Here is a 57,671-nt window from a genome sequence, read left to right as displayed (position 1 = left end):
TTACGGAGTTGTTTGAAGGTTTTCCCAACATGTTGGATCTGCTAAAGGAAATGTTCCCACCCCGTTGGAGTTACTTTGATAATATCGTGCAAGGCATGCTGGAAACGATCCGAATGGCCCTGATTGGGACAACCATTGGTGCGATTATTGCGATTCCCGTCTCGATCATCTGTGCTGGTAACCTGATGCCAAGTCGCTGGATTTACTATCCGGCGCGCTTTCTGCTGAACCTGATTCGGACCGTGCCAGATCTGCTGCTTGCTGCTTTGTTTGTTGCTGTGTTTGGTTTGGGGCCCATCCCCGGAATTTTGGCACTGGCTGTGTTCTCGATAGGTCTGATTGCGAAGTTGACCTATGAGACGCTGGAAACCATTGATCAGGGGCCACTGGAAGCGATGACGGCTGTTGGTATGAACCGGATTCAGCTCATTGTATATGGCGTGGTGCCGCAACTGGCTGCCCAGTTCACATCCTATGTGCTGTATGCCTTTGAAATTAATATACGTGCTGCTGCCATTCTGGGACTGGTGGGAGCCGGAGGAATTGGACTCTATTATGAGGCCACACTTGGATTCCTGGAGTATGACAAGACCAGCGTAATTATTCTGTTTACTCTCGTCATTGTCCTGATCATTGATTATGTAAGTACTAAGCTGCGGGAGAAATTGCTATGATGAAAAATGAAACAAGCCGCATCCGGCCTAAACCACGGAAGAACCCGCTTCGCTGGGTCATTGTGTTACTGCTGATCCTTGTGTATGTCTGGGCGCTTGCCGGTGTACCATTTACTGGTTTCAAGGAAACAGCCGCTCAGATTATGAAGGCCATTGTAGCCGGGATTTTCTCACCGGATTGGAATTTTGTATATTTGCCTGAAGGAGAAGATTTGCTGCGAGGATTGTTGGATACGCTGGCAATCTCTGTGTTAGGTACCGTGATCTCAGCTGTGCTCTGTATCCCGTTTGCCTTCTGGGCTGCCCGTAATATGAGTGGGCATCGTTCCATCTCGGGTGCAGGTAAAATGGTACTCAGTTTTATCCGCACGTTCCCTGAGATTATCATGGCCTTGTTGTTCATTAAGGCAGTAGGTCCCGGATCGTTTGCAGGGGTTCTCGCTCTTGGGTTACACTCCATCGGCATGTTAGGCAAATTATACGCGGATGAAGTTGAAAATATCGACTATGGTCCATCTGAGGCGTTGCTTGCCTCCGGAGCCAATCGCATGCAGCAGTTGTGGTTTGCCATCCTGCCACAAGTTATGCCTGGATTCCTGAACTATACGTTGTATCGTTTCGAGATTAATGTACGTTCCGCGACCATACTCGGCGTGATTGGAGCAGGGGGGATTGGTACACCGTTAATCTTCGCGTTGAGTACTAGGAACTGGCCGCGAGTAGGTATTATCCTGTTGGGTATTATCGTGATGATCACGATTATTGACCTGATCTCGGGTTATATTCGTAAGAAGCTGGTGTAGTGTTAATGTGGAGTTACGAATATATTAGATGATAAATTAAGATTAGATGATAGCGTAAGAAGAGAGGGCTATTCGGTGCCAGAATATTGGCAGGGATAGTCTTTTTTCGTGTCTGCGAATAAACAACGGTGCGTTTTTGTTTCTCAGCTAACTTTTGAGGAATAAGAGGTTTCCAAGAATATGTTTAAAGATGATTGAATTATTTTCCAAATACATGTAAGATTAATAGGTTTCTATATAAAGGGAATTAAGGATATTAATCAATACTCCTCCTAGATACCAATAAAAGAAGTGAGTTTTTAAAGGAAGGTGACCTATGGAAATATTTTATTTTATATGGATTGGGTTTATGGTACTCCTGCTACTATACAGAATGATCTTTCAGAAGTTTAAAAAACATAACAAAGAAAATATTGGGCTCAGTGCAATCCTGATTATTTTCACGGGAAGCAGTTATACATTTACACAGATGAACTTGATTTTTGTCATTAGTGTCATCGCCGTGGCCGCTTATTGTGCTGTATGGAACAGCATTCTATTTGTTAGAAATGGATATGAGCCGGAACGTTTGAAATGAACCTGTTCTGCATCGGCGATAAAGAATTTAAACAATGAAGCATAGCCTTGCGGGAACTGGGCTAAGGAACCTGAGAGTCCCTGTTTAGCCTCATAAGGCATCACTGGAATTCTAACGAATCGTAGTGACGCTATATGTTGCATTTTGTCCGATTTGATCCTTTGGTAACTGAAATGTTGTTCAATAGCGATGCTGAGGTTCGTTAGATTTTAAAATTCGTCCCAAATGGCTGAATAAGATCTGTCAGGTTCGTTAGCGCCTAGGGAGTGCAGCAATTTGGAAAGGCTGAAGCCGGCAAAATTATCATTAGCGCCACTAGTGCAAAAAGTGCAATAAATGCCACAAGTGCCACGAGTGTCTACTTTCTGACCAAGTGTTCTACATGCACGATCATCAAAGAAAACGTGACCACTTCACCGTTTTATCGACATGTGTCCTTCCATATAAAAAAACCGAAACCATGTTGCCCTGTGAATCAGGCAATGTTGGTTTCGGTTTTTTAGTTGCTTGGTTAAACGTTAGGCTTCTTAACTGAGACTTAGCTAGCCAAAGGCAATGCTTTGGTAACTTGAACCGTAATTGTCTCGGTGCTGGTTACACCTGCGGCGTTGATCAGCTCAGCACGGTACGTATACGTTCCGTTAGCGCGACCGGACAATTCCGTTGTAGCACTTTGAGAAGCTGGTGTAGCAGCTTTCAATGCTTGTGTATCAATCAATACATCATTCTCATAGAGACGGTATTCGGTTGCGTTCGTACCCCACCAGAGGTTCATGGATACGTTGTAGTTGCCGTCACCATCCCAGTTGTTTTGGGACAAGTTCGCTTTCCCGGGAGCAGCGTTCGTTACTTGAACGGTCAGCTCGTCACTGCGTGTAGTTCCTTTGTCGTTGGTCAGCTCAGCTACATACGTGTATGTTCCGTTAGCTTTGCCTGTAATAGCCGTTTTGGAGGACTGAGCCGATGGTGAAGCCGCAGTCAACTTCTGTGTATCGATCAGAACGCCATTCTCATACAGTTTGTACGTGGAACCATTTTCGCCCCACCAGAGGTTCATGCTTACGTTATACGAACCTTCGAACAGGCCAGTTGTATATCCATTATCAGAAGAAAGCACCGGTTTACCCGGTGCCCCTTCAGCTGGAGTGGAAGGTGTTTCCCCTCCACCTTGATTTTCCGCAGGTACAAAATCATTCAAGCTTCTAGGTTTCAATTGATATACGTCTTTGAAAATAGCGGAAACGCCTGTGATATCGATTTTGTCACCAGCAACATAAGGGAAGGCAGTCTCCGTCACACCTGTACGTGTATCTACACGGATATGTGTGCTCGTGCCATCTGCTGCTACCGCGTCGAATTCAAAAGATCCAACCGGTGTAGCACTGATGATATTCTCGATCGTTACATCTTTCAATTGAACCAGTTGACCCTGGTTCGCATCTGTAATTGCTGTAACTTCGGTTGGAGCAGGTACGGAAGCCGTACCTGTTTTCTCAATCGCAACGATATCCGTAAGCTCGAACTCGCTGTTATAGATGGTTGTTGCTGCCGTTACTTTCACCTTGTCACCAGCATGGAAGCCGCTAGTATGCTGGAATACGTAGATTCCGGCAGTTTCATCTTGAAGATAGAAGGCTTGTCCACCAAATGCACCCGGTTCTGTCGTCACAACACCTTCGATAGTTACGGTCGTACCAACTGCTTTGGTGCGTGCTTCAGCAACGGTGATAGCCGCTGGAATCGGTCCTTCTTCTTCCGGAAGCTGTTCTGCTGGCACATTGCCAACAGTCACGGCATTGGTGATCAGGTTGCTGCCATTCAGACGCAGACGCAAGCTCGCAGCACCAGTTGTACCCGGTTTGATACGGACGTTCAGGTCTTTGATCCCGCGACCTTGGCTGTCCGAGGTTACACTGAATGTGGAGCTATATCCGTACGAAGTTGGCCATGTACCGCTCTCATTCTGGATCATGGCGACCTGTGTTCCGCCAGTCAGATAGATACCGGCACTATAACCGGATACGGTTGTGTTTGGAGCCATATTCTCCACAACTACACGAATCTGGAAGTCTTCTGCATTTGGAAGTATATCCTGCTTCACGAAGCTGTAAGCAGCGTTTGCGATGGATGCAGGTCCGCCGTAAGAACCAGCCTTGAACGTGGAACGATCGTACCACTTGTATCCGGCAGCGGGTGCGGCCCAAGGTTCAGCCTGTGGTTCCGTGGAAGCAGCCGGTTCTTCGAATGGCAACAGCGCTGTAGCTGTGTCCAGTTCAAGTCCGTTCACTTCAGTTAGGCTTGTGTAGTTCTCTTGTGTAGCGAGCCAGTTTACGGTGTTCACGAGCAACACGGCATCATCGGCTTCTTTGAAACCGTCATAAGTTGTTTTGCGTGTGCCTGTCTCTTCACGCAAATATTTTGGTGATGCATCTTCAACCGGAGAGGAGTCACCGATGAAGGCAGCTTTACCTGCGCCCAGCTTGGATACAGCCACGTAAGGACCTTCTTCAATCCCGCCACCGTTGTAGACACCTTGGTCTACCGCGTTATTCCATTTTGCGTTGGTTTTTGGCAGGTACACAATACCTTTTGCCTTTTCTGGATCGGTGATTGCAAGTGTTGAACCGGCGTGCATGGCTACAGCCGATACGCCTTCTGTGATGCCGAAGGCTTGATCTGCCGGTACTACGATATTGGCGTTGATATCGCCAAGTGCGTTATAGCGGAAACGTACGCCGAAGTTATCGGACAACCAGTCCGTGCTAGTTACATTTTGCATGGCATCCGAGTTACGCTCATCGGTGCTCATACCTTTGGCCGGATCTTCAAAAGCTCCCCGACGGTAACCGTTGATGACTTCAGAGCCATCCCAGCGGTTTTTGTTACGGTCGGCATTATAGTGATCTCCAACGAAGAAGATGCTGCCGCCCGTTTCAACATATTGTTTGAGTGCTGCTTGTTCGGATGTTTTGAAAGGAATTTGAGGCTCTGCAATAACGAATACGTTATACTCTTTCAGATCATCATAGGTAAATGGAGTTGTCTTGCGAAGTTCTTTGACATAATAACCATCATTCGCGAGTGCATTCCCGAAGTCGGAGAAACCTCCATCAATGACCCAGTCTGCAGCTCCAGCCGTTTGGCCGTGAGAGTTGTCGAACAATACTTTTTTACCTGCATTTTGGTTCACAACCTTTGCCTGGATGAACGGTGCCGGGTCTGTCGGTCCTTCCGCATGAACCGATGCATCTCCGTTCCATAATCCGACCTGAAGCGGCAAAGCCATGGACAATGCCAGGAGTGATTTTAAAAATACTCCTCGCATACCTGTTAATTTACCCAACCAAATCCCTCCCAAATATTAGTTGATTCATGAGTTCGTCCATATTCTACCACATGAAAATCTCACATAGTCATAACAATTTGTAAAAATTAACTCGATATTTGTAAAATTGGGTCTTTTGACATATCCATAGGTAATTCGATCCTGTCTTTATTTATCCAATCTACCCTCGTATATTGATTTCGGCATAAAAAAAGCCATCTCCTATGAGATGACTTTGGCCCGAATTCGATTGACGGCATGGAAGACAGAGGATTTAATCATGCCTTCACTGCGATTCACCAGCTCTGCCGTTTCCTTAATGGAGTATCCATGGATGAGGCGAAGTTCTAATATTTTACGATGTTCGGTGTTGTTAATATGGGAAACAAGATCATGAACACCTTCGCTAATTTCAAGGTGAGAAGTATCGACGTGGTGGGTAGGTACCTCCAGACGACTGTCTCGTCTGAGTGTACGGGTCCGCCTGCGGAAGCTGTCCATCGCCAGGTTACGGGCAATGCGTTTGAGATAATAGAGAAGCCGATCTTCAGGGATATCCACGGTAACGTTCATCAGTCGAATGAAACAATCCTGTGCCAGATCTTCTGCGTCTTGCGGTTGTTTGACGATATGGGATAGATACCTTGTGATTTCTGATTTATAGTTGACATAAGCATCATTAATTTGTGTGCTGTTCATATGATGTGAATCCCCCTTGGATACAGATCAGGCTTGGGTCCGGTCTGGTATGAGTCTCTTATGATCCAAGTATATCGGGAGGTTGTTTCCAAAAGGTTCAGAGTTGTATCGGAGTTGTAACATTTCGTCCTTCCCTCTATTCAAGCATACGGCTTGGGATACAAAATATAGGCAGATGAAATTCATAGAGCAGGGAGATTACGAGGGTATCATGAGACAAAAAGAGATTTTAATTATTGAGGACGAGGAGTCCATTCGCGATATTTTGTCCTATTCGTTACGTAAGGAAGGATTTGAGATCAAGGAAGCAGCTACGGGAAAAGAGGGGCTGGATCTGCTTCGGGATTCGAAGCCGGATCTGATTCTGTTGGACCTGATGCTGCCAGATATGAGCGGTTTTGATGTGTGCAGACAACTATCTGTGAATTCCAAGATACCTGTCATCATGATTACTGCAAAGTCGGACATGCTGGACAAGGTACTTGGCATGGAGCTGGGGGCAGATGACTATATCACGAAGCCTTTTGATATCCGTGAAGTGGTTGCGCGCATTCGGGCGATCTTTCGCCGGATTGATCTGATTAGCGAGACACTGGAGAATCAGTCCTATGAGGTGGTAAGGCTTGGCAAACATATTGAGATCCGCAAGGATGAACGGGAAGTGTGGAAAGACGGGGAACGGGCAGGACTCACGAATAAAGAATATGATCTGTTGTTATTTCTCGTGACCCATCATCGTAAGGTTCATACACGTTCTGAACTACTGGACAAGGTATGGGGATTTGATTTTGCAGGGGACACTCGAACGGTGGATATTCACGTGCAACGGATTCGCAAGAAGTTGGATAGTGGTGCGCAGGGCATTTCGATGATTGAAACGGTATTCGGTGTGGGGTACAAGCTGAATATTCAGGTACAGACATGAAGTGGACGATCCAGTTCAAAATGGTGGTGTTATTCTCGGTCATTGTCTTTATCGGATTCTCTGTTCTGCTGATTCTGTCCAATAAGGTGGCAGAGGAGAATATGTACCGGGAAGTGCATGAGGATATGGTGCAATCCAAAAGAAATCTGGACATCGCGCTCAATCAGTACTTCCTGATTCATAACAAACGCATGAGCAGAGACTCGCTCGAAGCAGGAAGTCGCGAGCTCGCGGAGCAGATTGGATCAGCCGTTGGCGGGAAGATTACGGTATACCGTCCTGATGCTTCGCCTTACGGATCTGCTGGCAGCGAGGTTAATGTTGCCAAGCGATCTGACCATCCTGATGTGGAGCAAGCCATACAATCCCGGATCGCTTACACCACCGTTGTGGATAAAGGTCGGGTCATCTCCAGTCTGTCCTTCCCACTTCAGATGGATCAACAATTGATTGGCATTGTACAGTTGGAAAAGGATTACACGGATTTGTACAAACGCAATCTTCGGTTCCAGAATACGATCAAGCTGTTTGCAGCGGTTATTTTCGTATTTGTATTTATCGGGTCCATCTTTATTTCCCGGAAAATTACACAACCCATCCGTGTACTCACGAAACGTTCTGCGGAAGTGGCTCAGGGAAGTCTGAATGCGGACATTCAGATTACAACCAAGGATGAGATCGGTGAATTGGCTTCAAGTTTCACCGTCATGATTAATCGGGTACGGGAGCAGATTGATGTGATTGAGCGAGAGCGGGACGAAGTAAAACAAGTGCAGGCGCGAAGCAAAGTCTTTTTTGACAATGTGACGCATGAATTGAAGACACCCTTAACAACGATCCTGGGGTACGCCCAGATTTTGCGGGATAACGGATTTACCGATCAGGACTTTTTTGACAAAGGCATGAATTATATTATCAAGGAAAGCCAGCGTCTCAACACGATGGTTGCGGATATTCTGGAGGTCTCTGTCTCCTCTGCGGTCATTCAGGCGTACCGTTTCGAACGTATCGATGTATCGGATATTATCCGTGAAGCTTGCGAGGATATGTCGATTAAGGCCAGTAAGTACAATATAGGGATTCATTATGAGCTGGAGGAACACCAGTATCTTCAGGGAGATCGGGATAAGCTGAAGGAGGTCTTCCTCAACGTTCTGGATAACTCGGTCAAGTACAGTGATGTGAACTCCATCATCGAAGTGCAATCCTTCCGGTTAGGTGATTCCATTGCTATTGTGATCCGTGATCAGGGAGAAGGAATTGGTGCTGAAGCGCTCCAGCATGTATTTGAACCCTTTTACCAGGATAAAGGAATCAACAGGGCCGAGAAAGGCAGTGCCGGGCTGGGACTGTCTATTGTGAAGAACATCGTTGAGCGTCATGGAGGAACAGTGGAGATGAAGAGCATCATGCGGCAAGGGACACAAGTAAATATCAGTCTTCCGGGGGAAATGAACGCATGAGACATCCTGGATTTTGGCGTAAACACCGAGACATATTGATGCTGTCCGGGCTGTTGATCACATTTGTCAGCGGGATTTTTGGGATTGGAAGTCTGTTCAGTATTGGAAATCTCAAGCCTAGAACAGTAATTTTGCCAAGTGAGCAATTCAACAGTCGTCTGGCGCCACCACCGAGCAGTACGATTCAGATCGAGTCGGCGACCAAGATTCCGAATGACTTTGCGATCTTTGATTTTGAAGTGGTAGACCGGAACACGATTATATTGAATCAATCGGAACCTTCCTATTCAGGGCTTCAGCTGTCTCTCCTGCATCTGGATGATAATGAAGTGAAGAATATTGCGAGTAATACGGATTATGGCTTTGCAATCAGTCCAAATCACAAGAAAATCATATATTCCCAGTACCGGGCGGGTCAGGCGCAGAAGACATCGTATGAGTATGTGATTGAGGATGGGAAACGTCGCAAGCTTCCGAACGACAACTCGTATTATCGAGTGTTTGTAGGGAACGAATCCTACATTGGTCAGGATGATCTGTTATTTAAACAAGTTGATCTGAGCCAGGGGACGAGTCATATCATCTACACGTATGAAGAGCTGATGGACATGTTCACAGGATCGAAACAAGGGAAAAGTTCGAATGATACGTTTATCGTAATGGATGTGTTGCAGGTTAGCGAAGATCTGAAGCAGTTTTATATGCTGGTGATGCTGAAAGACAAGTATGCCATCTATCGTGTATCGCTTGGGGACGGGCATGAAGTGAAGGCGTATGCTGCAATGGAAGACATTCTACAATTCAAGTTGCTGAAAAATGGTGACATGCTCATCCAGGGAACGATGAATAAGGTACAGGGACTATATCGGTATCGTGCAGCGCAGGAGCAATATGATCTGGTATTAAAAGGTTCTATCTGGAACTTCGAACTGGATGCAGATGAATCGCGAATAGCTTACTTTTACCCGATGGACAATCAGAATCAGAAGAGTGAGTTGCATGTTGCTTACCTGAATGACAGCAAGCTTTCGTCAGATACGGTGATCTACCGCAATATTGATAACTTTACTAATCTGAAGTGGAATAACGATGAGCTATTTGCAGTGGGCAGTACGATGGATAAAAGTGAGTTGTACCGCTTTAGTTTCAGAGCCTGGTAAGCTGTGGAAGGTATACGAATATAAGACCTTGGTCTGGTGGAGCTGGCGATATCTCCTCTGCGGACAAGGTCTTTTTGTTATGACATTTTACAAGTTGGATACAACTCCGGTCAGCCCGGATACATCTCCACCCTATAATTAAATAGAAATGTGCTACGCGAATCTTTTTGAACAACCTCTGTACATATTTAGCAAGTAGAAAGGAAGACATGTAGCAATGCTTCAAGTTGAACAATTATCCCACTCGTTCCGCAATGGCCAGGGAACCGTGCCGGTGCTTCAGGATATCAACCTGACGATTGAAGAAGGCAAGATGGTAGCCCTGCTTGGCAGTTCTGGTTCGGGGAAGTCCACGCTGCTGAATCTGATGGCGGGGCTGATGAAACCGGATCAGGGCAAGATTCTAATTGCGGGACAAGATATTGTGCGTTTCAGTGAAAATCGCCTGGCTGAGTTCAGGCGCAGTCACATCGGGTTTATTTTCCAGTCCTATGAGCTGCTGTCTAATCTTACGATCCGGGAAAATGTAGAGTTACCTTTGGTGTTCATGGGCATCAGCCCTTCGAAACGCAAAGCAAAAGCATTGAAGTTGCTGGAACAGGTTGGACTGAGTGAAAAAGCAAACTTGTTCCCGTCTCAGTTGTCGGGCGGTCAACAACAACGTGTCAGTATTGCACGCTCGCTCATTACCGAACCTTCGGTGATCTTTGCAGATGAGCCTACCGGGAATCTGGATACCGAGACGGAGGAAGAGATTATTGCGATTTTGCAGCAGCTTAACCGGGATATGAATACCACCTTTGTCATTGTGACACATGAAGCAGAGGTCGCGGAGCAGATGCAGGTCGTACTGACACTGCAACATGGCATACTGGTCGAAGAAGCAGTAAGGGAAGTTTGAGGCAAAAGGAGAGGAAATGTGAGAATACGGGATGTAGTACGTATGGCCTGGGGACAGATCATTCGCAGAAAAATGGTCACACTGCTGTGCATGATGGGGCTGTCCATCGGCTCTGCCGCCATGATCATTGCACTTAGCGTGGGGCAGTCCGTACAGACCTACAGCGAGAAAACATTGAACGACAATTACAAGATGGATGAAATCACGATTACACCCAATGAGGGCATACGTACTGGCAACGGCAAGGGGAATGGTCAGACATCGAAGTTTGAACGGGGAGCATTGACGTTGGAAAAGATTCAGATTATCCAAAGACTTCCTCATGTTGTTGCCGTGGCTCCCATGTTAAAGCTGGATTCGCTGGAAATGGTGCTTCCGGATGGTCGCAGCACGTATGTTGAGGTCATTGGTACCCAGCTGGAGACCTTGGGCGGGTTTGGATACAAGTACGCTGAGGGACGTGGGGCAGAGGATGGTCGTATGGCGGTAACCAGTTATGGGGCTGCATTCGGACTCGTGGACCCCAAAGTAACTCAGAAGTTATTCGAGCAGTTGAATGCTGATCCGTATAACACTGAGCTTTTGGAGCAGTTTACGGAAATGTCCGCCAAGCAGGATCAGCTGGTTCAGCAGCTGGTTCAGTTCCGATATGAAGATTATGCAAATGCGAGCAAAACCAAAATGAGTGGCTCTATACGCGTGTCTGGAGAGTTGACGAAGCCTTCCAACATGGATGAGATGAGTGCTCAAAATGATAAAAAGGTATTTCTGCCGCTCGATACAGCTCGTGCATTGCAGGATGAGCTTGGATTACAGCAGGCCGACAGCAGTGCGGCCAAACATCTTAACTCGGCTCTGGTCAAGGTTGAGGACAAACGTTATGTATCTCAGGTGGAAGAACAGATTAAAAAGCTGACGTTAAACACACAGAGTAATCTGTTCCAGGAGGAAGCGATGGCAGGTCAATTGGCGATGTACCAGAAAGCGGCATTGGGGATCGGTGGTTTTATCATGCTGCTGGCCTCATTATCCATTATTGTAGCGATGATTATGTCTACGCATCAGCGTCGTAAACAGATTGGTGTGATGAAGGTGCTGGGTGCAAATCTATGGCAGATCCGCCAGATGTTTATTACGGAAGCAGCGATGCTTGGATTGATGGGCGGCGTGGCTGGTGTTGGGATTGCCTTTGCTGCCCTCGGCGGGGTGAACAGCCTGCTGGCGAGTCAGATGGCAGATCAGATGAATGGTCCGATGACCGTCGTTATTCAGCAGTCGGCTCTGCCACTTGGCATCGTTTTTGCTATTCTGGTTGGCATTGTATCAGGTATATATCCGGCAATCAGCGCATCTCGGACCAATGCATTAACTGTGATCAAATCAATGTAATTTTATCAGTGAAAGGGAAATTGGGCACATGAAGAAATGGATTAAAATCATTATCACTGTTGTACTTTTGGCAGGTGCAGGGTACTGGCTGTATGAAAAATACAAGCCAAAACCGGAGGCGCCTATAGAGATTCCGCCCCCGATTACCTTTGATGTGACACAGGAAACGATGACGCAATCGATACAGGTGAAGGGGAAATCCGTATACACCGATCAGACCGATATCTTCGCTCCGTATGCTTCCAACATCAAGCAGTGGCACGTGAAAAGTGGTGAGCAGGTGAGCAAAGGGGATATCCTGTTTACTCTGGACACATCCACATTACTAACGGAAGTAGAACAACTGCAGAGCGATCTGGAGAAAGCCCAGTTGGAAAATAAGATGAATCAGGTTAGCCTGGATCAGGCGAATATGAGCGAGGCGCTTGGCGTGACGGAAGAGGAGCGCAAGAAGGCATTTGCAGATCGAGAAGGTAAACGCCTGACCAATGAGTTGAATCAAAAAGCGCTGGTCCTCAAGGAGAAGGAGATACAGAAAAAGCAGGCAGTAATAAGTAAGTCTGTTGTGTATGCTTCTGCTTCCGGTATATTTCAGATGAATGAAGAGGACAGCAAGACACGTGCAGTGACGGAAGGACAGCTAATCGGGTCCATTACAAATATCAGCAAACTGAAATTCATGACGATTGTTGGTGAAGAAGAAATGTTCAGGCTTAAGGTGGGGATGCCGGTTAAGGTACGAATGACAGCGCAGAAAGACCTGGAATTCACCGGGAAGGTGAGCAAGGTATCCAAATTCGCCCGCAAGAGTACCGATACGGACCTCAAGCAAGCTTCCCAGTTTGACGTGGTCATTGATCTGAAGCCGGACGCCAGAATGTATGGAGGCGTGAGTCTGGAAGGGGATATTGAGACGATGCGTAAGGATAAAGTGACGGTTGTGTCCAGCCTGGCGATCATGCGAGATCAGACCGAACCTTACGTACTGTTAGACAAAGGGAACGGACAGACAGAGCCGCTGACCATCCAGGCTGGAATGGAATCGGGGGACAAGACGGAAGTGGTTAGTGGCTTGAAACCGGGAGACATTGTCGTTTTGCCCTAGACGTAGGAATTTAAGAACAAGGCATCGTATGTAGTGACGATCTAGATGAGCGGGTTTATTCGGCATTGAAAAACACGAGGTTCATTGTGGCAGATTGCCAGGATGAACCTCGTGTGTCTTTTGGAGCAAGGGATGTCCAGAATCCTGCCTGAATTATGGAAAAAAATATAATTAAATTTATATAATTCAATTTACAGTAATATTTACATGTCGTATAATCAGAACATAAGGAGGTGACACCGAACATCATGTTTGTAGATGGATAGGCGAAGGCCTTTTTTTTAACTGTTTAAAGAAAGCGCTTACCCAATTTGGGATTCAGACATCCCGTAAGTCATTGTTCACACTTCTTCATGTCTAACACACGTTTAACCACACCCACCATATTATACTCATTCACATGATTAGCCCTCACACACCATTTGTTTGCTCAAGATTCCAGTCATACAACCATTTCTTTTGGAGGTGATACAACCAACTCATCCGAACGTTCTCTTCGTGCTAAGCATCATAATGACACAGAGGATCAGACATGAGTACAACCCAATCTAACTAAAGGAAAGGTGGAACTATGAAGACTAAATTGAAAACCAAATCGAGAGGTAAGAAAATCCTGCGCAAAGGTGTAAAACAAATGCTGGCTGCAACGCTGCTCGCTGCGGGGATTTTCCCTGGATTGTCTCCAGGCTTGACTCAGGCGGCTGAAGCACATGTGGATAATCCATTTGTAGGGGCAACCGCTTATCTGAACCAGGACTACTCGGCTCTCGTGGATACGTCCATTGCGCTGACCAACGATGCATCGTTGAAGGCCAAGATGGAGACCGTCAAATCGTATCCAACCGCAGTATGGATTGACAGGATTGCTGCAATCTATGGCGGCTCGGACAACGCTGGTCGCAAAAGTGTAGAGCAACATCTTGATGCCGTTCTTGCTCAAAAGAAACCGGGTACGCCAATAACGGCTTCATTTGTTATTTACAATCTGCCCGGACGGGATTGTCATGCACTTGCATCGAATGGTGAACTTCCACTAACACAGGCAGCACTGCAGACGTATAAAACGGATTATATTGATGTCATAGCAGATATCTTCGCAGATCCGAAGTATCAGGATATTCGTATTATTGCTGTCATTGAACCGGACAGTCTGCCTAACCTTGTGACCAACCTGAGTACACCAGCTTGTGGTCAAGCCAGCTCAACAGGTATCTATGAGGCGGGTGTGAAGTATGCATTGGACAAGCTGCACGCCATTCCGAATGTGTACAACTATCTGGACATCGGCCACTCCGGCTGGCTTGGATGGGATAACAACCGTTCTGCAGCAGTCGCGCTGTATACAAGTGTTGTGCAAGGAACAGCCGCAGGTCTGAGCAGTGCAGATGGCTTCATTACAAATACAGCAAACACTACACCGCTGGGGGAGCCGAACCTGTCTAACCCTGATCTCAATATCGGTGGACAACCGATTAAATCGGCCAAGTTTTATGAGTGGAATCCTTATTTTGACGAAACCGATTTCACTGCTGCGCTGTATGCCGATTTCGTACAAGCTGGCTGGCCAAGCAGCACAGGTTTCCTGATTGATACTAGCCGGAATGGGTGGGGCGGGGTAGACCGTCCAGCATCTGCTACGGGCAGCAACATCAACGATTATGTGAATTCCGGACGTGTAGATCGCCGGGAGCATCGGGGGAACTGGTGTAATGCCAGTGGCGCAGGTATTGGTGAAGCACCTAAGGCTGCACCAGGACCAGCGCATCTGGATGCTTATGTATGGGTGAAACCTCCGGGTGAATCCGATGGCTCCAGCTCCGAAATTCCGAATAACGAAGGCAAAGGTTTCGACCGGATGTGTGATCCAACCTTCACAACTCGGGATGGTGTATTAACAGGTGCGTTGCCTAATGCTCCGGTATCGGGTCACTGGTTCCATGATCAATTCGTGGCACTGGTGAAAAACGCATTCCCTGTACTGCCTGCCAGTAACGGTGGAGGCAATCCTCCGGGCGGAACAACAGCTCCGGCAGCACCAGCAGCATTGACGGCTACTGCCGGTAATGCTCAAGTCTCCTTGACGTGGACTGCTTCGGCAGGGGCTACAAGTTATAGTGTGAAGCGGGCACTGAGTGCAACAGGTCCATTCACAACAATTGCAGCCAATGTAAGTGGAACATCTTACAGTAACACCGGTTTGATCAATGGTACAACCTATTATTATGTGGTAACGGCAACAAATGCAGTAGGCGAAAGTGTTAACTCTGCAACAGCAACAGCTACACCCGTTGCAGGTGTAACGGCGCCAGCTGCACCGACTGCTCTCACAGCAACCGCGGGCAATGCACAGGTGAGCCTGACGTGGACCGCTTCTACAGGTGCAACAAGTTATAATGTGAAACGCGCACTGAGTGCAACAGGTCCGTTTACAACAATCGCGGCGAATGTGAGTGGTACGTCCTACACGAACACTGCCCTCACGAACGGCACAACGTATCATTATGTGGTAAGTGCAGTGAATACAGCAGGGCAAAGTGCCAATTCCGCTGTAGCTTCCGCGACACCTCAAAGTGTCGTTGTACCAACGAGTGATCTTGTCGTGCAATATCGTGCTGGAGATACCAATGCTCAAGATAGCCAGATCAAACCGTTTTTCAACATCAAAAATCTGGGTAGTACTGCTGTGAATCTGAGTGATCTGAAGATCCGGTATTACTTCTCCAAAGAAGGCTCGGCTGCGATGGATTCTGCCATCGATTATGCTCAAGTTGGCGGAGCCAATATCCAGCGGACCTTCACAGACTCCTATGTTGAGCTGAGCTTCACATCTGGCGCTGGCAGCATTCAGGCTGGTGGACAGACTGGAGACATCCAGCTTCGCATGTACAAAACAGACTGGTCCAACTTTGACGAGACGAATGACTATTCCTTCGATCCAACGAAAACATCCTATCAGGATTGGAATAAGGTAACGCTCTACCAAGGTGGAAACCTGGTATGGGGCATTGAGCCTTAAGCTTTAATTGTAATTGTCTTAACCGCAATCCTCAGTATATTAGAGGATTGCGGTTTTTTGCTATTCATTACAAGAGTCATCTTGAAATGAAGTACTTGATCAACTGAGGAACGTAGTGGAGGGGACGAAATCGATTCTGAAGAAACGAAGTGTTCGCCTTTATCACCGGATTTTAACCTTGGAAAGGGGATGGAAGAAAATCCGGGGATAACAGCGATCATAAGAACGATTCGTAACCGGAACGGATATCCCTCACAGCTGCAAGTTCTTTTTCTCAAATGACTCTAAAAACACTGATTATTGATCGTTTTGGACGGATATTTGCCTAGGGTCTGGCAGGCAGGATGTCTATAATAGAACCCGATGGGCGGGATCACCCCGCTCGGATTGGAAAGAGAATGGAAGGGGGACCGCACTCTGGTAGTCGGGCAAGCTGATTTCTCTTTTTTAATTTTGTAAGCGTAATCATTATGGCGAGTCTGGTCCGTCGAAGAAGGTCTGTACGAATGATCGAACGTCCAATCATCATCAATGTGTATAAGCGTCACCTATTCTGTCTCAAGGAGCGTGAAGGTGGATGAACTCAGAAACAACAGCGCCGGTACATAAGGGATCGGTGTCAGGTCGGCAATCCGGTCGCAGGAAGGCAAGTATGCCACTTGCAGCCAAGGTGCTCTCTTCGGCACTCAGCGTAGCTTTGCTCATAGGAGGAACAGCTGGCGTTACGGGAGCGGAAGCTTCCAACGGTAATGGGGCGTCGGAGGCTGGCCTTCAATCACATAAGGGGGGCAGTCACGTGAAAGAGATTCAACTGGAATATCTGGATCGCGGTCTGGTGGCTGCATCGACATCCGAAGGTGTTTTTCTCAGTTGGAGATTGCTTGGTGACGAGGCCACAGGGTATAGCGACAAAGGGCTGACAGGTACGGACTTTAACGTCTATCGTGATGGTAAAAAGATCGCTACGGTCACTGACAGCACCAACTATGTAGATTCCGCGGGTAAATCGTCTTCCCGTTATGAAGTGGCAGCGGTGAACAAGAAGGGCAAGGAGAGCAAACGCAGTGCATCCGTCAAACCTTGGGCGAACGGGTATGTGGATATTCCACTGCAAAAACCAGCCGATGGCGTGACGCCTGCGGGAGAAGCTTATACGTATTTCGCCAATGACATGAGCGTGGGGGATGTGGACGGGGATGGCCAATATGAGTTTTTCGTCAAATGGGACCCTTCCAACGCCAAGGACGTATCGCAAAAAGGATACACCGGTAAAACCTATATTGATGCTTATACCCTGGACGGACAATTGCTGTACCGGATCGATCTTGGGGTCAACATTCGTGCAGGTGCTCACTATACACAGATGCTCGTTTATGATTTTGACGGGGATGGTAAAGCCGAGATGATGTTCAAGACCGCTCCGGGCACGAAGATTATCCAATATAACAAAAAAGGAAAAGTAACCTCCGAGAAATACATCACGCTTCCCAAGCAGGATCGCAAGGCAGGGTACTCGAACGAAGATGATTATCGTTTAAGTGCGGATGGTTACTACGATCACGTGGTGGATATGTTCAGGAACTGGCATAAACACGATGAGGTTGTGAAGGGCAACTGGCCTGCAACATTGGAAGAGGCTTTTGGAATGGAGAAAAAATATAACTACCCATTATCTCAGCAGGATGCCGAGAGCCTGGCCGACTACTTCATTGATGTATATGCGGTAGAACGCAGCAATCGCAATGAGTTGCGCAAGTTCGAAGGTTTTATTGTGGATGGTCCGGAGTATGTTACGGTATTTGAAGGGAAATCAGGCAAAGAGCTGGAGACCATTCCCTATGAACCTGAGCGTCATGATGACGGCCTGATGTGGGGCGATTATGCCATGGCACGGATTGAACCGGGGAATCGGGTGGACCGTTTCCTGGCAGGCGTGGCGTATTTGGATGGCAAGACACCGTCTGCTATCTTTGCACGCGGATACTATACACGTTCAACGATGGTTGCCTACAATTGGGACGGCAAGAAGCTGAAAAAGGAATGGAAAGTGGACAGCGGCTGGACACCGATGAAGAACCCGTTTAATGATGGGCCACATGGTGTGGATGGCACAGATCCGCAGTATGGCTCCATTACAACTCAGGGTGCGCACTATTTCAGTGTGGCGGATGTGGATGGAGACGGCAAACAGGAGATTATCTATGGCTCCGCTACGATTGATCATGACGGCAGCGTGCTGTACAGCTCCACAGACCTGATGCCTGCCGAGAGTGCTGCACCGGGAACCATTGCTCGTCTGGGTCATGGGGACGCACTTCATGTGGCAGATATTGACCCGGATCGTCCGGGACTTGAGATTTTCATGGTTCACGAGGGTGGCCCTTGGGCGCCATACGGCTATTCCCTGAGGGATGCGAAGACCGGAGAAGTAATCTATGGTGGGTACACAGGGAAAGATACCGGACGCGGCATGGTAGGTGATGTTGATCCGACTCGTCGTGGGCTGGAGACATGGGCTGTAGGATTATGGACAGCTAAGGGTGAGAAAATCAGTGATCAGATGCCGGGAACAAATATGAATATCCGCTGGGCTGGTGACATGACGACACAGATCGTTGATGGTGCGATTGATGTTACACCAACCATCAAAGACTGGAATCGTGGCACGTTGCTGACGGCAACAGGCACATTGACCAACAATCACACCAAAGGTACGCCTTCTCTCGTGGCTGATATCTTCGGGGATTGGCGGGAAGAGATGTTGGTGAGAACGACGGACAGTTCAGCGATTCGTATCTATCTGAGTACCGAGAAGACAGACCGCAAGCTGTACACGCTGATGCATGATGCGATGTATCGTGTGGGCATTGCTGGACAGAACAGTGGATATAACCAGCCGTCCTATCCGTCCTTCTACATGGCATCGGATATGGACTGGTCGAAAGTAACGCTGCCTAAGTTCTTCACGCCAGGTAAGGGCGGAAAGTAAGCAGACCGGAGTAATAATAGCTAGCAATAGCAATATAATGTGTTCATGATCAGACTGTAACGTAACGCAGCGTCGTTAGTTTTAGGCGTTGGCTTCGAAGCTTGGAAGCTCTGGAATCCCCATGTGTCTCGGCACATGGAGGTTTCAGAGCTTTTTTACATAAGGATCTGCGGGCAGAGCTTGGCGTGTTCCCAGCCATCCGTGTTACATCATTCTTTTTCATCGTTGGAGTCTAGATGCTTGGTAGAAGCGAACGCTTTAATAGTGTAGTTTCCTTTATCATGGATCAATGTGGTAATGGAGCACTCGGGGATCAATTGGTTCTGCATAGCTATAAAATCGGAATGCCAGACGTTAAGCTCGCGCTCGGTTAAGGTTTGCACCAGAAAATCAGTAATGAGTCCACCATGTGCAACCACAATAATGTTACTGTTCTCTGGCTCTTCATTAGCTAATTCGGTTAGGAGGGAGGCCAGACGCTCACCAGCCTGTTTGGCCGAGTCTCCCACGGGTGGGATGTAATCTGGGTCAGACGTACATCGATCCCACATCGCAATGAATTCTTCGAATGACTGATCCGGGCAATCGCCCCAATTGGCACGTTCGCGCAGGCGAGGATCTTCGGTTATATGGGAATGGGTGTGGCGGGCAATCATACTTGCGGTTTCTTGGGCTCGTCGAAGTGGACTGGTAAGGATTTTAGTAACGGGAGAGATGGCTTTGGCAAAATGAAGTGCTGTGACTTCGGCTTGTAAAACCCCTTCCGAAGTGAGGGGAACATCCCCGATTCGTCGTTCTTTGAGACCATGTCTCACCAAATGAAAGGTGGTACTCATGAGTGGAAACCTCCTTAAGTATAGACAGTCATATATATTAATTAGATAATATGCTAATTATACGTTTATCTAATTAAATAATACAATGAGGCTTTTAACTAAGACAGTTTATATCGAACATACAGAATTGTTACAATAGAGAAAAGTGAGGATCGATCGTTGAAGGACTGGAGGTATGGATATGAGCATCACGAATCGCTGGACAGGAAGCCTGTATCAGGAGGCGTTGCGAACAGAGGATTGTGGACCGCGTTTTTACGCGTACTACTATAAGCAATGGGACAACTATCGTATGTCCTATCACCATCATGATTCGACGGAGATCATGTATATTATTTCGGGAATGTGCCGGGTGGATGTGCAGATGCCGGATGGGGGCTCGGAGCAGGCCGTTTTGAAAAAAGGACAGTTCATCATGCTCGACGCAGGTGTCCCGCACCGTTTGCTGGTGGAAGATGGTGTGCCTTGCCGGATGCTTAATGTGGAGTTTGGATTCTCAGGCTCACCTCCCGGACAGTTATCCATCCGCCAGCTTGCGCTGGAAGAGGAAGAAGTCCAAGCTTTACTTACTAATGCTTCGCCATATCTGGTATTGCCTGACCCGGAAGAGGTGTATCACATTATGAAAAGTCTGGTGTTGGAACTCGATCAACGCGGTCTGCTGGATCAAGGAAGATCAACCGTGCCGATGAAGATCATTCCGCCAGAGGAAAGGTTGCGGCACCGCGAAGCCCGGAATCTCTCGTCCCCGGAACAGGGTATGCTGGTGCGTACGCTGTTCATCCAGTTGTTGGTTCGTGTTGCACGTCTGCGCGGAGAAATGAGTCGTAGCGCGACAGATCAGGCGGAGTTGTATGTCAAACGAACCATTGAATTCATGCATCACAATATGGATCGCAACATTCAGATGAAGGATATCGCGGCAGCCGTCAATCTGCATCCGGGCTATTTACATCGCATTTTTCGTCAGCACACGCAGCGGACACCGACCGACTACCTGACGATGCTTCGCATGGAGAAGGCCAAGATGCTTCTTCAGCAGACCAATATCCCGATTTCAGAGATATCCGATTATGTAGGGGTAGGCAGTCGTCAGTATTTTCATATGTTGTTCAAAAAGACGACGGGCATGACTCCGGTCGAATTTCGCTCCTCTATGGAACGACATGTTAGTCAGTACCCGTCGGATGAATAGGCCAATAGCTGTTTATTTCGAATGCAAATGGATTATCGGATCTAACGCATAAAAGTTAGGATTTTTGACAACAAGATCTTGAACAGGTCATGATTTTGATAACGCTTCCCTATTTGTCGTTGGTACAATGATTTCATGAAGAGAGTCATTAACCGAAGCAAAAGATTCGGATTAGGGGAGGACATAGCATGTCGTTTAAAGTGGCGTTTATCGGGGCAGGAAGTATCGGATTTACACGGGGATTGCTAAGGGATTTGCTCACGGTACCGGAGTTTAACAACATTGAAATTGCGTTCTGCGATATTAGCCAGCACAATCTGGACATGGTGACTGAGCTGTGTCAGCGGGATATCCGTGAGAATGGATTGAATATTCAGATTCAGCCGACAACGGATCGTAAAGAAGCATTGAAAGATGCGAAGTATGTACTGTGTACGATTCGTGTCGGGGGACTGGAAGCATTTGCAACCGATGTGGATATTCCACTGAAATATGGGGTAGATCAATGTGTTGGCGATACGCTGTGTGCAGGCGGCATTATGTACGGACAACGCGGAATCGCCGAAATGCTGGATATCTGCAAAGATATTCGTGAACAGAGCGCACCTGACGTGCTGCTCTTGAACTATTCCAATCCGATGGCGATGCTCACATGGGCCTGCAATAAGTATGGCGGTGTACGGACGATCGGACTGTGTCATGGCGTACAGCATGGTCATCATCAGATTGCGGAAGCTTTTGGATTGAAAAAGAGTGAAGTGGATATTGTTTGTGCCGGCATCAACCATCAGACCTGGTATATCCAGGCTTCTCATGAAGGTAAAGACCTTACAGGAGATCTGCTCGAAGCCTTCGAGAAACATCCGGAGTACAGCCGCACTGAGAAAGTGCGAATCGATATGCTGCGCCGCTTCGGATATTACAGTACAGAATCAAATGGTCATCTGAGTGAATACGTGCCGTGGTACCGCAAACGTCCGGAAGAGATCAACGACTGGATTGACCTCGGCAACTGGATCAACGGAGAGACGGGTGGATATTTGCGGGTGTGTACCGAGGGGCGCAACTGGTTCGAGACTGATTTTCCAAACTGGATGAAGGATGAACCGATGCAATTCATTCCGGAAAAACGGGGCGAGGAGCACGGTTCGTACATTATTGAAGGGCTGGAGACGGGACGTGTCTATCGTGGACATTTCAATACCGTTAATCATGGAGTAATCTCGAACCTGCCGGATGATGCGATTATTGAGGCACCGGGATATGTGGATCGCAACGGTATCTCTATGCCGCATGTAGGGGATCTGCCTCTTGGCCCGGCTGCGGTATGTAATGTGAGCATTTCCGTGCAGCGGCTTGCGGTTGAAGCCGCGGTGAACGGAGATGACAAATTACTTCGTCAGGCGTTCATGATGGACCCACTCGTGGGTGCCGTGTGTAATCCAAAAGAAATCTGGCAGATGGTCGACGAGATGCTGGTTGCACAGGCCCAGTGGTTGCCGCAGTACGGAGATGCGATTGCAGCTGCAGAAGCAAGACTTGCTGCAGGTGATCTGATTCCAACGAAGGAATATGAGGGCGCTGCTCGTCTCAAAGTGAAAACGGTGGAAGAGATGCAACAGGATCGCGATGCTGCGAACAAAAATGCGGGCGAATCCGATAAAGGAAAAGATCGCGAGAAAGTGCAGCAATAGATAAAGGCAGGATGTACAACAACGAAATATAAAGAGTAGACGGGGCCCTCTCCAGTATTGGAGGGGCTCTGTTTGATTCTATTTTTTCTCAACGACACGAACCACAAATGTAAAAGAAGTATCTCCCAGGCTGATCTGTGAATCTTGAGGGGAAGACCAGCGGACAAATGCTCCATAATAATGTGTCCCTGGTTCCTTGGGAAGTTGGAAGGTCCCATCCGAAGAAGTAACGTATGCATTGCGGTTGTCCACAAATTCAGAAATACTTATCTCATCCGGGGGGATATCTGTGCCCATGTCTATGGATAAATCCTCACCGGCAAGAACTTGGACCGGAGTGTTGTCTTCAAAATTTAGACTAGCGTAATCAGCGCAGGTGCCTCCCCAGCAATAACTGCCCTGTATAGCAGGAATAGAGATGCCGCTTTCGCTCTGAATGGTTGGCGTAGGCAGTTTCTGAGGTAAGTTGGGTTCCGGTTCATGAACCTGTTTTGATCCCATTTCGACTTCCTTTGTACCATGACTTGAAGTAGGATTACAGCCGGATAATATCAGCATAGTTGAAAGAAAAACCAATGTGGTCAATATTCTTATCGTATTGAAGAATTTTATTTCATTCACCTCCCTAATATTTTCCAGACGAAAAGTGAGAGAGAAATGTTGCTAATCAATGAGTGGGTACGGAGTTGAAGGGGCTACAAAATTGGGATTTCCAATATGCGAGAAGCTGGTAGAACCGGCACAAGTGAAAGAGGTTTTTTCACAGATTGTTGACAATTAAGCTGCATGAAATAGAAGGAAATAGGCAAGAGACTCGACTCTTCTCCCATGCTATGTTATTATAAATCTCTGATAACGTGGTAACGAACTAAAGCGTTTGGGTTTTGGTTATAGACATGGAGGGGTTCGAGAGATGAGAAAAAAAGCGATTCTACTATTATTCATTAGCATATGTGTATTGATTGTGGCTGGTTGTTCCAGTTCCGCAAGCAAAGACGATAACACGATTGTTGTAGGAATTGATGACAAGTTTGCTCCAATGGGTTTCCGGGACGAGCAGAATGAAATTGTTGGTTTTGATATTGATTACGCAAGAGCTGCAGCGGAGAAAATGGGTAAAGAAATCACATTCCAGCCAATCGACTGGTCTTCCAAAGAATCAGAGCTGAACAGTGGCCGGATCGACATGATCTGGAACGGGTACACCATTACGGATGAGCGTAAAGAGAAAGTGCTCTTCACGAAGCCGTATTTGGAAAATAGTCAGGTAGCCATTACCTTGGCAGACTCACCAATTACGAAGCTGGATGAACTCGATGGCAAAAATGTGGGATTGCAGGCACTGTCCTCCGCGGCAGATGCACTGGCAGCCAGTCCTCTGAAGGATAAAGTGAAAGCTTCCGAATTCAAGGATAACGTGCTTGCACTGACTGATCTGAAGACAAAACGTCTGGATGCGGTCATCATTGATGAAGTGGTAGCGAGATACTACATGTCCAAAGAAGAGGGAACATTCAAACTGATGGATGAATCTCTTGCACCGGAACAATATGGCATTGGTATCAAAAAAGGCAATGAAGAGCTTCTGAATCAGTTGCAAAAAGCGCTGGATGAGTTGAATGCAGACGGAACAGCGGCTAAGATCTCCACTCAATGGTTGGGTGAAGATAAGGTTCTGAAATAGGCAGGTTACACACCTGATATATAGTTAGAAACAAAACGGACCCCGTATTCCATGCTGGAGCGATTTATGCTTCGGAGGAATGCGGGGTTAACAGATTAGAGGAGACAAAATAATGAGTTGGGATTATCTATCGACCATTTTAAAACCGATGTTAGAGGGTGCACAGACCACCATTTTCATGTTCTTGCTGGCGATCGTGTTATCTGTGCCGCTTGGATTTGCAGTCACGCTCGCGATGAGAAGCCAAATTAAACCGCTGGCGTGGATTGCCCATACCTACGTCTACGTAATGCGAGGAACACCACTGCTGCTCCAAATTCTATTCTTCTGCTTCGGGTTACCGTTGCTTCCGGTAATTGGGGAATACTTGGTGTTTGATCGTTTTGTTGCGGCAGGGATTGCGTTCATTCTGAACTATGCGGCTTACTTTGCGGAAATCTTCAGGGGCGGACTGCTTTCCATTGATAAGGGGCAACATGAAGCGGCGAAAGTTCTGGGATTAACGAAGTGGCAGACAATGACCAAAGTCATCATCCCTCAGATGATTCGTGTAGTATTGCCCGCAACGGCCAATGAGTCCATTACGCTCATCAAGGATACGGCACTGCTCTATGCTGTTGCTGTACCAGAGCTGTTGTATTATGCACAAGCGGCGGTGAATCGCGACATAAAGCTGTTACCTTTCTTCGTGGCGGCGGTTATGTATCTGCTCATGACACTCGTACTCACCGTGCTGTTCAAGCTACTTGAGAAGCGGTTTTCATTTGAATAAATTAAATCTGATCAATCAAAGGACTGTCTGCATATGACACATATAATAGAAGTAAATCAGTTGAGAAAATCATTCGGTACACTTGATGTGCTGAAGCAGGTATCTTTCAACGTGGAACCAGGAGAAGTAATTGCCGTGATTGGACCTTCCGGTTCGGGTAAAAGTACAATGCTGCGCAGCCTGATTCATCTGGAGGATATTTCGGGCGGAACGATTCGTATTCAGGATCAGACGCTGGTTGATAATGGTCGTTACGCGGGTGCCGCAGATATTCGCAAGATGACGGATCGCATGGGCATGGTGTTTCAGCATTTTAACTTGTTCCCGCATCTGACTGTGCAGGCTAATCTGGAACTCGCACCGAAGACTTTGAAAAAAGAAAGTTCAAGCGTCATTCGGTACCGCAGTCTGGAATTACTCGGCAAAGTAGGGCTGTCGGACAAGGCCGATGTCTATCCAGCCAATCTGTCCGGTGGACAGAAACAGCGTGTAGCTATTGCCCGCGCACTCATGATGCAACCGGATATCCTCCTGTTCGATGAGCCTACGTCGGCACTCGATCCGGAGCTGACTGGAGAAGTGTTACGCGTAATCAAACAACTGGCACAGGAAAACATGACGATGATGATTGTTACGCATGAGATGGGCTTCGCCCGTGACGTTGCGGATCGTGTATTCTTCATGGATAACGGTGAGATCGCAGAGGCGGGGCCTCCAGAACAGATCTTTGGCAATCCAAAGCTTGCACGTACCCGGACGTTTTTGCAGCGGGTGGAAGTGGAAGGATAGAGAAAACTTCAAATTTAATAAATGTCCATAGAACGCAATCCTATGAGTAATAAGGGATTGCGTTCTTTTTTTGAAAGTAATGCTTATGTCCACAGGTATATGTTCCAGATCATCAATACCAGGGTCAACACGATATAAGTTACTACATTCCAACGTGTTCGAATTCGATAAGTGGTGTAACTCATGATTCCAAACAAAACAATACTAAAACATAAAACAGCTACATTATTTTGATAAAAAGCAATAAGTACAAGTATCAAAATCATAAGTATATTCATGACTTTATCGATTTTCATCTGAGTAATCCCCCAAAGATATTCAGAAAAGTATTACGACTATAATAATATCTATATGTTAGAGGTATTCTTGATTTGTATCATCACACGGATAAACGGTTCTTAAATTCATATCCTTGAAGTACAATCTACAAGCTTATGGATTTATATATGCGTGTCCGGGGATGATGGAAATAAAATAAATCTAAAGGTAATTCATAATTAACACAATATGGATATTATTTTTCCTATTAATCAATTATAATGAACATACTTAAAGAATAGGGAGGATTTACCTTGGAACATCGCGAAAATGATGTGGATCGTTATTATAATGACACATTGCCACCACCGCCTTATGTAGTACCAAAGACCAATAGTAAGTCAATTGTATCACTAGTTTTGGGGATTCTGTCCGTCACGATTCCTTACGTGGGAATTTTAATCGGCATCATCGCGATTATATTTGCATCTTTAGCCTTCAAAGAGATCAGAGTTCGCATGGAGCAAGGCAGAGGATTAGCCATTGCTGGACTTGTTTGTGGAATCATCGGTACAGCGATGTATGTATTACTTATTTTGCTCGTGCTATTGTTTAGTTTCGCTATCTCAAGTTCTGAAATTTACTCTACATACTAGAAATATGAAGTTAGCAAACTTAGATTGTAGCTAAAACTAAAAAAAGCGAAGGCGTACCTTAGCCGAACACCCCTTGTTGTCCAGAAGAGGGTGGAGCTTAGGTACACGCCTTTGCTTTTTATTTTACTTTTTATAGGTCAAGTACGACCTCACCGCTAACGTCCTCAACCTCACGGGTGCGATGCACCATGAAATACGTTAAGGTTCCTCCAAGCCCAATCACAGCAAAGATGCACAGAATCCCGATCTGATCCCAAGCCACGCCGAACTGTCCACTTGAGATGACTGCTTTATAACCCGTTACCGAATAGGTCATAGGCAGCCAAGGGTTGAATACTTTCAGCCAATTTGGAATTAGTTCGAGCGGGAAGGTGCCCGCGCTGGTAGTAAGCTGGAAGATCAGCATCAGAATCGCGAGGAAACGACCCGGATTCTCCAGCCAAGTTACCAGTGCCTGAATGATGTACATGAAGCTTAGGCTGGTAACAAAGCTGAACAAGAGGAACAATGGAACGCTCTGAACATTCAGACCCAAGCCATACAAGACCAGCCATGAAGCAAGCAGGGACTGTACAGCACTCATGAGTGTAAAAGCCAGCGTTTTACTCACAAAACGATTCCAGCCACTTGCGTCACTAACCGTACTGCCGCGTGTTGGCACTACCAGTGTGGCAATCAATGCCCCTACAAATAGCCCGAGTGACAGGAAGTATGGCGAGAATCCTGTACCATAGTTAGGAACCTCGTTATATTTATGCTCATCGACCTGAACAGGCTCTGCATACATGGTTACCAATTCATCGGTCTTTTTCACACTACCCGTCTGCTCAGCCGCTTCATTCAGCTTGGTGGCAAGTTCGCCAGAGCCGTCCGTTAGCTTAAGCGTACCTTCTTTTAACTGACCGGCGCCGTCATCGAGCTTATGTGAGCCATCTGCCAAGGTTGAGATTCCGTCTGTAAGTTGGCTTACACCCGCAACCAATTTGTCTGCACCAGCATTCAATTGACCTGAACCATCCGCAAGTTTGGCTCCTCCAGCGGCAGCCTCAGATAATTTGGAATTGAATTGTTGTAGACCAGTCGCAAGCTTTTCTTGTCCGGCGGATAACTGCGTAGCTCCTTGTACCAGTTGTTGTTCACCCTGTACCAACTGACTGCTGCCTTGATGCAGTTGTTGCTGTGCAGCATACAGGTTTTGGCTGCCTGCGACCAATTGCTGTCCACCCTGATACACTTGTTCGCTGCCAGCGGCTACGGCCTGGCTGGCTGCCAGTAGCTGCTGCACAGCAGGACTTGCGGCCAGTTCCGGGCTGGCTTCAGCTAATTGGGCGAGCCCTTGTGCAACTGCTTTGGCACCCTCGCTAACTTTGGCGCTACCCTCAACAGAACTTTGCAGCCCAGCCGTCAGCTTCGCACTGCCTTCCTCGGAAGCCGCCAGTCCTGCATCCAACTTAGCTACGCCTTCCTGAGCAGACTGAAGCCCAGCCTGTAGCTGTTTGCTACCTGTCTCAGCCTGGGCTGCTCCATCACTCAGCTTCGTGCCTGCTGCTGCCAATTGGGACAGTCCACTGGACAGGGCGCTTGCGCCAGTATGAAGATCACCTGTGCCTTGGGCGAGAGTGGACGTACCTTCCTTTAACGGAACTACGCCTGTTTCCAGCTTATCGGTTCCTGCGGCCAGTTTAGAGAGGTTCTCTTTTAATGTAGCAGCACCCTCATCCAGCTTAATCGCACCATCATGAATCTGACCTGCACCATCCCCGGCATCCGCCAAACCGCCAGAGATTTTTTCGACCTGATCCAATAGCGTTTCGGTATACGATTCTGTGACTTTGGCAGCGACCTTGGAGCGAATTTGTTTGACCGCCGTGCCGCCAATCTGACCCGCGAGGAAGTTGTATCCTTCATTGGGTTCATAGATCAGGTCTGCTGGCTCAGGGTGCTCATCCATCAGGGTCGTTGCTTTGGTGGAAAAGTCCTCCGGAATCACAATCGTCATATAATACGTGTTGTCTTGCATACCTTTTGCTGCTTGTTCACGAGTCACGAATTGCCAGTCGAAATCATCACTTTTCTTCAATTCATCGACCAGATTCTGACCGACCTCCAGTGATTTGTCGTTGTAGACTGCGCCCTGATCCGTGTTGACCACGGCCACAGGTAACTCATTCATTTTGCCATAGGGGTCCCAGAATGCGTTCAGGAACAGGCCGCTATATAGCACCGGAATGAACAGTACAACGAGAATCGGAATAAATACTTTTGGTTTCTTGAAGGCGGACTTCAGATCCTGCCCAAATACGTGGAATGATTTCATCATGTTCTCTCCCTATCCTTACGCTAATCCGTTTGTTCTATCTCTATTATGTGTTGAATCTAGTGGCATGCCTTTCTCGAGGTGGGGATAAGCCATTCTTGAGAAAGAGGCCCACAAAATCCTTGATCTGATCTTTATGCAACGTAGGATGTGCTTTGTTCCAATCTGAGGTTAAGGTGACATACAGCTTCAAGAGGACAAAAGAAACCAGCTTGGGATCGTCCCCGCGAATCTGCTCTAATTCCATGGCACGGCTCACCTGACGCTCCAGATATTCAAGAATGGCTGTCTCCACTTTCTGCAAACCTTCTTTGGCTTGCGGCGTACCAAACTCGTTAACCTCCTGAAAGAGCTTGATTAACAGCTCATGTTCCTCCCGGTACTCCAGCAAAGAATCCATGCTCATATGCACGTTATCCAGAAAGGAATTCTCTTCCTTCACGGTCTGCTCTGTAATCTGTCTCATATCCGCAATGATTGAGCGCAGAATCTCGCTGAACAGTTCTTCTTTATTTTCGAAAAAAGTATAGATCGTTCCCTTGCCCACATTGGCAAGTCTCGCAACCTGCTCCATCGTTGTGGCCTTATAGCCAAACAAGGCAAAGGATTTCTCGGCAGAATCCATCACCTGTTGCCTTCGATCTATCGTTTTCATCGCATATACACCTCCTTGTAGATTGAAAGGATAATAGTAAGGTAAATCCTTTATTGACCGTTTTACTATTACGGTCAGTTGGTCGTTAACAAATGTAGCACTTAAACAGGGAATAAGGATGTGAGCTTTGTCATAATGTGGGCTGGGGGATGAAAACAATAAATGAGTAGAGGAAAGTACGGATGAGGAGTTACTATAATATGGAAAAGTGTTATATATATCAGTTATAGAGTTGAATAGCTATAATAGCAAAGGGTGGCGAAGAAACAGTAAATATTAAAATACAGCAAAGAATGAGGAGTACGTATGGAACACGTTTTATGGACGATCTATCTTGGATTGCTTGGCACAGCATCACTCTCGTATCTTATTAAAGGAAAGTATAAGTCTAAACTTAGCAAAATCGATTTTGTCGTATCCGTTATTACATGGATAGGGTTGTTAGGATATGTAACGGAAACGGCTATTTTAAATCCTTCTTTGTGGAAATTTATTACTGTGACAGCTCTGTTATGGGATGTATTATTCGCAATGCTTTTAAAGGATAACGAAGGGGAAGAGATTTTGGATGGATTACCAATTATGACGAGGAGAGTTTGGATGTTGATAACATTAGTTATCGCGATTGGACCTCTATATTATGGGCTGTTTAGATATGCTTTCTCTTAAGTGGAGAACTTCTTATATATTTTATTAACAATGTAACTTAATGGTACAATTCTGCGTCCAAACTCTAAGAGTCAGATTATATATTAGAGTGAGAGGAGGTCTACTTTGAAATATTTCTCCTACCTCCTGATGATGTGTCTTGTCCTAATGGGTTGTTCCGATTCATCATTGGAAAGCAACGATACAGCACCAGACCGAATTCAAAGAGAAGGACAGACGATGACGGCAACCAGGCAATTGGGTGAATATGAACTCCGATTAAGTGTCCAACAATTTGGTGATCACGACTTCACTTTTAAACCGGGGATAAGGTATAGGGGACAAGATGCCAACCACGAGATTTTCCATTCGAAACAGTTTTTCGATATTGATCTTCAAATGGATGGAAAGACGCTTCTCCCGCCGAGGTCAAGTACCAGTGAAGAATTGGCAACCGAATTAAAGAAAGATAGCTGGTATTCAGAAGAAGTTGAAATAATCCTTACACCGGAGCAGGTTCAATATATATCGAATGGGGAGGCCGATCTTATTCTTAATGCTGGATTTCGATCCGAACAATCTGGCTACAATGACGAGAAAAAGATGATTATAAGTGGGGAAGACATACTGTTTAAACAAGTAGATGCTGATCGAAAGGAATAAAACACCTGGTAACAACAAAAAACCAAGGCTTTGAGTGTAGTCACTCATGAGCCTTGGTTTTTACTGTGTCGTATTCTTGTTATCTGTATCCTATTGCTTCTATTCTGCGCGTACTTTAAAGAATGAGATCAGTTCTTGAAGTTGCTCGGATACAACCGAGAGTTCATCGGAGGCACTCACAATGGCAGCCATGGAGGCTTCCTGCTCATCAATTGACTGCTCAATTTGTTTACTGCTGCTTGCTGCCTTGCTGACATTGGCAGACAGTTCATCGGCCGTGGCAGACATTTCCTGTGTGCTTGCCGAGATTTCTTCAGTAGAACTGGAGATATCCTGGATCTGGTTTGCAACTTTATTCGTAGCAGTCAGAATATTCTCGAAGAATACACCAGTCTCTTGGGTAACTTCCAAGCCTTTGGTGACTTCCTTGGAACCCAACTGCATCGCTTCGGAAGACTGCATGATATCCCGTTGAATTTCTTCAATTAACTGTCGAATTTGCTTCGCTGATTCCTGCGATTGCTCTGCCAGGTTACGTACCTCACCTGCAACCACCGCAAAACCCCTTCCTTCTTCACCTGCGCGGGCTGCCTCGATTGAAGCGTTAAGTGCAAGCAAGTTGGTTTGTCCAGCAATCTCCGTAATCACGTTAACAATGTTGCTAATCTGGTTCGAGTTATTTTCCAAAGACTGAATCGAGTTTGACGTATTTTGCACCGCACCTGAGATCAGGCGCATCTGCTCAATGACTTGTTGCATCACCACATTACCTGTGCTGGAGCGCTGCTCCATGCTGAGTGCTTCATCTGCCACATCGGCTGAACTGCTGGCGATCGTCTGCACTACCGTTGACATCTCTGTCATGGCACGTGCGTTCTCCACAGTGGCTTTGTCTTGTGACACCAGTCCAGTAGATATTTCTCGAATATTGGTGCTGATGGATTGAATGTTCACATTATTTTTCTCGGAAATGCCCAGTAGTTGTTTGGAAGATTCCGAGAGGTGATGTGAAGCATTCTGTACTTTATAGATGGTTGTATTGAAGCGATGGATCATCGCATTAAACTTCTCGTTGATGATACCCAGATCATCTCGCCCGGTATCGATGGTTACGTCCAGATTACCCGTGCTGACTTCTTCGATACCTTTCATCAGATTGCGGATCGGAAGCAACGTTCTTTTCAGCAAAATGAATTGCAACACCATGAACAGGATCAGGAAACCGATCAGGAACATCAAACCGTACGTAAGCAGTTTGTTCAGACCTTTTGGAACGGCACTTGCATCTACATCGAAGTAAAGAGCAGCGTACATGGAGCCATCTGCGTTATTAATCGGATAGATCAGAGTGGTCCAGGTTCCGTACTCATCCGTGTAGAAATCACTGAAGGCAGGTTTTTCGTCCTTTTTCATCTGTTCCAGTACTACGACGTTATTCTGAGGCAGCGGGTACATGGCACCTGCGGGCAGGTTACCTTCCTCGAATGGTTCCAACAGATTCGTTGGAATCGCGATGATGGACGTTCCGTTTCCTTGCTCAAGTTCTGAACCAAAAATGTACGCTTGCGCGATGTTTGGATAGAATTCATGGATGGAATCAAGATAAGCTTTCATTTCCAGCTGTACAGGACCGGAATAGCTTTTTTCCTTAGCCGCTTCTGCCACTTTGGCAGTGTCGAGATCATCGTACCATTTCTGGGTGATGACGGTAGCCTGGTCGTGCAACTGTTCAACCAAGATGTTTTTTTGCAATTGATACGCGGCAGTAATCAGGATTACACCGATCAACATGATGCTGCCGAATGAAATCACCAAATTTTTGATGAAGAAAGGCATGGTACTCCAGCGAAGCTTATTAAACAAGATGGTTCACTCCTTCTACGATTGTGACGAAGGACTTATCCTGGGTGTTGTACACGCTATGTAATTGTTGGCTTAAAAACTGTGAAATCGTCCCTAAAACACTGTCTGATCAAATTCTCTTTTGTTTCTAAAAGCTTTTCGTAATGAGTTTTGCTATTCACGTATATGAACTCCAGGTAAGTTCTACTCTTCAGATATATCGTTATATAGGCATATTAATGTTAGATATTTGCAACAAAATAGGACTTATGAACCGGTTCCAAGGTTATAATTTCGCTTTTTTCATTATGTTTCTTGTATATCCATGAAAATTTCATAGTGATACATACTATTTATTTTTGTGGTTTATCGCGTTTAAGATTCACTAAAGGTTCATCTCCTAACATGTTTACATAAGCCACAGTTGCTTAACAGAAACCAAGAAGGAGGATTCATCACTTGAATATTTTATTACGAAAAGCTGCAGTAACGGCATTATCCGTGACCATGGTAACGTCATCTTTTGGGCTGATCGGAAGTCCGAATGCAGCATATGCTGCAGAAAGTACAGCGACAACCACGAGTGCAGGCGTGACGCAAGCTTATGAATCGTTGTTCCAGACGGATAACGTCATTGATGTGAATGTAACGATTGATGATGCAGACTGGAAGAGCATGCTCGAAAGTCCGCTCGATAAGGATTATAAGAATGTTAGTGTGGAAGTGGACGGCAACAAGCTGGACAACGTCGGTTTCTCCACCAAGGGCAATCTGACCCTGAAAGCCGTAGCCTCAATGGAAGATTCAGACCGTTACAGCTTCAGACTGAAGTTTGATAAATACGACAAAACACAAACGCTGCTTGGACTGGACAAAATGGTACTGAACAACAACTACGCCGATCCTTCGTATATGCGTGAAGTTCTTCATTATGAAGCACTGCGCAGCATTGGCATGGATGTACCAATGACGAACTATGTTAATCTGTATGTTAACGGCGAGCTGGTGGGTTTCTATACTGGTGTTGAAGCAGTGGATGATAGTTATCTGGAGCGCAACTACGGTGAGGATTACGAAGAAGGCGTCCTCTATGATACGGATGAGAAGAGTTATCTTCAATATGAAGAGGGCAGTGACTACAGCACAATTACCAAAGACTTGGGTACGGATAAGGACAAAGCCAAACTCAAAACCTTCATCCAAACGCTGAACGAGATGCCAGAAGGTGAAAAAGGCGATATTGAAAGTGTACTGGACGTGGATTCGGCACTTCAATATATTGCAGGCAACATGGTTTTTGGCAACTATGACAGTTATAACGGCGACAAAGGACACAACTACATGCTCTACAGTGATGCCGCTGGCAAGTTCACCGTTGTTCCTTGGGACTTTAACATGTCCTTCAACGGATACTCGGGTGGAGGCGGACGTGGCACAACAACCGGATCAACCACGACCAACACCAACGCAACAAACGTATCTGTGGACGAGCCCGTACTGGGCATTAGCATGGAAAATGTACCGATGATTAATAACCTGCTTGCTGTGTCGGAGTATAAAAAAAAATATTTGAGTTACGTCAATGAACTGACGGACTATATGGAAGGCATTCAGGATCGTATTACTGACCTTGCCAATGAGATTCGTCCTTATGTAGAAGCAGATCCTACGAAATTCTATACGACAGAACAATTTGAATCCAACATTGCTTATTCTGCAAATGCAGATGCAGCAGGTGGTATGGGCGGTACTCCACCAGAAGGATTTGAGGGAATGACACCACCCGAAGGCATGGAAGGCATGACGCCGCCTGAAGGTTTTGAAGGAATGACTCCTCCAGATGGAACAACACCTCCGACTCAGCCGGGTGCCGCAACTGGAAACGGTACAACAGATGCAACAACGGGTACAGATAATACGCAGACACGCCCTGGCGGTAACTTTGGCGGCGGAGGTATGGGCTCCATGGCAGCTGGATCACTGACGACATTTGCACTGAACCGTCTTGTGAATCTGCAAGAGCAACTCGGACGTGAAGTAACGCCTTTGCCTGAGACTTCGGAAGAGACAGGTTCGAATACCTCATCCGGAACAAACGACAAAACCATTACCGTAACACTCGATGGTAAATCGATCACATTCCCGGATCAGGACCCGCTGCAGCAAAGTGGCCGAGTGATGGTGCCTGTGAACGCAATCCTCGAAGCGATGGGTGCAGAAGTGACTTGGGACAAAACGGCGAAGGCGGTAACAACGGTTCTGAATGATCAGACCCTTGTGCTCAAGATCGGAAGCAGCACCGCAACCGTAAATGGAGAGACGCTCGAAATTGATGCACCAGCAATCATTCAAAACAGTCGCACACTCGTGCCTGTACGCTTCATCTCAGAAGGACTGGGACTTACCGTGGACTGGGATCAAACCGCTGCACAAGTAAGCCTTACATCCAAATAAGCAATATCTTCTGCGGTGCAACGTTGTTGCACGGAGAAAGAGAGAAGGGATTCGATGGTCAGATCGAATCCCTTTTTGCGCTGCTTTTTCAGGTTAGACGGAGGGAACCGTTAGCGATTAGCTGAGCAATCGTGTACAGATCCTCTGATGTCGGGAATTTGGAATTAAACTTGGCTGTAACGCCATACTGCGCTGCTTTTTCGGCAGAAGGCAGTTGAGTTAACGATACCAGTTTGCCCCCAGGCACTTAAATATGTGGTTGGCAACATAAATGAGCTGAAATATTTTTAGTACTACCTTCTATATGAATTTAGACATATCCAATTTCTCTTTCTAGATTGTTTAAATTTCCAGACAGCAGATCATTCTCACATAATTACGGAGAAAGAGGAAAAACTTTGATTTTTAATTTCAATTACTGTGATAAATGTCACTGAAATATTATAAATATTGTGAACTCTCCTACCGATAAGACTATAGTGATATTCGAAACGGAATCGAAATTGGCTTGAATATCCCCACAATTACATAGGGAAAAGGGTGGCTCACACACATGCGAAGCATGAGCATCGGTACCAAAATCAGTTTGATCGTTATCAGTATATTTATCGTCTTCTCATCAGCCGTGGCGGTAAGTGTAATCCTGGAAATGAGGCAGGGGATCACGACGTTTGCTACAGAGAAGGCAAAGCGAGATTTGGAGATGGCGAATCGTATCATTACATATAAGCATCCAGGAGATTGGGCCATTAAGGGCGGGCAATTATTCAAGGGAGATACCGCGCTGGAAGGTAACTTTGAACTTGTAGATGAGATTGGAGAAGCATCCGGGGACACGGTAACGATCTTCCGAGGTGACGAACGTGTTGCTACGAATGTTATGGTGGACGGGGAGCGCGCTGTGGGCACGAAGGTATCAGACGAGGTCGCTCAGACCGTTTTGCAGCAAGGCGAAAAATACTTCGGTGAAGCTGTGGTTGTGGGTCAGAAATATCAAACGGCCTATGAACCAATCAAGAACGCATCCGGAGAGATTATCGGAATTTTCTATGTTGGTGCTTCTCAATCATTAATTGATGTGATTATCTCCTCGTTCCTCAAGACATTCCTGATCGTATTCCTGCTTGCAATGTTGGTCGCAATTACCCTGATCCTGCTGTACGTTCGCAGGGTGAGAGCAAGAATCGAACGGGTCTCTGTGGCGATTAAACGTGCGGGGACGGGCGATTTTACACAGCCGGTTGTGGACAACGTCCAAGACGAGATTGGTATGCTGGGTGCGGGATACAATGAGATGAGAAGCAATCTGCAGGTCATCATTCAGGGTGGACTTCAGGCTGCAGAGAAAGCAGAGCATTCGACCGGGCTACTACTGAAGATTGCGGATCAAACGGCCAAAGAATCATCGCAAATAGCATCCTCCGTTGAACAAGTCGCACAAGGAGCCGAGAGTCAGACAATTAGTACGGAAGAAAATCTGCAGGCCATGGAAGAAGTGGCGATAGGCGTACAACGTATGGCAGACAAGGCCTCCAGCATCTCGGACGCTGCTTTGTATTCACGCAAACAGGCAGAAACCGGAGGTGAAGCGGTGCAACTTACCGTTCAGCAGATGTCTACGATTGAATCTTCCGTTACCACAACGGATGAAGTCATTCGTATGCTGGAAGGGAAGTCGGCACAGATTAGCCAGATGGTTTCCGCCATTCATGAGATTGCAAATCAAACGAATCTGCTCGCCCTCAATGCATCCATTGAAGCGGCAAGAGCAGGGGAACATGGCAGAGGATTTGCCGTCGTATCTACCGAGGTTCGTAAACTGGCTGAACAAGCCGGAGACTCTTCAGATCGTATTGAAGAACTGGTCGAAGCCATGGAACAAGATATGCAGCAATCGTTATCGGCCATGTCGAGAGTGAAGGACGAAGTACAGGAAGGACTGCGCTTGACCCGGGAAACGGAGCAAAACTTCAGCCTGATCCGGGATACGAACCTGCATATTGCTACAGAGATTGAGGACATGGCTGCGACGAGTGAAGAGATGTCCGCAGGCGTTGAACAGATCGTAGCTTCTGTGCATGAGATCGCTCGCCATGCGCAGACGGCCAGTACCAATTCACAGCAGGCTGCCAGATCTGTTCATGAACAGCTCAAGTCGGTAGAGCAGATCAAGGCATCTGCGGCTATTTTGTCCGATGTGTCGACAGAGCTCCAGAACTCACTTAGTCCGTTTAAGATTTAATATCTGTTACAATAGGGAAAAGGAGGGACTACAATATGGCCCCTGATAAAACAAAACTTTTCCCAAATGAGAATATCCGTACGGTATGTTACATTCAAAACCTGCCGCCGCGTTCCAACGTGGACATTGGTGATTATACGTATTATAGCGATAACACAAATCCGCCAGAGCAATTCTATGACCGGATACAGCATCATTATGACTTTATTGGTGATCGCCTGGTCATTGGCAAGTTCTGTGCAATTGCGGAAGGTGTGACATTCATTATGAATGGCGCGAATCATCGGATGGAGGGTATGACCACGTATCCATTCAATATTTTTGGTGGAGGATGGGAGCGTGTGACACCTACACTGGAACAACTTCCATATAAGGGTGACACGGTACTGGGGAACGATGTATGGCTTGGACAACATGTGACGATCATGCCTGGTATCACGATTGGAGACGGGGCAATCGTTGCCTCCAATTCAACCGTTGTTAAGGACATTGAACCCTATACGATTGTTGGTGGTAATCCAGCCAAGACTGTTAAAAAGCGTTTTGACGAAGAGACGATTGCACTGCTGCTGGAATTGAAGTGGTGGGATCAGGATGAGGAATGGCTGGATACGCATTTGGAACGCCTTGTCTCTACATATGATCTACAGATCGTGCGCGAACTTCTGAACAGCAAATAGGATGGTTGTGTATAAAAGACAAAAAAGCTGGTTCCTGACGGAGCCGGCTTCCAAGCAAATCAGGCCCTGGACCGTTTTGAGCGGATCAGGGCCTCTTGTTGTCCAAGATGAAATGTTAATTTAGCGGGTGGGTGGTCGTAGGTTGCAATCAGACTGTACTGATGGGGGCTTTAAATGAGTATGAGCTTCTGCATGATCCGAGTTTGTCTGTTTGCCTGAATAAAAGTTAATGATATCATCAACGGTAGTAAACACGACATTTAAATCCATATTATCATTGTGTGTTTGAATAAAAACCTCTTTTCAATGGGTTGTTACGTTTGTTACGTGGTTTAATTTAAAGCTTCTTTCATGCTTAAGCCTGCTGTGAATACAGGAACTTTACCTGCAGGTAGTTGAATTTCTTTGCCTGTTCTCCGACTTCTTCCCGTTCTTGCCTCACGCTTTTGTACTTCGAATTTCCCAAATCCAACCACTTGAACTTCTTTACCTTCTTTGAGAGCTTCGAGAATCGAATCCAGTACAACGGTTACAGCTTTTTCAGCATTCTTCTTGGAGAAACCGCCAGCCTTAGCTACTTCTGTGATCAATTGTTCTTTATCCATGGGAATACCTCGCTTTCATTCTTGGGATGTGAAACTTTGCTGTGACACCTATGAGTAAATAAAAAGCTGCCTTATTAATAAGGCAGCTTTCATATAATTAAAGTTTAGTAACGTTCTCAGCTTGTGGTCCACGGTTACCTTGAGTTACTTCAAATTGAACGCGTTGACCTTCGTCCAAAGATTTGTAACCTTCACCTTGAATTGCACTGAAATGAACGAATACGTCTGTTCCTTCTTCAGTTTCGATAAAGCCGAATCCTTTATCCGCGTTGAACCATTTCACTGTACCTGTTTGCATGTGATTCCTCCAAAAAATAAGTTTTTAGCCGATCATTATGACGAGTATAATTTAAAATTGACACTCACCTGGTGCATTTAAACCACGAACTTGATGTCCGCTAATGTATCGATTAATATTATAATACCATGTCCGCTAATATAAGTCAAGATTTGGAGGTATTTTCTAATGAATCAGTCATCAGGCATATCGGTGCAGCGGGAACCGACGATAGAAGAATTCATTCATATGCTTACCAATGAGGATGGATTGCATCCCAAAACCGTGAAGGAATATGCAAGTGATCTGAAGCACTTTATCGAATGGTACAAGGAAAGCACCATGCTTAGCGAAGAAATGACATTGCGAATCGAAGACGTAGATACATCCACTTTAGTCAACTATCGCGAAGATGCACACAAAGTTATGTTATTGAAGCCAGCCACCATTAACCGGAGGTTGATTACGCTGAAGCGTTTTTTCAAATGGGCTGTCTTGGAATCCAGGCTCAGTCATGACCCTTCCAAACCATTAAAATTCATTCCGGAAGACAAAGTAAGTCCACGCCGAATGACATCCGAAGAAGAGCAGGCATTCCTCGCGGCAGTGGAGAACGGTAATTCCCTTCGTGATCAGACCATCTTGACCCTTATGTTTCACACAGGCTTGCGAACGATGGAGGTATGCAACCTCAAGCCTCATGATATCGAACTAGGTAGACGAAGCGGTCACCTGACAATTAGAGCCGATAAACGCAACGTGCAACGTATGATCCCTTTGAATATGCAGTGTATTGTAATGTTGAATCAGTACTTATCTGATCTACCTACCGATCCTGCTTACCTTTTCCCTTCAGAGAAGACAAATGATCGTTTAACGGAGAGAGCATTGCGCCACCTGATTAAAAAAGTAATGATAGCAGCAGGGCTGGAAGGACTGAGTTCACACGACCTGCGTCATCGTTTTGGCTACGCCATGGCTGAGCATACGCCACTGCACCGCTTGGCCGAGATAATGGGACACACCAACCCAGATACAACAATGATTTATTTTAAAGCATTAAGTTCGAATCATCGTAGAGAACAAGAATGATGACTCTGAATTATAGTCAGAATCAAAACACCTCTTATTAGAAGCGCTTCGAAATTTCCCGTGTTTGTATTACTTTAACCTACGCTTAGCATTCATATACTATCCTACCCATTTCACTTAGGCAGTGCCCGACAGGGTTGCCTTACCTCTATTAAAGAAAGCGATTACATATCCCTGATAATATTGTATATTATGATGGCAACCTTGGAACAGATCAACATGATCCCTTTGCATTTTGCTTAAATTCGGTGGGCAATAAGAAATCAAATGATTCACAATGCTACATATATTATTCGTTGCTAGGGCATAAGGCTCGTCATAAAAGGGAGGAATCCAATCGTGTACCGGGTACTGCTGGTGGATGATGAAGAAGATGTGCGTGAAGGACTTGTTGTAGAGGTCGATTGGGAAGCGCTCGATCTGCGGATTGTCGGTTTGGCTGAGAATGGGCGGGAAGCATTGGAGATGGCGGAGCGGGTAGAGCCGGATATTGTGGTGACGGATATCAGCATGCCATTCATGAATGGTCTGGAACTCGCGCAAAGATTGAGGAAGCGTAATCCACTCGTGAAGGTGGTCATTTTGACTGGATATGATGAATTTGATTATGCGAGGCAAGCCATCTCGTTAAGTGTGGATGAATATCTGCTGAAGCCGTTCTCGGCAGGACACCTCACCGAATTGCTCACAAGACTGCGCGCCCAGATGGCGGCTGAAGTAGCCGAGCGTGAAGATGTACAGCAGCTGCGTGAGCACTATCATACCAGTTTGCCTTTATTACAGGCAGATCTGATGGCGACCTTGCTCCATCGGCAGAAATCTTCGACATATATTCATAGCAAAGCCAAACAATGTGGATTGGATCTGACAGGAGAACGCTATGGTGTGTCCGTATTGACGCTGCATATGGATGGTGATGTACAGAAGGAGAAGTCTGAGGGAGTATTCAGCGAGCCCCCACAGCGACATAATCAAACTACATCTGAGGTAGCGGATCATTCTGAGATATTCGTTCCCGGAGGCTCCTTGCGTCAATCTGAGGATGCTGAACTGAAACGCTTTGCTGCACTTAACATTGCGGCAGAAGTTTGGGCGGAGCATGGGGCTGGTCATGCCTTTATGCATCAGGAGACGATTGTCCTGCTCTATGTGGATCGTTCGGGCGATACAGATGGAGCGAAGCGGCAACAGAAGGCATTGGAAAATGTGATGCGCAGCATTAACCACTATTTACGTATCCCGGCTACGGTGGGATCTGGTCAGATTGTTGATACACTCGCGGATGTGAATCATGCCTATGAAGATGCCCTGCTGGCATTGGATTATCGGCTTGTGCCTGGGACGGATTCAATCATATATATCGCGGACGTGGAGCGACAGACAGCGGGCAAACTGCGGTTCGACGAGTTGAAGCAGCAGACGCTGACACGTTGTCTGAAGGCTGGTACGCAGGCAGAGCTGGAGGAAGCACTTGCGATCATTTTCCGGGAAATTACCGTGGAGCACGGGCGAAGTGATATTCAGCTCTATCTGATTGAAGTATTAACAACAGTATGGAAGGCCGCACAGGCATCAGGGGAAGAAATGGAAGACATCTTTGGTGCAGGGTTCCAGTTGTATGCGGATTTGTTCCGACTGCCGGGACTTACTGAGGCACAGAAGAAGGTACGGGAGGTCTGTCTACTCGTACAACATCGCATTGCCAGCGGTCGCCAGCATGTATACAAGGATATTGTTGAGCAGGCATTAGTCTTCACCAAAGAGCATTATGCCGACCCGGACCTGTCCATTCAGAAGGTGTGCGGACATCTGCATATCAGTTCCGGTTATTTTTGTGGCATTTTCAAAAAAGAAGTGCAACTTACCTTCCTGCAGTACCTGATGCAGATTCGAATGGAGGCAGCGCGTGAACTGCTTCGCTCGACAGAGCTGAAGTCATTTGAGATTGCGGAGCAGGTTGGCTTTGCTGAACCCAATTACTTCAGTTTTTGTTTCAAAAAACATATTGGCGTCTCGCCCAAAGAATATCGTAAACAGGCTTCTCAGACGGCAAGTGAAGGTTCGATCCGATGAAGTTCTTTTCGAGATGGGTGAAGTCCATGGGACCTCAATTACGCTCCCGGCTGCGTTCGTCCAGAGTCAGCAGTATCCGGTTTATTATTACGTGGTCCTTTTCCGTTTTCATCGTCTTGGTGCTGACCATCATGGCAATGCTTCTGCATGACAAGTTCACGCAGGCTGCCGAGCGAAGTGCGGAACTGACGACGAGACAGATTGTGGATCAGGTCAGTTATAACCTGGAGGATTACGTCCGCAGCATGTCTCATCTGTACCGTGCCATTGAGGAACACATGCTGCGTGACGGGACATGGGAAGGGGAACTGGTGGACAAACAGCTCGACACACTGCTCAGCAGTCGTGAAGATATCATCTCTATTACTCTGCTTGATTCCACGGGGAAATTGCTTAAGAACCGACCTACAGCCGAATTAAAACCGAGTGCCCATGTGACACAGCAAGGGTGGTTTCAGTCTGCGCTTCGTGTGCCGGATCACCTGAGTTTCTCGTTACCTCATATTCAGAACATGTACACAGGCCCATATAAATGGGTCGTTTCCATGAGCAAAGGCATAACGATACGGCAAAATGGTCAGGATCGGCAGGTTATCCTGCTGGTCGATATCAATTTCAAACAGATGGATGAACTGAGCCGTCGGGTCAGTCTGGGGCAACGAGGATACGTGTATATCATCGATGAGAGTGCGGGCAATATCGTGTATCATCCGCAGCAACAATTGATGTATATGGGACTCAAAAGCGAGAATATCGAACAGGCTTTAGTGGCTTCCGGTAGTTACGAAGATGAAGCAGATGGACAGAAAAGACTGAATACCGTAAAGTCCGTTGCCAATATCGGCTGGAAAATCGTTGGTGTTGCTTATCTGGATGAGATTATGACAACGCGTCAGGAAGTGAACGGATATCTCATTCGTGTATTGGTCGTTGTACTGGTGCTGGTCATTCTTGTCTCGCTGTTCTTATCCTCCAGTCTGACTCGTCCGATTCGGCGAATGGAACGTAAGATGAAGGCCGTAGAGCGCGGGGATTTCAACGTGGAGTTGCCTATTGAAGGGCCACTGGAAGTGGAACGTTTATCCCGTCGCTTCAACCTGATGGTCAATAAAATCCGAACCCTGATGGATGAGATCATCCACGAACAGGAACAGAAGCGGCGTCTGGAGCTGGAAGCCTTGCAGGCCCAGATTAATCCACATTTTCTATACAATACGCTGAATTCCGTGGTTCGCATGGTAGGTATGAGCCGTAATGAGGAAGTGATCACGATGATCACGTCTCTTTCGCGCCTGTTCCGCATCAGTCTCAGTCAAGGTAAAACGATTATCACGATCAGGGAAGAGCTGGAGCATGCGCAGCATTATTTGACGATTCAGCAGATGAGGTTCAAGCGCAAATTCAACTTTACGATTAAGGCCGATGATACGCTCCTGGAATGCCTTACATTAAAGCTGGTGCTACAACCCCTGATTGAGAACGCCATTGTTCATGGCATTGAGTACCACATGGACGAAGGACGTATTGAGATCGATGTTTATCGTGAGGACAACAAGCTGGTGTTTCGCATTACAGATAATGGGGTCGGCATGACGGAAGAACAGCTGTCGGGATTATTAAGTGGTCGTCCTGTGGTCAAAAGCGGTGCAGGCTCCGGCGTAGCGGTGCGCAACGTCCATGACCGAATCCGGCTCTATTATGGGGAGGGCTTCGGACTTGAATTTGCAAGTGAGCTGGAAGAAGGCACCACCGTCTGGATTCGGATCCCCATTCAATCGGAGCAGAAGGAGGGCGAGCCTAATGGCAGACAATAAGGAGAATAGGAGCGATATCCACAGCCACAGAGTTGTAGGGTCATACATTCGTACGTTTTGGAAAAAGGTTCCTGCGAGCTTCCCTGGAATCCGGAAACGTCGGTTAGTAACCCTGACAGTTGCAAACTGCTGTCTGCTCATATGCTGCGCCTGTGGCTTATCGAGTCCCGATGCTACGGCAGTAACGCCACGTATCGCGCTGATTACGCCAGCTGGAACAGGGGAACTTGCAGAAGCCATCCGGCTTGGTGCCGAAGCGGCTGCCAAAGAGAGTGGAGCGGAACTGATGACCGTGGAGGCATACCCTTCCGAGGGTCATATGTACACACCTGCCATTCCGGACTCCGTGGGTAGTCAGTTACAGGTTAAGCAGGCCAAAGCGGGACGTGGAACGTTGTCTCGCAGTGTGCGGGAGCAGGCTCAGGTGGAAGCCGCGGCATTGGCTCTGAAGCAGGGAGCATCAGCTCTATTAGTCGATCCTTTGAGCGAGAAGGCGCTTAGCGACATTGTTCAGGAGGCGCAGGCAATGAATTCAGATGGAGCCATCATTCCGGTCATTGTGCTTAACGATGAATTTCCTGTGAAAGGCATTACCAGCATCATCTCCATGGATAACATTGAGGCCGGGAGACAGGCGGGTCAGGCCATGGCGGAGCTCCTGGAAGGGAAAGGGCATGTAGCCCTATTGGGTCCAGACCCCGTTAATTCTGGTCTGATTCAGAGAGAGCAGGGGGTTATGGAAGCCTTGGAACAGTATCCTGATATTCAAGTGGAACCCAAATCGATATGTAATACACGGGATGGTTGTTGGCAGACTGCAAAGCAATTACTGGACCAGCAGGAGGTGGATGGCTTCATTACTCTTCAGGAACCTGCTTCTCTTGGAGCAGCAGATGAACTGAATCGACGCAAATCTGCGGACAAGGTGAGGATTGTTGGATTCGGCAGTGAACAACAGCAACTGGAGCAATTGCAAGAAGGGGTCTTTGATCATCTCATCGTCCAGAATGGATACAGTGCAGGTTATCTGGGAGTGAATCAAGCCGTTGCGCGGCTTAATAATCAACAGGTGCAAGCGAGAGTGTTGCTTGAGACCAAGCTGGTTAGTACCGACAATATGTTCTGGATGGATAACCAGAAGTTGTTGTTTCCTTTTGTACAATGAATGAATGTTGGAACGAATGCTGTATGAAGAAATTAAAGTGTTTGTTAACTTGAGGAAGATTTCGATAGAACAGGTGAAGATATTGTATTCGAATTTAATGTAAACCCTTTCATAATAAAGACATCGGTAAAGCCGAATGAACTTGGGGGAGGTCATTAGGATATGAAGAAAACATGGATGACACTGTTAATTACGGCATGTATGGTTGTGGCGGCGGGTTGTAGCAGTGGCGGAGACAGTGCAGGTGGAAGTACGGGAACAGATACAGGAGGCCAGACAGCAGCCGGTACGGAAACTCCCAAGATTGGTGTTGCCATCTACAAATTCGATGATACATTCATGACGGGTGTACGTAATGCGATGACCGCAGCAGCGGAAGGTATTGCGACCCTGGATATCGTGGATAGCCAGAATGCACAGCCGACCCAGAATGAGAAAGTTGATCTGTTTGTGTCCAAGAAATACAATGCAATGGCCGTGAATCCGGTGGATCGGACGGCGGCAGGGGTCATCATCGACAAGGCCAAGGCAGCGAACATTCCAGTGGTATTCCTCAACCGTGAGCCAGTGGCGGAAGATATGAACAAGTGGGATAAGGTGTACTACGTAGGAGCAAAAGCGGAGGAGTCCGGTACAATCTCCGGTCAGTTGATTGTGGATTACTGGAAAGCACATCCGGAAGCGGACAAAAACGGCGATGGCAAGCTGCAATACGTCATGCTGAAAGGGGAACCCGGTCACCAGGATGCAGAGCTTCGGACCAAATATTCGGTTCAGGCGATCCAGGATGCCGGTATCGAAGTGGAAGCGCTGGCGGAAGACACGGCGATGTGGGATCGGGTGAAGGGGCAGGAGAAAATGCAGGCGTTCCTGGCTTCCCATGGCGACAAGATTGAAGCCGTTCTCGCAAACAATGATGACATGGCCTTGGGGGCCATTGAGGCATTGAAAGCAGCCGGATACTTCAAAGATGGCAAATCCATGCCGGTTGTAGGTGTGGATGCAACAGCTCCAGCCATTCAGGCTCTACAGGATGGCACGATGCTCGGCACGGTGCTTAATGATGCCAAGAATCAGGGTGCAGCCACGGTGGCACTGGCTTCCGTACTTGCCAAAGGTGAGACACCAACGAAGGAAAATACCAAATACGACATTACAGATGGTAAATACGTCTGGATTGCATACAAAAAGATTACAAAAGACAACATTGCCGACGCCCAATAACAGCACGAGACAGGGACGTCCGACATTCGGGTAGCGTCCCTTTTTTGCCGATCATATGGAAGGGAGGAACCAAGATGGAGTCACCTTACCTGCTGGAGATGAATGGAGTTTCGAAAGCATTTCCGGGTGTGCAGGCACTAAGTCAGGTCACATTGAAAGTGAAGCCGGGGACGGTTCACGCCTTGATGGGAGAGAATGGAGCGGGGAAATCCACACTTATGAAATGTCTATTCGGCATGTATCACCCGGATGAAGGAACGATACGCATCGAAGGAAAGGATGTGGATATTCCGAATTCCAAAGCGGCACTTCAGCAAGGGATATCCATGATTCATCAGGAGCTGAATCCGGTCCCGCATCGTCCGGTGATGGAGAATATATGGCTGGGTCGTTTTCCGATGAGGGGAATACTGGTGGACGAGAAACGGATGTATACCGATACGCTGGCCCTGTTCAAGGACTTGAACCTGGATATTGATCCGAAGGCTCTGGCCGGAACACTGTCTGTCTCCAAGATTCAATCCATGGAAATTGCCAAGGCGGTCTCTTTTCAATCCAAAGTCATCGTCATGGATGAGCCAACTTCTTCCCTGACAGGCAAGGAAGTGGATCAGCTCTTTGCCATTATTAATGAACTGCGCAGTCGCGGCGTATCCATTATCTATATTTCACACAAGATGGAGGAGATCCTGACGATCTCGGATGAAGTGACCATCATGCGTGATGGCTTTGTTGTCGGGGCATGGGATGCTACTGATCTAACGACAGATCTGATCATTACGCGTATGGTTGGCCGTGATCTGGACGAACGTTTCCCGGAACGGACGAACGTACCCGGTGAAGTGATATTAAAAGCCGAGGGTCTGACATCAAGCCAGTCTAAATCGTTTTGTGATGTATCCTTTGAGCTGCGAAAAGGTGAAGTGCTTGGCATTGGCGGCCTGGTTGGAGCACAGCGGACAGAACTGATTGAGTCCTTGTTTGGACTGCGCGGACTCGCTTCAGGTACGATTTCGATTCATGGGCGCAAGGTGAAGATTAACTCCCCCGCAGCAGCGAAGCGTCATAACATTGCGTTGCTCACGGAAGAAAGAAGGGTTACAGGGATATTCCCTGTGTTGTCAGTGTATGAGAACACGATCATTGCCAGTCTGGGGCGCTATCGAAATCGCGTGGGCTTGCTGGACGAGAAGAAGGGCCGGGAAGAGGCACGGGAACAGACGCAGAAGTTCAGAACCAAAACGCCTTCAGTTAACACGTTGATTCGCAACCTCTCTGGCGGTAATCAACAGAAGGTTCTGCTGGCCCGTTGGTTGCTGACCGACCCGGAGATTCTGCTGCTGGATGAACCGACACGTGGAATCGATGTAGGGGCCAAGTTCGAGATTTACACCATTATTACGGAACTGGCTCGTCAGGGCAAAAGCATTATCATGATTAGCTCGGAGATGCCCGAACTGCTGGGGATGTCGGATCGCATTATGGTGATGAGCGAAGGGCGTCTTACCGGAATCGTGGACGGAGCAGATGCAACAGAGCAGGATATTATGAGGCTGGCCGCGCAGCAGCGGATGGCTTAGTCAGGAGGGAAACAGATGAACACACAGATGATCAATCAAGTGAAACAATATGTAACACAGCGCGCCATCTTTATCGTACTGATTCTGCTCATCATTGGTATAGCGATTGCCGATCCGAATTTTCTGGCCTTCTCCACACTGCGGGACATCTTACAGCAATCCTCCACACGGGCCATTATTGCGCTCGGTGCAGCCTTTATTCTTGTCACGGGCGGGGTCGATCTGTCCGCTGGACGGGTGGTTGGTCTGACGGCTGTTGTATCAGCATCGATGCTGCAAATTGACGAGTATGCAAACCGCTTCTTCCCCGATCTGCCCCACTTATGGGTGGGTCTGCCGATCCTTGTCGGGATTACCGCGGGTCTGTTTGTGGGATTGGTAAATGGACTCATTGTCGCCAAATTACATGTGCCTCCTTTTATCGCAACGCTGGGTACGATGGTTGCTGTGTACGGACTGAACTCCATTTATTTTGATACGGAACCCAACCAGTCACAGCCGATCGGAGGATTGAGACCTGATTTTACCGTTATTGGCTCTGGATACATTGATCTGGGCGGGGGTTATTCCATCCCGTATATTGTCCTGATTGCGATTGCGGTGGCATTAATCTGCTGGGTGATCTTTAACAAAACACGTCTCGGCAAAAACATGTATGCGATCGGTGGCAACATTCAAGCAGCGCATGTATCCGGGATTCATGTAGCTCGCAACCTGGTTGCCCTGTATGCCATTGCTGGTGCGTTGTATGGTCTGGGTGGTGTGCTTGAGGCAGCACGCACAGGTGGAGCAACAAACAATTACGGTAACATGTATGAGCTGGATGCGATTGCCGCATGTGTAGTAGGCGGCGTATCGACGGCGGGAGGTATTGGAACGGTACCTGGAGTTATGGCGGGTGTGCTGATCTTCGGGGTCATTAACTATGGTCTGACGTTTATCGGTGTAAGTCCATACTGGCAGTTGATTATCAAAGGGTTGATCATTGTTGCTGCGGTGGCTTTTGATATCCGTAAGTATATGGCGAAGAAATAAGATCAACGTGAAAGGTTACACCGTTGTACTCCGAGTGCAGTACCATCTTCCGATCGCCCTTATCCCCTGATTTTCTTGATTCCCTATATTAATAGGGGAAAATCCGGTGATAAGCGTATGCTTCCGATGTAGCTTTCTTCTAGAAAGCTTTAGGCGAACGCTATCGCTTCTTCAGATTGGTTCTGCACTCTACGTTATGGTGTGAAAATTCCATTCATCTTATATGGAAAAGCAGCAAAGAAGCCAGCCCTCGGGATCTAGAGAGCTGGCTTTAATTGTTTAACCATTGACCATCCAATCGATAACGGGGATAACTGGTCCAATAATACATAAGAGCAACATAAATCCGGCGACGTTATAAGATACACTTGTACCGAAATGCGCACGATATTTTTTGGCAATCAAGAAGGTCGGAATCCAGAAGAGGGCTGCTACTACAAAAGGAATGTGAAGTCCTTGAGTTCCGTTGCTATAGATAGGCATGTTTATTAAGTTGAACAGGTAATGGCTGATCATAAAATTTGCTTTGCCCCATGGAAAGTTAAAGGCGAGACCCATCAATAGTACGAGTAGAGAAAGCGTTCCAAGGCCCAGTGGTTTTCGTTGTGTTGTCATGTGATGTCCTCCATAACTAAGAATTTATCCTAAATTAATCCATTAATGTATTGTACCACAATAATGATATGCGAAGAGGAATTGTTTCACTTTTGTTGATTACAATTACATCATATGTCCTATTGCCTTCATAATTTATACATTCGTGCGAATTTGGCGAGCCTCCACTAATCGACAACATCAGCTAATCATAATCGCTATAATACATGTACATAAGTTGTTTGATGTGAGTTTTATGTCAAAGGGGGCGAGGCTGTTTGCTTAGTTACACGATGAAAATGGTGATATTCCCGCTAGGTTGTCTGCTTGTCATTCTGTCCTCTTATGTTCTCAGGCTTACCCCTCATATGGCAATAATGTCACTTTCGGCGACATTATTGGTAGCAAGTATTTATGGGGAGAGACGATATCCTGTGCTGCGGAAGTTTCAGTGGATTTTTCTCGGGATATTCCATTATTACAGTCAACTGAACTGGTGTAACATGCTGTATTATATGCTCATTATTTCAATGATCCAGGACAAACCACGGTTGGCGCAGACCTTGCCGATTTCATTGCTGCTTATGCTGCAATATACGGTGATTCGGCTTTCTTATGTGCCTGTAGATACATATGCTTTGCTGGTTTCATTATTTGACCTGTTAACCTCGGTTGTTATCATTTTTTTGTATCATACCTTAATCAACAGTGAGGTCGAGAAGCGCAGGCTTCGGGAAAAAAATCGGTTCCTGACCCTTCATGATCCGCTTACGGGACTGTTGAATTACGAAGGTTACATGGAGGTGCTGCATAAGACAGTAGAAGAGCGTCGGTCTTTTCTGCTTATTCTTTTGAACGTTAATAACTTTAGCGGTTTTAAAAAAGATTCAGAAGATCCTTGGTGTACGGTAATCACAGGTACAGGCGAGATGATCAGCAATCATTTCACCGAAGCCTATGGCATATCCCGGTATGCAGGAGACCGATTTGCGGTCGTTTTGCCGGAGATACAGGATGTGGAAGAACGAATGTCGTCACTGCTATCCGTGCAGCTTCAAGGACTCCAGGTAAGCTACAGCATCTCTCTGTACCCAGAAATGTCAGATTCGTTGCAGCACTTTATGACGGTAGCCGAGGATAGGCTGCTTCAACAACAGCGCAGCAAATGGCTGAAAAATGAAGAAGAAGTATTTCGTTCTGAAAGACTAAGGGCTGTAGGTGAACTGGCCGCGGGTATGGCCCACGAAATTCGGAACCCGCTTACCGCAATTCGGGGATTCCTGCAGCTGTCACGTGGACAAGCGTTTAATATCGCGCCATGGTATGAAGTGATCATGGGTGAGGTGACGAGAGTAACCGATCTGACGGCTGAATTTTTGCAGTTTTCCAAACCACATGCCAATCACATGAAGCCGGAACAATTGGGGCACTGCCTTGAACGAGTAATGTCTTTGACCGAGTCAGATGCGGCATCCCGAGGGCATCGAATAACGCTTGAAATGACTAATGAGCCAGTTGTGATCATCATGGATCGAGATAAAATTGTGCAGGTATTGATCAATCTGATTCGTAATGCTTTTGAAGCAATGACAGACCCTGGTGAGGTTCATATGGATTTGTTGCAAAACGGAGACGCAGTACTCATTTCAATTACAGATACAGGAAGCGGCATTCCGGAAAATTCGCTATCCACAATCTTTAATCCCTTTTATACAACCAAAGAAGAAGGTACGGGACTTGGACTTGCACTCTGCCAGAAAATCGTTCAGGATCACAATGGTAAAATTACCGTCCATAGCGAAATGGGGATTGGTTCGACCTTCACGCTTCATCTGCCAATGGAGACGTAAATCATATAACTGACCCAGAGATAGCAATTACACAGTCATTAGACAAAAACATAAAAACGCCGCCTGGGTCCTTAAGAACCCCATGCGGCGTTTATTATTTCGATTGACTAATGTGTGGAGTCCACATCGGTTCAGATCAGACTATATTGGGTTGAACTAATCATTTACACGTAACGGAGAGGACAGAAAAAACCTGAAAAAGCGGAGCGTTCGCCTTTATCCCCGGATTTTCCCCTTGTGAAAAGGGAATCGATAAAATCTGGGGATAACAGCGATTGGAAGGTTATTCTGTCATCGTAGTGTCTGTGTAAACAATCATTAGTTCGACTTATTGAGCTGTCCCTGATGTAACTGATAGTAGAATCCTTGTTGCTGCATCAACTCATCATGGCTGCCCCGTTCAGCGATCTGTCCATCATCAATGACGAGAATCTGATCGGCTTCACGAATTGTGCTCAGTCTGTGGGCGATGACAAAGCTGGTGCGGTCTTTCATTAAAGTGCGCATCGCTTCCTGGATCTTCATCTCTGTACGCGTATCAATGCTGCTTGTTGCTTCATCCAGAATAAGAATGGCCGGATCAGCCAGAATTGCCCGGGCAATGGTCAGCAGTTGTCGTTGTCCCTGACTCAGGTTGCTTCCCCCTGAAATGATGGGGGTATCGTAACCCTGTGGCAGTTTGCGGATGAACGAATGTGCATTCGCCAGCTCAGCCGCCTGTCTGATCTGTTCATCCGTTGCGTCCGGCTTGCCGTAGGCGAGATTGTCGCGAATGGTACCCGAGAATAGGTAGGCATCCTGAAGTACAATGCCGAGTTGCCGACGAAGTTGATCCTTCTCCAGTTCCGAGATGTCACATCCATCAATGGTAATCCTTCCGCCTGTAATCTCGTAGAAACGGGGCAACAGGTTGATAATGGTCGTTTTGCCTGCGCCGGTGGGTCCAACAAGTGCAATCATCTCCCCAGGTTTTGCAGTAAAACTAACCTTCTTCAGAATGTCTCGTTCCGTACTGTACCCGAAGGAGACGTCTTCAAATACCACTTTACCTTTAATCTGATCCAGTTGTTTCTTCTGTTCTTCCACGTATTCACCAGGCGTATCCATGATGTGGAACACACGTTCAGCACCTGCGATTGCAGCCTGAATCAAATTATACTGATTGGCAAGATCATTGAGCGGCCGCTCAATCTGACGGGAGTAAGCGAGAAAGCTGACGATCAGTCCGATGGATGTTAGATCATGATAAGCCATCCATCCACCTAAAGAAGCCAGTATGGCAAACCCGATATTGTTCATCACGTTCATTGTAGGTCCAACCAAACCCGAAACGGTCTGGGCCTGTGTGCTGGATGTGCGCAGTTTCTCGTTCAAATTCTGAAAATGTTGATGTGCCTGATCCTGACGGTTATAAGCCGCTACGACTTTTTGTCCAGCAATAGTTTCCTGAGCATACCCATTAAGCTCACCGAGCAATTTCTGTTGAGCGGTGAAGTGTTTGCGTGTTCTTGACGCGATCAGGCGAGTGGCGATGGTAATCAAGGGTATAGTCACTAGACTGAGCAGGGTAAGCCGAACATCCAGTGCAAACATGATCGACAAGGAGCCAACGAGCAAAATGGCGCTGGACATCAGTTGGGTTACACTTTGATTCAGCGTTGTAGATACGTTATCGATATCATTGGTGGCCCGGCTCATCAGGTCCCCGCTTTGATTTTTATCAAAAAAGCTGACAGGCAGCTCTTGCAGTCGGGAGAACAACGCATGTCGCAGATCTTTAACGGTCAGTTGGGACACACCAATCATGACATAGGATTGAGCCCACATCAGGAGCGAACCAAAGACATAAACACTCAGCAAGAGGAGACATTCCTTCAGCAAACCCGCTGTTACTTTGGGCACGATATGTTCGTTAACGGCGCGGCCGAGAAGATAAGGCCCTGCCAGATTGAGCATTGTGCCGAGAGCGGTTAGAACCAATGCAGCAATGACTCCTTTGCGATGACGTCCCATGTACGACCATACCCGAATCAGAGCATGGCGAGCATTTTTGGCTCGGACTTTGGGAACAGGTCCTCTTCCAGCTGGTCCGGGTCTTCCGATCGGAGGCACGACGGTTTGTTGAATGGAGGAAGATGCAGGTTTACCCAAATTGAACATCCTCCTTCCGTTGCTGCGAATAATAGATCGCTTGGTAGTGTGATGAATGAGCCATAAGGTCATCATGTGTGCCCCTGGCAACGATCTGTCCTTCATCAATGATATATATACAGTCTGCATCCTTCACGGAGGAGATCCGCTGTGCAATCAAAAAGGTGGTACTGTCTTTCATCAAGGATTGCAAAGCCTTCTGAATACTCGCTTCCGTGCGCAGATCCACAGCACTGGTGCTATCATCCAGAATGAGCACTTCCGGTTGCATGAGCAGGGCGCGTGCAATGGATATACGCTGTTTCTGCCCACCGGACAGATTGACGCCGCGTTGCCCCAGTTCCGTGTCATACCCATCTTCCAATTTCATAATAAAATCATCCGCTGCCGCAGCTTGTGCCGCAGCACGCAATTCAGCATCCGTTGCACCGGGCCGGCCGAAGCAAATGTTATCCCGGATGCTGCCGCTGAAGAGGATGGATTCCTGTAGCACAATGGATACACGGCTGCGAAGATCCTGAAGATCCCAGTTGCGAACGTTCACTCCATTCACGAGCACTTCACCCTGCGAAGCATCGTATAGACGGGGAATCAGCTGCACCAGCGAGGTTTTGCCTGAACCTGTTGAACCGATCAAGGCCACTTTCTCACCTGGACGAGCTATCAGGTTAATGCCGGTAAGTGCATGGTCTCCGTCATAACGGAAAGATACGTCTCTGAACTCCACTTGACCGTCTGTGCGTGAGGAAAGGGAAGACGTTTGGTATTGGGATTGATCACGGGTAGTCGGGGGTGACTGCACATTCCCGGAGTTGTCGGTTCCCGATTGAATATCCGGCTGTGTATGTAACACCTCGTTGATCCGTGCAGCTGATACCTTGGCGCGGGAGAAACTCATCATCATCATGCCGATCGACGTGAGGGAAGAGAGTACAACCGTGACATAGTTGATAAAAGCAATCAGATCTCCGGCAGCAATATCGCCTCCCACTACCTGGAAACCTCCAAACCACAGCACGGCTACAATGGTAGCGTTCAGCATCAAGCTGAGCACGGGTGCATTCAGCGTTACAATACGCCAGGCTTTGACGGCGGTTGTAGTGTAATCTTCGTTGGATTGCTTGAAGCGCTTTTTCTCCAGACGTGCACGTGCAAACGCCTTGACGACACGAATGCCGGCAAGATTCTCCTGAAGCACAGCGTTGACCTGATCAAGCTTGCTCTGCACACTGGCGAACAGCGGATAGGATGCTTTTATCAGAATAAATAAAATAATAAACAGTACGGGTACAGTCGCAATAAGAATCAAAGCCAGCTTCACACTGATTGTAAACGCCATGATGATACTACCGATGATCAGCATTGGCGAACGGATAAACATCCGCAGCAGCATCTGTACAAAGGTCTGCATCTGCGTAATGTCACTGGTCAGACGAGTGATCAGAGATCCTTCCTGAAATGTATCCAGATTACGGAAGGAGAAGGTCTGAATATGGTCAAACAGCTCCTGGCGCAGATCTGTGCCGTATCCCACGGCGGCTTTGCTTGAATAGAGTGTACAGCCTGCGCCGCCAACCCAGCCGATTAACGCAACAAGTAGCATGATTAGACCTGTAGTCACGATATGGGGCAGGTTCCCTGCAAGCACACCATCATCCACGATGCTGGACATCAGCTTGGGCTGGAGCAGGTCCATGGTTACCTCAAGTACCATGAGCAGCGGGGCGATGATTGCTGCCGACTTATACGGGGTCAAGAATCGTTTTAACGTCCACAATAGGGAATCACCTCAATGTTCATTGCATAAGTATTTTCTTGTAAACGATGTCGCGAGTCTGCATCACCTCAGGATTCACGCAGGTTTTGGAGCATACGCTGTGCAAGCAGAGACATGATCCTGGATTCTTCCGGTGTAAAATCTTTCTGGGCCTGCTGTTCCAACTCCTGAATCACTTCTCTCAATTCTTGTAACGCGGAGCGCCCCTGATCCGTCAGATAGACCCGCAGACTGCGCAGATCCTTCGGGTCTGCTTCGCGTCTCACATAACCGGATGTTTCCATGCGCTTAAGCATGACGGTCACCGTTGCGGGGCTGCGCTGAAGTTGTTCGGCCAGATTTTTCTGGGATTGGCCATCTTCCCGTTCAAGCTGGAACAACAAAGGGGGCTGCCCCGGGTATAACTCGGGGTGGTTCACAAGTTTCTCATGAACCTTGTAACGTTTCAGTTTCACGAGTTCGGATAGCTGTCCCATTAACCGATCGTTTTGGACTGGGTTCATATCATCTACTCCATTTCTACCTTCATTCCATCTTCTTGATACTGAATACCAGACTTTTTGAATACGCACATTTAGTTAGTCGACTAACTAAATCTTAAGTTTGATTTGACATATCGTCAAGTGAATACAGATCATTTATTTTGGACTGGAAATATTGACCTAAGATAAAATGATGTGATAAATTGATATTATCTAATTGTTAATAACATAATGTTAATAACAGAATGGAGTTTGTTTATTATGACTTATGAAGGTTCCTCTGGAGGAAAAGCTCCCGATTACCGGGAGCATCAGGATCAGGCACATATCAGTGAACAACAGTTTCTGGAAACGTATAATGCTGGTGATTACGAACGTCCTTCCGTCACCGTAGACATGTTGGTCTTTACGATCCGCAGTGAGGCACAGGAGAACTATCGCAAGCTTGCGGAACCCGAACTCCAGTTACTGCTGATCCGACGAGGCGGCCATCCTTATCTGGGACAGTGGGCGTTACCGGGCGGATTTGTCTCCATGCAGGAATCATTGGAAGATGCTGCTCGTCGGGAATTGTTGACGGAGACGGGGCTGGATGATATTTATCTGGAGCAACTGTACACCTGGGGAGATGTGGAGCGAGATCCGCGTACACGGGTCATCAGCTGTTCCTATATGGCGCTGGTGGATAGCAGCGAGTTGGAGCTTCAGGCTGGCGATGATGCCAGTGAGGCCAATTGGTTTCGGGTGGAACAGCGACTTTTGGAAGAGAAACGGCATATCCATGAGCGTGGACGTGTGACAGAACGCAGGCTGCAGTTGATTTTGACCAATGGAACAGAAGAGTTATCGGCAATTGTTGAGACGAAAGAAACGATAGAAGGAAAAGTACGGAGCCATCGTTTGACGTTGGGGGAGGTTCAGGGGATTGCATTTGATCATGCCAAGATCATTCATTATGCGCTTGAGCGTCTGCGATCCAAGATCGAGTACACGGATATTGCATTTAATCTGATGCCGGAGACGTTTACGCTGACTGCACTTCAGAAAGTACATGAGATCATCAGTGGCAAAAAACTGCTGGCTGCCGCTTTCCGGCGCAAAATCGCCGATTGGGTCATTGAGACCGGAGAGTATGCGAGCAGTGCCGGTCATCGACCATCCCGCTTGTACAGATTGAATCCAGAGAGGCAGACACCGTAGAAACGAAACGGTAAGAATCAATGAACTCGGACGAAGTGATTCAAGCCAAGGCGGGATCGCTACATACATGAGGAGCAAGTAAGGAGGGGATATGGATGGAAAAGTTTACGTTTTTCTGGCGGACTGCATCTCCGTTCTCACAGTGGCACCCGGCGGATTTTACCGTGAATGGGATTCACTACACGAGTGCGGAGCAATACATGATGTACCAGAAAGCGCTGCTGTTTGGGGATCAGACCATCGCAGACAAGATTCTGAAGGCAAGCTCTGCTTCGGTACAAAAAAAGCTGGGCAGACAGGTCGCAGGCTTCGACCGGACTTTATGGGAAGCTGAGTGCCAG

46 protein-coding genes (2 of these 46 only partly in view) are annotated in these 57,671 nt (G+C 47.1%); 32 read left to right on the top strand and 14 right to left on the bottom strand.

What is annotated here, in order from left to right:
- The 3 genes from phnE (MKX68_RS05755) to MKX68_RS05745 all read left to right on the top strand — a co-directional run.
- Positions 1-674 carry the 3' portion of a phosphonate ABC transporter, permease protein PhnE gene (phnE, locus tag MKX68_RS05755; protein ID WP_340909880.1) on the top strand. 178 nt of this gene lie to the left of the window's left edge, so the window shows 674 of its 852 coding nt (coding positions 179-852); its start codon lies off the left edge, out of view; it ends in the stop codon at positions 672-674.
- Positions 671-1,477, top strand: coding sequence for a phosphonate ABC transporter, permease protein PhnE (gene phnE / locus MKX68_RS05750; protein ID WP_340909879.1), 807 nt, complete (start codon positions 671-673; stop codon positions 1,475-1,477). Before phnE (MKX68_RS05755) ends, phnE (MKX68_RS05750) begins: the two co-directional genes overlap by 4 nt.
- 316 nt (positions 1,478-1,793) lie before the next feature.
- The gene (locus MKX68_RS05745) at positions 1,794-2,054 is read left to right on the top strand and encodes a hypothetical protein (protein WP_340909877.1); all 261 of its coding nucleotides are present in this window, start codon (positions 1,794-1,796) and stop codon (positions 2,052-2,054) included.
- A gap of 538 nt (positions 2,055-2,592) precedes the next feature.
- Here the strand turns inward: MKX68_RS05745 and MKX68_RS05740 are convergent.
- Complete coding sequence (locus MKX68_RS05740; protein ID WP_445671106.1) at positions 2,593-5,379, bottom strand: DUF5689 domain-containing protein; 2,787 nt, start codon at positions 5,377-5,379, stop codon at positions 2,593-2,595.
- 222 nt (positions 5,380-5,601) lie between these two features.
- Entirely contained in the window at positions 5,602-6,078 is a 477-nt protein-coding gene (locus tag MKX68_RS05735) for an RNA polymerase sigma factor (RefSeq protein ID WP_315938010.1), read from the bottom strand.
- Positions 6,079-6,289: 211 nt separating this feature from the next.
- Here MKX68_RS05735 and MKX68_RS05730 point away from each other — a divergent pair, with 211 nt between their 5' ends.
- The 8 genes from MKX68_RS05730 to MKX68_RS05695 all read left to right on the top strand — a co-directional run bounded on the left by MKX68_RS05730 (position 6,290) and on the right by MKX68_RS05695 (position 19,026).
- Positions 6,290-7,003 (top strand): response regulator transcription factor, encoded by a 714-nt coding sequence (locus MKX68_RS05730; protein WP_210109649.1) that lies wholly within the window; start codon positions 6,290-6,292, stop codon positions 7,001-7,003.
- Positions 7,000-8,466, top strand: a complete 1,467-nt coding sequence (locus MKX68_RS05725; protein WP_340909869.1) for a sensor histidine kinase — start codon at positions 7,000-7,002, stop codon at positions 8,464-8,466. The genes MKX68_RS05730 and MKX68_RS05725 overlap by 4 nt, the downstream gene beginning before the upstream one ends.
- Positions 8,463-9,626 carry a hypothetical protein gene (locus MKX68_RS05720; protein ID WP_338591452.1) on the top strand — a complete coding sequence of 388 codons (1,164 nt, stop codon included), beginning with the start codon at positions 8,463-8,465 and terminating at the stop codon, positions 9,624-9,626. Before MKX68_RS05725 ends, MKX68_RS05720 begins: the two co-directional genes overlap by 4 nt.
- A gap of 217 nt (positions 9,627-9,843) precedes the next feature.
- Positions 9,844-10,527: an ABC transporter ATP-binding protein gene (locus MKX68_RS05715; protein ID WP_338591454.1), complete on the top strand. Its 684-nt coding sequence runs from the start codon at positions 9,844-9,846 to the stop codon at positions 10,525-10,527.
- 18 nt (positions 10,528-10,545) lie between these two features.
- Entirely contained in the window at positions 10,546-11,916 is a 1,371-nt protein-coding gene (locus tag MKX68_RS05710; RefSeq protein WP_338591457.1) for an ABC transporter permease, read from the top strand.
- A 28-nt stretch (positions 11,917-11,944) separates the two neighbouring features.
- Positions 11,945-13,021 (top strand): efflux RND transporter periplasmic adaptor subunit, encoded by a 1,077-nt coding sequence (locus MKX68_RS05705; RefSeq protein ID WP_338591460.1) that lies wholly within the window; start codon positions 11,945-11,947, stop codon positions 13,019-13,021.
- A 571-nt stretch (positions 13,022-13,592) separates the two neighbouring features.
- Positions 13,593-16,037 carry a glycoside hydrolase family 6 protein gene (locus tag MKX68_RS05700; protein ID WP_340909859.1) on the top strand — a complete coding sequence of 815 codons (2,445 nt, stop codon included), beginning with the start codon at positions 13,593-13,595 and terminating at the stop codon, positions 16,035-16,037.
- A gap of 652 nt (positions 16,038-16,689) precedes the next feature.
- Entirely contained in the window at positions 16,690-19,026 is a 2,337-nt protein-coding gene (locus tag MKX68_RS05695; protein WP_340915303.1) for a rhamnogalacturonan lyase, read from the top strand.
- A 209-nt stretch (positions 19,027-19,235) separates the two neighbouring features.
- Here the strand turns inward: MKX68_RS05695 and MKX68_RS05690 are convergent, their stop codons facing one another.
- Positions 19,236-19,862 (bottom strand): histidine phosphatase family protein, encoded by a 627-nt coding sequence (locus tag MKX68_RS05690; RefSeq protein ID WP_340909857.1) that lies wholly within the window; start codon positions 19,860-19,862, stop codon positions 19,236-19,238.
- A gap of 181 nt (positions 19,863-20,043) precedes the next feature.
- Here MKX68_RS05690 and MKX68_RS05685 point away from each other — a divergent pair, with 181 nt between their 5' ends.
- Together MKX68_RS05685 and MKX68_RS05680 are read left to right on the top strand one after the other, a co-directional pair.
- A complete protein-coding gene (locus MKX68_RS05685; protein ID WP_340909854.1) occupies positions 20,044-21,057 on the top strand; it encodes an AraC family transcriptional regulator in 1,014 nt (337 codons plus the stop codon).
- Positions 21,058-21,245: 188 nt separating this feature from the next.
- Positions 21,246-22,751 carry an alpha-glucosidase/alpha-galactosidase gene (locus tag MKX68_RS05680; protein WP_340909852.1) on the top strand — a complete coding sequence of 502 codons (1,506 nt, stop codon included), beginning with the start codon at positions 21,246-21,248 and terminating at the stop codon, positions 22,749-22,751.
- A 78-nt stretch (positions 22,752-22,829) separates the two neighbouring features.
- On the opposite strand, the gene MKX68_RS05675 is transcribed toward MKX68_RS05680, so the two are convergent.
- Positions 22,830-23,336, bottom strand: coding sequence for a hypothetical protein (locus MKX68_RS05675; protein WP_340909849.1), 507 nt, complete (start codon positions 23,334-23,336; stop codon positions 22,830-22,832).
- Between the two features lie 328 nt (positions 23,337-23,664).
- On the opposite strand from MKX68_RS05675, the gene MKX68_RS05670 reads away from it, so the two are divergent.
- From MKX68_RS05670 to MKX68_RS05655, 4 genes are all read left to right on the top strand, one after another.
- Positions 23,665-24,435 carry an amino acid ABC transporter substrate-binding protein gene (locus MKX68_RS05670; RefSeq protein WP_036606344.1) on the top strand — a complete coding sequence of 257 codons (771 nt, stop codon included), beginning with the start codon at positions 23,665-23,667 and terminating at the stop codon, positions 24,433-24,435.
- Positions 24,436-24,547: 112 nt separating this feature from the next.
- On the top strand, positions 24,548-25,207 hold the full coding sequence (locus tag MKX68_RS05665; RefSeq protein WP_338591479.1) for an amino acid ABC transporter permease: 660 nt from the start codon (positions 24,548-24,550) through the stop codon (positions 25,205-25,207).
- Positions 25,208-25,240: 33 nt separating this feature from the next.
- Complete coding sequence (locus MKX68_RS05660) at positions 25,241-25,996, top strand: amino acid ABC transporter ATP-binding protein (RefSeq protein WP_340909845.1); 756 nt, start codon at positions 25,241-25,243, stop codon at positions 25,994-25,996.
- Between the two features lie 572 nt (positions 25,997-26,568).
- Complete coding sequence (locus tag MKX68_RS05655) at positions 26,569-26,910, top strand: DUF4190 domain-containing protein (protein WP_105600913.1); 342 nt, start codon at positions 26,569-26,571, stop codon at positions 26,908-26,910.
- 130 nt (positions 26,911-27,040) lie between these two features.
- Here MKX68_RS05655 and MKX68_RS05650 read toward each other — a convergent pair whose 3' ends face one another.
- Complete coding sequence (locus tag MKX68_RS05650) at positions 27,041-29,227, bottom strand: YhgE/Pip domain-containing protein (RefSeq protein WP_340909837.1); 2,187 nt, start codon at positions 29,225-29,227, stop codon at positions 27,041-27,043.
- 46 nt (positions 29,228-29,273) lie between these two features.
- A complete protein-coding gene (locus MKX68_RS05645; RefSeq protein ID WP_338591486.1) occupies positions 29,274-29,882 on the bottom strand; it encodes a TetR/AcrR family transcriptional regulator in 609 nt (202 codons plus the stop codon).
- 306 nt (positions 29,883-30,188) lie between these two features.
- On the opposite strand from MKX68_RS05645, the gene MKX68_RS05640 reads away from it, so the two are divergent.
- Together MKX68_RS05640 and MKX68_RS05635 are read left to right on the top strand one after the other, a co-directional pair.
- Positions 30,189-30,551 (top strand): hypothetical protein, encoded by a 363-nt coding sequence (locus tag MKX68_RS05640; RefSeq protein WP_036606359.1) that lies wholly within the window; start codon positions 30,189-30,191, stop codon positions 30,549-30,551.
- A 105-nt stretch (positions 30,552-30,656) separates the two neighbouring features.
- Positions 30,657-31,193 carry a hypothetical protein gene (locus tag MKX68_RS05635; protein WP_340909833.1) on the top strand — a complete coding sequence of 179 codons (537 nt, stop codon included), beginning with the start codon at positions 30,657-30,659 and terminating at the stop codon, positions 31,191-31,193.
- Positions 31,194-31,292: 99 nt separating this feature from the next.
- Here MKX68_RS05635 and MKX68_RS05630 read toward each other — a convergent pair whose 3' ends face one another.
- A complete protein-coding gene (locus MKX68_RS05630; protein ID WP_340915301.1) occupies positions 31,293-33,029 on the bottom strand; it encodes a methyl-accepting chemotaxis protein in 1,737 nt (578 codons plus the stop codon).
- A 465-nt stretch (positions 33,030-33,494) separates the two neighbouring features.
- Here MKX68_RS05630 and MKX68_RS05625 point away from each other — a divergent pair, with 465 nt between their 5' ends.
- Entirely contained in the window at positions 33,495-35,489 is a 1,995-nt protein-coding gene (locus MKX68_RS05625) for a CotH kinase family protein (protein ID WP_340909830.1), read from the top strand.
- 88 nt (positions 35,490-35,577) lie between these two features.
- Here MKX68_RS05625 and MKX68_RS05620 read toward each other — a convergent pair whose 3' ends face one another.
- A complete protein-coding gene (locus MKX68_RS05620) occupies positions 35,578-35,736 on the bottom strand; it encodes a hypothetical protein (protein ID WP_340909828.1) in 159 nt (52 codons plus the stop codon).
- A gap of 315 nt (positions 35,737-36,051) precedes the next feature.
- Between MKX68_RS05620 and MKX68_RS05615 the strand changes: the two genes are divergently transcribed.
- Positions 36,052-37,731: a methyl-accepting chemotaxis protein gene (locus MKX68_RS05615; protein ID WP_340909826.1), complete on the top strand. Its 1,680-nt coding sequence runs from the start codon at positions 36,052-36,054 to the stop codon at positions 37,729-37,731.
- A gap of 35 nt (positions 37,732-37,766) precedes the next feature.
- Positions 37,767-38,411 carry a Vat family streptogramin A O-acetyltransferase gene (locus tag MKX68_RS05610; protein ID WP_340909824.1) on the top strand — a complete coding sequence of 215 codons (645 nt, stop codon included), beginning with the start codon at positions 37,767-37,769 and terminating at the stop codon, positions 38,409-38,411.
- A gap of 332 nt (positions 38,412-38,743) precedes the next feature.
- Here the strand turns inward: MKX68_RS05610 and MKX68_RS05605 are convergent, their stop codons facing one another.
- A complete protein-coding gene (locus tag MKX68_RS05605) occupies positions 38,744-39,016 on the bottom strand; it encodes an HU family DNA-binding protein (RefSeq protein WP_124117202.1) in 273 nt (90 codons plus the stop codon).
- A gap of 97 nt (positions 39,017-39,113) precedes the next feature.
- Positions 39,114-39,314 (bottom strand): cold-shock protein, encoded by a 201-nt coding sequence (locus MKX68_RS05600; RefSeq protein WP_017690333.1) that lies wholly within the window; start codon positions 39,312-39,314, stop codon positions 39,114-39,116.
- Between the two features lie 168 nt (positions 39,315-39,482).
- Here MKX68_RS05600 and MKX68_RS05595 point away from each other — a divergent pair, with 168 nt between their 5' ends.
- The 7 genes from MKX68_RS05595 (at position 39,483) to mglC (ending at position 49,276) form a co-directional block, all read left to right on the top strand.
- Complete coding sequence (locus tag MKX68_RS05595; RefSeq protein ID WP_340909821.1) at positions 39,483-40,385, top strand: tyrosine-type recombinase/integrase; 903 nt, start codon at positions 39,483-39,485, stop codon at positions 40,383-40,385.
- A 339-nt stretch (positions 40,386-40,724) separates the two neighbouring features.
- Positions 40,725-42,458, top strand: a complete 1,734-nt coding sequence (locus tag MKX68_RS05590; protein WP_340909819.1) for a response regulator transcription factor — start codon at positions 40,725-40,727, stop codon at positions 42,456-42,458.
- 26 nt (positions 42,459-42,484) lie between these two features.
- A complete protein-coding gene (locus MKX68_RS05585) occupies positions 42,485-44,272 on the top strand; it encodes a sensor histidine kinase (RefSeq protein ID WP_340909816.1) in 1,788 nt (595 codons plus the stop codon).
- A complete protein-coding gene (locus MKX68_RS05580) occupies positions 44,259-45,437 on the top strand; it encodes a substrate-binding domain-containing protein (protein ID WP_340909814.1) in 1,179 nt (392 codons plus the stop codon). The genes MKX68_RS05585 and MKX68_RS05580 overlap by 14 nt, the downstream gene beginning before the upstream one ends.
- Before the next feature lie 162 nt (positions 45,438-45,599).
- Positions 45,600-46,661 (top strand): galactose ABC transporter substrate-binding protein, encoded by a 1,062-nt coding sequence (locus tag MKX68_RS05575; protein WP_036672480.1) that lies wholly within the window; start codon positions 45,600-45,602, stop codon positions 46,659-46,661.
- A gap of 74 nt (positions 46,662-46,735) precedes the next feature.
- Positions 46,736-48,241, top strand: a complete 1,506-nt coding sequence (locus tag MKX68_RS05570; RefSeq protein WP_340909811.1) for a sugar ABC transporter ATP-binding protein — start codon at positions 46,736-46,738, stop codon at positions 48,239-48,241.
- A 15-nt stretch (positions 48,242-48,256) separates the two neighbouring features.
- Entirely contained in the window at positions 48,257-49,276 is a 1,020-nt protein-coding gene (mglC, locus tag MKX68_RS05565) for a galactose/methyl galactoside ABC transporter permease MglC (RefSeq protein WP_017690326.1), read from the top strand.
- Positions 49,277-49,555: 279 nt separating this feature from the next.
- Here the strand turns inward: mglC and MKX68_RS05560 are convergent, their stop codons facing one another.
- Entirely contained in the window at positions 49,556-49,891 is a 336-nt protein-coding gene (locus tag MKX68_RS05560; RefSeq protein ID WP_340909809.1) for a hypothetical protein, read from the bottom strand.
- Between the two features lie 272 nt (positions 49,892-50,163).
- Between MKX68_RS05560 and MKX68_RS05555 the strand changes: the two genes are divergently transcribed.
- Positions 50,164-51,720 (top strand): ATP-binding protein, encoded by a 1,557-nt coding sequence (locus MKX68_RS05555; RefSeq protein WP_340909807.1) that lies wholly within the window; start codon positions 50,164-50,166, stop codon positions 51,718-51,720.
- A 318-nt stretch (positions 51,721-52,038) separates the two neighbouring features.
- On the opposite strand, the gene MKX68_RS05550 is transcribed toward MKX68_RS05555, so the two are convergent.
- The 3 genes from MKX68_RS05550 to MKX68_RS05540 all read right to left on the bottom strand — a co-directional run bounded on the left by MKX68_RS05550 (position 52,039) and on the right by MKX68_RS05540 (position 56,151).
- Positions 52,039-53,880 (bottom strand): ABC transporter ATP-binding protein, encoded by a 1,842-nt coding sequence (locus MKX68_RS05550; RefSeq protein ID WP_340915299.1) that lies wholly within the window; start codon positions 53,878-53,880, stop codon positions 52,039-52,041.
- Positions 53,864-55,648, bottom strand: a complete 1,785-nt coding sequence (locus tag MKX68_RS05545) for an ABC transporter ATP-binding protein (protein ID WP_340909806.1) — start codon at positions 55,646-55,648, stop codon at positions 53,864-53,866. The genes MKX68_RS05550 and MKX68_RS05545 overlap by 17 nt, the downstream gene beginning before the upstream one ends.
- A gap of 68 nt (positions 55,649-55,716) precedes the next feature.
- Positions 55,717-56,151 carry a MarR family winged helix-turn-helix transcriptional regulator gene (locus tag MKX68_RS05540; RefSeq protein WP_249911652.1) on the bottom strand — a complete coding sequence of 145 codons (435 nt, stop codon included), beginning with the start codon at positions 56,149-56,151 and terminating at the stop codon, positions 55,717-55,719.
- Between the two features lie 240 nt (positions 56,152-56,391).
- Here MKX68_RS05540 and MKX68_RS05535 point away from each other — a divergent pair, with 240 nt between their 5' ends.
- Together MKX68_RS05535 and MKX68_RS05530 are read left to right on the top strand one after the other, a co-directional pair.
- Entirely contained in the window at positions 56,392-57,330 is a 939-nt protein-coding gene (locus MKX68_RS05535) for an NUDIX hydrolase (RefSeq protein WP_340909801.1), read from the top strand.
- A gap of 95 nt (positions 57,331-57,425) precedes the next feature.
- A protein-coding gene (locus MKX68_RS05530) for an NADAR family protein (RefSeq protein ID WP_338591532.1) crosses the window boundary here: on the top strand, positions 57,426-57,671 show its 5' portion. It continues 240 nt past the right edge of the window; 246 of the gene's 486 nt are visible here — the first part of the coding sequence; its start codon is at positions 57,426-57,428; its stop codon lies off the right edge, out of view.

Origin of the sequence: Paenibacillus sp. FSL M8-0212 (genome assembly GCF_038004645.1) — a bacterium.
GTDB lineage: Bacteria > Bacillota > Bacilli > Paenibacillales > Paenibacillaceae > Paenibacillus.
Note: the sequence above shows the minus strand (reverse complement) of the source record. Positions and strands in the feature narration are given on the sequence as shown.

Coding starts and splice junctions, on each gene's coding strand:
- phnE (WP_340909879.1), top strand. CDS start 671: ATGATGAAAAATGAAACAAGCCGCATCCGGCCTAAACCACGGAAGAAC.
- MKX68_RS05745 (WP_340909877.1), top strand. CDS start 1,794: ATGGAAATATTTTATTTTATATGGATTGGGTTTATGGTACTCCTGCTA.
- MKX68_RS05740 (WP_445671106.1), bottom strand. CDS start 5,379: ATGCGAGGAGTATTTTTAAAATCACTCCTGGCATTGTCCATGGCTTTG.
- MKX68_RS05735 (WP_315938010.1), bottom strand. CDS start 6,078: ATGAACAGCACACAAATTAATGATGCTTATGTCAACTATAAATCAGAA.
- MKX68_RS05730 (WP_210109649.1), top strand. CDS start 6,290: ATGAGACAAAAAGAGATTTTAATTATTGAGGACGAGGAGTCCATTCGC.
- MKX68_RS05725 (WP_340909869.1), top strand. CDS start 7,000: ATGAAGTGGACGATCCAGTTCAAAATGGTGGTGTTATTCTCGGTCATT.
- MKX68_RS05720 (WP_338591452.1), top strand. CDS start 8,463: ATGAGACATCCTGGATTTTGGCGTAAACACCGAGACATATTGATGCTG.
- MKX68_RS05715 (WP_338591454.1), top strand. CDS start 9,844: ATGCTTCAAGTTGAACAATTATCCCACTCGTTCCGCAATGGCCAGGGA.
- MKX68_RS05705 (WP_338591460.1), top strand. CDS start 11,945: ATGAAGAAATGGATTAAAATCATTATCACTGTTGTACTTTTGGCAGGT.
- MKX68_RS05700 (WP_340909859.1), top strand. CDS start 13,593: ATGAAGACTAAATTGAAAACCAAATCGAGAGGTAAGAAAATCCTGCGC.
- MKX68_RS05695 (WP_340915303.1), top strand. CDS start 16,690: ATGCCACTTGCAGCCAAGGTGCTCTCTTCGGCACTCAGCGTAGCTTTG.
- MKX68_RS05690 (WP_340909857.1), bottom strand. CDS start 19,862: ATGAGTACCACCTTTCATTTGGTGAGACATGGTCTCAAAGAACGACGA.
- MKX68_RS05685 (WP_340909854.1), top strand. CDS start 20,044: ATGAGCATCACGAATCGCTGGACAGGAAGCCTGTATCAGGAGGCGTTG.
- MKX68_RS05680 (WP_340909852.1), top strand. CDS start 21,246: ATGTCGTTTAAAGTGGCGTTTATCGGGGCAGGAAGTATCGGATTTACA.
- MKX68_RS05670 (WP_036606344.1), top strand. CDS start 23,665: ATGAGAAAAAAAGCGATTCTACTATTATTCATTAGCATATGTGTATTG.
- MKX68_RS05665 (WP_338591479.1), top strand. CDS start 24,548: ATGAGTTGGGATTATCTATCGACCATTTTAAAACCGATGTTAGAGGGT.
- MKX68_RS05660 (WP_340909845.1), top strand. CDS start 25,241: ATGACACATATAATAGAAGTAAATCAGTTGAGAAAATCATTCGGTACA.
- MKX68_RS05650 (WP_340909837.1), bottom strand. CDS start 29,227: ATGAAATCATTCCACGTATTTGGGCAGGATCTGAAGTCCGCCTTCAAG.
- MKX68_RS05645 (WP_338591486.1), bottom strand. CDS start 29,882: ATGAAAACGATAGATCGAAGGCAACAGGTGATGGATTCTGCCGAGAAA.
- MKX68_RS05640 (WP_036606359.1), top strand. CDS start 30,189: ATGGAACACGTTTTATGGACGATCTATCTTGGATTGCTTGGCACAGCA.
- MKX68_RS05630 (WP_340915301.1), bottom strand. CDS start 33,029: ATGCCTTTCTTCATCAAAAATTTGGTGATTTCATTCGGCAGCATCATG.
- MKX68_RS05615 (WP_340909826.1), top strand. CDS start 36,052: ATGAGCATCGGTACCAAAATCAGTTTGATCGTTATCAGTATATTTATC.
- MKX68_RS05610 (WP_340909824.1), top strand. CDS start 37,767: ATGGCCCCTGATAAAACAAAACTTTTCCCAAATGAGAATATCCGTACG.
- MKX68_RS05605 (WP_124117202.1), bottom strand. CDS start 39,016: ATGGATAAAGAACAATTGATCACAGAAGTAGCTAAGGCTGGCGGTTTC.
- MKX68_RS05600 (WP_017690333.1), bottom strand. CDS start 39,314: ATGCAAACAGGTACAGTGAAATGGTTCAACGCGGATAAAGGATTCGGC.
- MKX68_RS05595 (WP_340909821.1), top strand. CDS start 39,483: ATGAATCAGTCATCAGGCATATCGGTGCAGCGGGAACCGACGATAGAA.
- MKX68_RS05585 (WP_340909816.1), top strand. CDS start 42,485: ATGGGACCTCAATTACGCTCCCGGCTGCGTTCGTCCAGAGTCAGCAGT.
- MKX68_RS05580 (WP_340909814.1), top strand. CDS start 44,259: ATGGCAGACAATAAGGAGAATAGGAGCGATATCCACAGCCACAGAGTT.
- MKX68_RS05575 (WP_036672480.1), top strand. CDS start 45,600: ATGAAGAAAACATGGATGACACTGTTAATTACGGCATGTATGGTTGTG.
- MKX68_RS05570 (WP_340909811.1), top strand. CDS start 46,736: ATGGAGTCACCTTACCTGCTGGAGATGAATGGAGTTTCGAAAGCATTT.
- mglC (WP_017690326.1), top strand. CDS start 48,257: ATGAACACACAGATGATCAATCAAGTGAAACAATATGTAACACAGCGC.
- MKX68_RS05560 (WP_340909809.1), bottom strand. CDS start 49,891: ATGACAACACAACGAAAACCACTGGGCCTTGGAACGCTTTCTCTACTC.
- MKX68_RS05555 (WP_340909807.1), top strand. CDS start 50,164: ATGAAAATGGTGATATTCCCGCTAGGTTGTCTGCTTGTCATTCTGTCC.
- MKX68_RS05550 (WP_340915299.1), bottom strand. CDS start 53,880: ATGTTCAATTTGGGTAAACCTGCATCTTCCTCCATTCAACAAACCGTC.
- MKX68_RS05540 (WP_249911652.1), bottom strand. CDS start 56,151: ATGAACCCAGTCCAAAACGATCGGTTAATGGGACAGCTATCCGAACTC.
- MKX68_RS05535 (WP_340909801.1), top strand. CDS start 56,392: ATGACTTATGAAGGTTCCTCTGGAGGAAAAGCTCCCGATTACCGGGAG.